The sequence below is a fragment of the Streptomyces sp. NRRL S-31 genome, assembly GCF_000718775.1.
Taxonomy (GTDB): Bacteria; Actinomycetota; Actinomycetes; order Streptomycetales; family Streptomycetaceae; genus Streptomyces.
The window spans coordinates 1-57,671 of the sequence record NZ_JOCB01000026.1 but is presented as its reverse complement, the minus strand read 5'-3'; the positions used below and the strand labels follow the sequence as shown (position 1 = coordinate 57,671).

Below are 57,671 nucleotides of genomic sequence, written 5' to 3'. Positions count from 1 at the left end.
CCGAACAGTACGTCGACCTGATGGCGCGCGCCGGTGTGCGCCGCATCTACGGCGTGGTCGGTGACAGCCTGAACCCCGTCGTCGACGCGGTCAGGCGGCGTGACGACATCGACTGGATCCAGGTCCGTCACGAGGAGGTCGCGGCGTTCGCCGCCGGTGCCGAGGCACAACTCACCGGCCGGCTGGCCGCGTGCGCGGGCTCCTGCGGCCCCGGCAACCTCCATCTCATCAACGGGCTGTACGACGCCCACCGCTCGATGGCGCCCGTGCTCGCCCTGGCCGCCCAGATACCCAGCGGTGAGATCGGCACCGGCTACTTCCAGGAGACCCACCCCGACCGGCTGTTCGAAGAGTGCAGCCACTACTCGGAGCTGATCTCCTCGCCGCGCCAGATGCCGCGCGTGGTGCAGACGGCGATCCAGCACGCGGTGGGCCGCCGCGGGGTCTCGGTCGTGGCCCTGTCGGGCGACACCGCCGGCGAGAACTCCCCGGACGCCGCCCCCGAACTCTCCCTGCCCGTCGACCTGCCCGCCATCCGGCCCGGCGAGCAGGAGGTCGCCCGGCTCACCGAGCTGGTGGACGCCGCGACACGCGTCATGGTGTTCTGCGGCCGGGGCGTCGCCGGCGCCCACGCCGAGGTGATGGAGTTCGCCGAGAAGGTCAAGGCCCCCGTGGGCCACGCCCTGCGCGGCAAGGAGCACATCCAGTACGACAACCCGTACGACGTCGGCATGTCCGGACTGCTCGGCTACGGCGCCGCGTACGAGGCCATGCACGAGTGCGACCTGCTGATCCTGCTCGGCACGGACTTCCCGTACACCGACTTCCTGCCCCGGAACGTGCGGACCGTCCAGGTCGACGTGCAGCCGGAGCGGCTGGGCCGGCGCACCCAGCTCGACCTCGCGGTCTGGGGAGACGTGCGCGAGACCCTGCGGTGCCTGACGCCCGCGGTGCGGGAGAAGACCTCGCGCCGCTTCCTCGACCGCATGCTGGAGCGGCACACGCACGCCCTGGAGGGCGCCGTCACCGCCTACACCCACGACGTCGAGCGGCAGACCCCGATCCACCCCGAGTACGTGGCCTCCGTGCTCGACGAGGAGGCCGCCGACGACGCCGTGTTCACCGTGGACACCGGCATGTGCTGTGTCTGGGCGGCGCGTTACCTCACGCCGAACGGCCGCCGCCGCATCCTGGGCTCGTTCGTGCACGGCTCCATGGCCAACGCGCTGCCCCAGGCCATCGGCGCCCAGTTCCTGGACCGCGGCCGGCAGGTCGTCTCGCTCTCCGGCGACGGCGGGTTCTCCATGCTCATGGGCGACTTCCTCACGCTCGTCCAGTACGGGCTGCCGGTGAAGGTGGTCGTCTTCAACAACTCCTCCCTCGGCATGGTCGACCTGGAGATGATGGTCGACGGCCTGCCCCCGCACGCCACGACCTACCCGCACACCGACTACGCGGCCATCGCCACGGCCGCCGGGGCTCGCGGCATCCGGGTGGAGAAGCCCGCCGACGTGCGCGGCGCCCTGCGCGAGGCGTTCGCGCACGACGGCCCCGTGCTGGTGGACGTCGTCACCGACCCCGCCGCGCTGGCCGTCCCGCCGAAGATCACCGCCGAGCAGCTCAGCGGCTTCGCCCTGTCCGCCAGCCGTACGGTCCTCAGCGGAGGCGTCGGCCGCATGCTCCACCTGGCCCGCGCCAACCTGCGCAACATCCCGCGTCCCTGACGGCTCGTCGACACCGCGGCCCCGCCGGTCCCGCCGGCGGGGCCGCGGCGCTGTCCGGGGCCGGACGGAGGAGCGGGGGTGGTGCCGGTGCGCAGACGCGGCGAGCCGCGCCCACGGGGGAGTGGGCGCGGCTCGCGCTGGTGTGTGAAGGACCCCTACGAAGGCCGGGTCCACGGGGCGTCGGTGGCGGACAGACGGTGCGTCACCACCGAGACGACGGCCAGCAGCAGCAGACACAGGACCAGGGTGAGGACCAGGTGGCCGTGGAGCACGAGCGCGGCGCCGGCCAGGGCGCCGAGCAGCATCGCCAGCACGGACAGGATCCGGCGGCCCGGGCGGGGCGCCGCCCCGCCCGCCGGGGTGGAGTCCGCAGCCAGACCGGTGAGGGTCAGCGTCAGGACGGTCGTGGTCAGGTCCGGGACGCCCAGGCGCCGGGCGACCGCGTTCTGCATGCCGTGGCCGAGCCCGAGGCACACGATCAGCGCGTACTGGACACCGGTGGTGACCCGGCCGTCGGCGACCGCCGCGATGACGACGGCGACGGCGGTCAGGACCGTCTGTACGGCGGTGGCCGCCGTCAGCAGGCGTCCGCGGTGCCCGGCGAACCGGGCTCCCAGCTTGCCGCCGGCCAGCGCGCCGAGGAGGAACACCGCCAGCGCGATGATCGAGGCGAGCGCGGACAGGGTGCTGGCACCCCCGAGCGCGAAGCCGAGGAACACCACGTTGCCGGTCATGTTGGCGACGAAGACGCGTCCCATTCCCAGGTAGCTCACCGCGTCGACCAGACCGGTGACCAGGGTCAGCACCAGCAGCAGGGGAGGCAGCGGGCCGTGGCGGTCCTCCTTGGGCGGGACCAGGGTGTGGGCCGCGTCAGTCAGCAGCCGGTTCATGGAACGTCCTTTCCGCTGCCGTGGGCGCACGGTGCAGCACCAATCGGGTGAGCAGCCCGCTGACGGGGCCGACCACGATCGCGGCGACGGCGACCCACAGGGGCCATGGGGTGATCCCCGCCGCGTGGTCGAGGGACCACCGGCCGGGCCCCGTGAGGGTCAGCACCGCCGAGACGACGACGAGGACCAGGGGGTACTCGTAGCCGTCGTTCTGCACCCAGAGGCCGTTGGGCCACTTGACGGTGCCGGCGACCGTCATCACGCCCATGGCGGCCATCGCCGCCAGGGGCGTGAGCAGTCCGGCCGCCAGGAACAGGCCGGCCCCGATCTGGCTGGCACCCGCGACGACCGCGGTCAGCCGGCCCCCGCGGAAGCCGTCGTGCCGGAACTCCTCGGTTCCGCCCGCCAAACCGTGACCTCCGAGCCGGAAGCTCACTTTCTGCACTCCGTGACCGGCGACGAGGAGTCCCGCCACCACACGGAGGATCAGCAGTCCCGCATCCATCTCTCTGCCTGTTCCTGACTCGGTCCTTGACCGGTTGCGCTGGTGAGGGGGTCAGCCGGCGGCGTGCTCGCCGATGAACGCCTGCGCGTAGACCAGGCCGAGGCCGTAGGCGCCGGCGTGCTCCTTCACCACCTCGGTGACCGGGACGTACGTCTCGCCACGGGCCCAGTCCCGCTGGAGCTCCAGGAGCACCTGGACCCAGGTGACCGGTACGACGCCGGCCTGGACCATGCGCTGGATGGCGTGCTCGTGCGCCTGCGGGCTGACACCGCCGGACGCGTCGGTGACCACGTAGACCTCGTAGCCCTGGGCGAGCGCGGAGAGCGCCGGCAGCACGACGCAGACCTCGGTCCACAGACCGGCGATGACGATCTTCTTGCGGCCGGTGGCCTTGACGGCCTCGACGAACGCGCCGTCCTCCCAGGCGTTCATCGTGGTCCGGTCGATGATCTCGTGGCCGGGGAAGACCTCGGGAAGCTGCGGCATGATCGGGCCGGAGAAGGACTCGGCGGCCACCGTGCTGAGCACGACCGGGACGTCGAAGACCTTGGCGGCCTTGGCCAGGCCCACCGTCGCGTTGATGATCGCGGTGCGGTCGCCGCTGCCGGTGCCGAAGAACATCTGCGGCTGGTGGTCGATGAACAGGACCGCACAGTTGTCGGGCGTCAGCAGGTCGGGGCTGGGGGACGCGGTGACCTGGGCGATGTCGACCATGATGGGATACCTCTCTACAGAAAACAGCGGGTTTCGATGACCCGGGAGGCACACCTCGGACGAGCTGTGCCTCCCGGGAGTCCAGGGGGCGGTGGATCAGAGGACGAAGCAGGGGTCGAACGGCACGTCGCCGGTGCCGTCGAGCTGTCCGCGCCGTGCGCGCCAGCTGCGGTGCAGCTCCGATTCGGCGACGGCCTCGCCGAGCGCCTCGGCCTGGCGCACACCCGCCGGACGGGACGCCTGGTAGCCGCCGAAGTGCTTCACCGGGCTCCATTCGGGGGTGACCGGCGGCAGCTCCTCGTCGATTCCCGCGTACTCGCCGGCCGCGTACACGATCCGGCCGCCGGTGACCGTCAGCAGCGACTCGATGTGCGCGATCTCCGGCTCCGGCACGTTGAAGTAGTCGTGCGACAGCACCGCGAGGTCCGCGTAACAACCGGGCCGCAGCACGCCCTTGACCTGCTCCTCGCCGGTCAGTTCGGCGCCGGCCACGGTGAACATGCGCAGCGCGGTCTGCCGGTCGACGCGGTTGCCGGGCGGGCGCAGCGTGAGGTCGCCGGCGGTACGTCCGCTGACCAGCCAGTGCAGGGCCACCCACGGGTTGTAGGTGGACACCCGGGTGGCGTCGGTACCGGCGGCCACGGTCAGCCCGCGGTCCAGCATCTCGCGGATCGGCGGGGCGTCGGCGGCGCGGCCCGGGCCGTAGCGGCGCAGGAAGGCCTCGCCCTGGAAGGACAGCCTGTTCTGCACGGACATGGCGCCGCCGAGCGCGGCGACCCGGTCCAGGCTCTCCGGGGACGCGGTCTCCGCGTGGTCGAACAGCCACCGGTTGCCGGCCGGGAAGAGCCCCTCGGCGGCCAGCTTCTCGAAGACCGCGAGGTCCCGGCGGATGGTCTCGTCGTAGGTGGCGTGCAGCCGGAAACCCCAGCCGTGCTCCATCAGGAGCCGGACCGCCTTCTCGAACTCGGGCTCGTAGTCGCCGAGATGGGGGCGCGGCTGGGCGAAGTTCTCGAAGTCCGCCGCCGCCCAGGTGAGGTTCTCGCCCGCGCCGTTGAGCCGCAGCCAGGCGTCGCCGTCCTCGGGGCTGGCCATCTCGATCCAGCGCGCGAGGTCCGCGAGCTCCTGGCCGGCGGTCTGCGGGAAGAGGTGGTAGGCGATGCGCAGCGACAGCTCGCCGGCCTGTGCCAGCTCGACGACGGTGCTGTAGTTCTCGGGGAAGTTCTGGAACCCGCCGGCGGCGTCGATCGCCGAGGTCAGGCCGAACCGGTTGAGTTCGCGCAGGAAGTGCCGGGTGGAGACCTTCTTGTCCTCGCCCTCGAGCACCGGCGCCGCGGCCAGGGTCGAGTAGAGGATGAGGGCGCTGGGCGCGGCCAGCAGCATGCCCGTCGGCTCCCCGTCCCGGCCGCGGACGATCTGTCCGCCCCTGGGGTCGGGCGTGTCCCGGGTGAACCCGGCCGCCTGCACGGCCGCCCGGTTGAGCACGGCCGACTGGTACAGGTGCAGGACGAACACCGGGGTGTCGGGGGCGGCGGCGTTGAGTTCGGCCACGGTCGGCAGCCGCCGCTCGGCGAACTGCTCGGCCGACCAGCCTCCCACCACGCGCACCCACTGGCCCTTCGGCGTCCGCGCGGCCTGTTCCCGCAGCATCGCCAGGCCCTGGCGGAGCGAGCGCACGCCGTCCCAGCGCAGCTCCAGCACGTAGTTGAGCCCGCCGCGGATCACGTGCAGATGGGCGTCGTTGAGGCCGGGGATCATCCGCCGGCCGAGCGCGTCCACCACCTTCGTGGCCGGTCCGACGTGCGGGGCCACGTCCTGGTCGTCGCCGACGACCGTGATCACACCGTCGCGGACGGCGAGCGCCTCGGCGTGCGGGCGGCGCGGGTCCCCGGTGTGGATGTTCGCGTTGCGGACGACGAGTTCGGCGGCGTCGTCGGTGGCCTGGGGCGTCAGGCCACCGACCGGCATGGGGGACACGTCTGTGGGACCTCCTCCGGGATGAGCGTCTTCGACGTCCGCCGCGTGCGGCTGACGTGGTGGACGGAGAGAGCGGTGGGTGAAGCGGGGGTTCGCCACTCGGTCGAGGGCGTACCGCGACCCGCTGCGCCGTCAAGCTAGGGCCATCGGTCGCGGTCGATTGTTCTGTCAGCGCACTGAAAGGCTCCTGACAGCGCACTGGTCGCGACGGGGCGGCGAGCCGTGCGTACCCCGGACGGCGGGCCTGTTTCCGTGCGCTGTGAGAACGCCGTACGTGCGCTGACGGGCAACGGCCGGCCCGACGGTGCTTCTACCCTGGGGCCTGCGGTGCCGGAGTGCCGAGCACGACGATCCGCGCGATGTGCCGGATCTGCCGGCGCTGTTGCAGCGATACAGGAGATACCCCCATGTCTGACGCCCACGCCCCGGTGCAGCCGGTGCTGGAGCCCGCCGCCGCCGAGTTCGTCGCGGCGACCGCCAACCCGCCGTACCTCTTCGACCTGGCTCCGGCCGATGGTCGCAAGGCCGTCGACGAGGTGCAGTCCGGCGAGATCGAGAAGCCGGCCGTGGACGAGGAGTGGATCACGGTCGAGGGCGGCCCCACGGGCAGCGTCCGGGCGCGGATCGTCAAGCCCGCCGGCGCCACCGGCACCCTCCCCGTCATCATCTACATCCACGGTGCCGGCTGGGTCTTCGGCAACGCCCACACCCACGACCGCCTGGTGCGCGAACTCGCCGTGGGCGCCGAGGCCGCGGTCGTCTTCCCCGAGTACGACCTCTCGCCCGAGGCCCGCTACCCGGTCGCCATCGAGCAGAACTTCACCGTCGCGAAGTGGATCGTGGAGCAGGGCGCCGAGAAGGGCCTGGACGCCTCGCGGCTGGCCGTGGCCGGTGACTCGGTCGGCGGCAACATGACGGCCGCCCTGACCCTGATGGCCAAGGAGCGCGGCGGCATCCCGCTGGTCCAGCAGGTGCTGTTCTACCCGGTCACGGACGCGAACTTCGACACGGCGTCCTACCACCAGTTCGCCACCGGCTACTTCCTGCGCCGCGACGGCATGCAGTGGTTCTGGGACCAGTACACCACCGACGAGGCCGAGCGCGCCCAGATCACCGCCTCGCCGCTGCGCGCCACCACCGAGCAGCTCCAGGGCCTGCCGCCGGCGCTGGTCATCACCGGTGAGGCGGACGTGCTGCGCGACGAGGGCGAGGCCTACGCCAACAAGCTCCGTGAGGCCGGCGTTCCGGTCACCGCGGTCCGCTTCCAGGGCATCATCCACGACTTCGTGATGCTCAACGCCCTGCGCGGCACCCACGCCGCCGAGGCCGCCATCACGATGGCCGTCCGCACCCTGCACGCGGCCCTGCACACCGCCTGATCGCACGAGAGAACGCAGACATGAGCACCTCCACGCCCACGGTCGTCCTGGTCCACGGCGCGTTCGCCGACGCCGCCAGCTGGTCCGGCGTCATCGCCGAGCTCCAGAGCGACGGCATCCCCGTGATCGCGCCGCCGAACCCGCTCCGCGGCCTGGCGTCCGACGCGGCGTACGTCGCCTCCGTCGCCGCCCAGATCGACGGCCCGGTGATCCTGGTCGGCCACTCCTACGGTGGTGCGCTCATCACCGTGGCCGGCACCACGGAGAACGTCGTGGGCCTGGTCTACGTCGCCGCGTACGCCCTCCAGGAGGGCGAGAGCCTCGGCGAGCTCCAGGGCCGCTACCCGCTCTCGCCGCTGGTGAGCAACCTCAAGGAGTGGACGTACCCGGTGGCCGACGGCGGCACCGCCGTCGAGGTCACCATCGCCGAGGACGCCTTCCCGTCGGTCTTCGCCGCCGACGTCCCCGCGGAGGTCACGAAGGTCCTCGCGGCCGCGCAGCGTCCGCTCGCCGCCGCCGCGTTCGAGGAGACGGCCGCCGCCGCCGCGTGGCAGACCAAGCCGTCGTGGGCTCTTGTCGCCGCCGCGGACAACGCCATCAACCCGGAGGTGGAGCGCTTCGGCGCGAAGCGGGCCGGCGCGACGATCGTCGAGGTCGAGGGCGCGTCGCACGCGGTCGCCGTCTCCCAGCCGAAGGCGGTCGCCGACCTGATCCGCGAGGCGGTTCGCGCGACGAGCTGACTTTCCGTCGGAGCCGGCCGTGCGGACGTCCCCCCTATGGCGTCCGCGCGGCCCCGCGTCCCCCTGGAGCACTCCAGGGGGACGCTCGTGTTCAGTGGCCGTGTCCGGAGTGCTTCCCGGGCTCCTCGGAGGGGTGCGGGGAGGGCGGAGAGGAGGCGTCCGGTCGCCGCGCGGGCCGCCCCGCCCGGACGGTGAACGCGGCGGTGTGCACCTCTCCCGCGTGTTTGAAGTCCAGGAACAGCCGGTAGGTGCCGGTGCTGGGCGCCGTGGTCGTGAAGGAGATGTCCGGCCCGGGCGAGGTCGCGCCGTCGCCCGGCTCGCCGTTCGGGTGCACGTGCAGGTAGCCGAGGTCCCCGGAGCGCAGTGCCACCAGATGGCCGTAGGCGCCGAGGTAGGGCTGGAGGTCACGCACCGGCTCGCCGTTCCTGGTCACGGTGAGCGTCAGCTCGCTGTCCCGGCCGGGAACGGGCCGGCCCCGGAGGCTCACCCGGTACCCGTCGACCTCGGCGGTGCCGGCGGGCGCCGGGAGGGGCGCGGGGGAGTAGCGGCCCGACGCGGTCAGGTCGGTGCCGAGGGTGAGCCCATCGCCGCCGCCGGGCGTGAAGTCGGCGAAGACCCGGTAGGCCCCGGCCCGGGGCAGGGTCACGGGCGCGGACCAGGTGCCGTCGGCGGCGCGCCTCGGGTGCAGATGACGGAAGACGGTCAGGTCCCGCGAGGCGACGATCAGGTGCAGTTCCTTGGTGTGCTCCTCCTGGTAGGAGGTGAGCGCGCGCCCGGTGGCGTCCCGCACGATCGCGAAGCGCAGCTCGGCGCTCCGTCCAGCGGTGACGGCCGGGGTCTTCAGATCGAGCGTGTAGCCCCGCTCCGACACCTGGAGTCCGCCGGGCGCCGCCGGTCCGCCGCCCGTGCCGCCGTCCCCGCCGGGCGGGGCGCTCGCGTGCCCGTCGTGTGCCGCGCTCCCGGTCTCCAGGGATATCTCGCCGACCCCTCCGCCGACGCCGTAGGCGAGGCCGAACGCCGCCGCGAGCGCGGCGGCGAAGGCGGTGATCCGCAGCCCGGTGTTCATGGTGACTCCTCGTCTGGTCGCCGCCCGCGGGCGGCCCGAAGGCTTCAACATACCCCAGGGGGGTACGGAGTCAAGCGGGTGCGGCCTTGTTCCGGATACCGGCCCGGGGTATGTGTGGAGCCGCTTCCCGTCGTCGCGCACCGAGAGGAACCGAAGATGAGCCCCTGGCTGAACCTTTCCGGACGGCGAGCCCCGGAGGGCGGGGCGCCGGTCGTGTGGGACGCCCTCCGCAGGGGAGCCGGGCATCCCGTGACCCGCAGGGCGGCCGTCGCGCTCCTTCAGGCGCTGGCCGCGCACCTCGGCGGCCCGGACGCCGGCCGGACCGGGGCGCGGACCTGTGGCTGCCGGCGGCCGGTGATCGCGCCACGCCGCCCGTGATATGACACGACGTCACTAGACGGCTACGCTGCGCATGTGATCGGCTCATGGGGCAGTGGCGGCGGGCGCGGGAGAGGTTCCCGTCGCGCCGCCCTGCTCGTCGGACTGGTCCTGGTGATCGCGGCCCATCTCACCGGCGCGGTGCACGCCTGCTCCTACGCCGGATTCGACCCCACCCCCGTGGTGGCGCAGGACCTCCCGCGCGCCGTGGACGGGGCCGACGGCGCGGGACCGGCCGCGCCGCCTCCCCACCACCGGCACGCGGCGGGCGGCCACTCGGACCACACGGCGGACCGGCCGCGCGCCGCCCTCGACGACGGCGGACCCGACGGCGAGGCGCACCAGCCGGTCCCGTCCGCCGCGGCCGGCGGGCGCCACGCGCGCACCGGGTGGCGCAGCCCGCCCGGCACGTCCCGCCCCCGCTCGAACGGCTCCGCACGCGCGCTCGTCGGAGTGCTGCGGCAGTAGGGCGGCGCCCGCGCGCCCCGCACCCAACCGCGGGCCGGGGCGCCCACGCGCCCACCCCCCACTCGCACGGCGCCCGCCGCACTGCCGCCGGGCGCGAAGGAGCCCTGCCCCCATGTCAGCTGCCCCGCTGCCCGCCCTGCGGACGCGCGCGTCCCGTCCGCCGACCGCCCGGCGCCCCGCCCACCTCGTCGGTGACACCCCCATCCTGTGGGTGGACGAACCCTTCGCCCCGCCCGGCCGCGGCTTCCACGCGAAGCTGGAGGGCGCCAACCCGGGGGGCCTGAAGGACCGGCCCGCCCTGCACATGGTCCGCGAGGCCCGTCGGCGCGGCGACCTCGCGCCGGGCGCGCCGCTCGTCGAGTCGTCCAGCGGCACCCTCGGTCTCGGCCTCGCGCTGGCCGGGCTGACCTACGGCCACCCGGTCACCGTCGTGACCGACCCCGGTATGGAGCCCCCCGTGGCACGGCTGCTCACCGCGCTGGGCGCACGGGTCGTCCAGGTCGCCACGCCGCACCCGGAGGGCGGCTGGCAGGAGGCGCGCCGCCGGCGCGTCGCGGAGCTGCTGGCCCGCACCCCCGGCACGTACTGCCCGGACCAGTACCGCAACCCCGACAACGCCGCCGCCTACCGGCCCCTCGCCGCCGAGCTGATCGCCCAGCTCGGCCGGGTCGACGTGCTGGTGGCGGCGGTCGGCACCGGCGGACACTCCGCCGGGGTCTCGGCCGCGCTGCGCGAGGTCTTCCCGCGGCTGACCCTCATCGGGGTGGACGCCGTCGGCTCGGCGATCTTCGGCCAGCCGGCGGGGCCGCGGCTGATGCGCGGCCTCGGCTCCAGCATCCATCCGGAGAACGTCGACTACGCGGCCTTCGCCGAGGTCCACTGGGTGAGCCCGGCCGAGGCCGTCTGGGCGTGCCGCCACCTGGCCCGCCGTCACTACGCCGTCGGCGGCTGGAGCGTCGGGGCGGTAGCGCTGGTGGCCGGATGGGCGGCACGGACCCACCCCGCCGGCACCAGGATCGCCGCGGTCTTCCCCGACGGACCGCACCGCTACCTCCAGACCGTGTACGACGACGCCTGGTGCCGCGAGCACGGGCTGCTCGGGCGGACACCGCGGCCGGAACCCGACGACATCGCCGAACCGGACGCGCGCGTGGTGACGCGGTGGACCCGGTGCGCCCGGGTCCGCGATCCGCTCGCGCGCGGCCTGGCGAAGGCGGGCGTCCGGTGACCCGGCTGTGGGCCCGGATGGCCTCCTTCGACCGGCCGGCCCGGCTGCTGATGGTGAACCAGTTCGCCATCAACCTGGGCTTCTACATGCTGATGCCGTACCTGGCCGACCACCTGGCGCACGGTCTCGGGCTCGCCGCCTGGGCGGTCGGCCTGGTGCTGGGCGTGCGCAACTTCTCCCAGCAGGGCATGTTCCTGGTCGGCGGCACCCTCGCCGACCGCTACGGCTGCAAGCCGATGATCCTCGCCGGCTGCGCCCTGCGGTCGGTCGCCTTCGGGCTGCTGGCGGTGGCGAGTTCACTGCCCGCGCTGGTGGCGGCCTCGGCGCTGACCGGCCTGGCCGGCGCGCTGTTCAACCCGGCCGTGCGCGCCTACCTCGCGGCGGACGCGGGCCAGGAGCGACGGGTCGCGGCGTTCGCCACCTTCAACGTCTTCTACCAGGCGGGCATCCTGGTCGGCCCGCTCGCCGGACTGGCCCTGCTGACATGGGACTTCGGCGTGGTGTGCGCGGTCGCGGCGCTGATCTTCGGCGCCCTGGCCGTGCTCCAGTCCCGCGCGCTGCCCGCCCGGCCCCCGGCCGGCCGCGGTGCCGAACCGGCCTGGCGGGCGGTCGCCGCCGACTGGCGCACGGTCGCCGCCAACCGTCCCTTCCTGCTCTTCGCCGCCGCCATGAGCGGCTCGTACGTGCTGGCCTTCCAGGTGTACCTCGCGCTGCCGCTGCACGCCCGCGCGCTCTTCGGCCGGCACACCGGCGCGGTCACCGGTGTGGTGTTCGCCGCCTCGGCGCTGGCCGCGCTGGCGGGGCAGCTGAAGCTGACCGCGTGGGCGCAGCGCACCCTGGCCGGACCCCGGGCCGTCGCCTGCGGCCTGGCGGTGATGGGCGCCGCCTTCCTGCCCCTGCTGTACCGGACCGGCGGCGCACCGGCCGGGGTGGCCGCCCTGACGGTGTGCGCGGTGCTGCTCGCCTGGGGCGGGGCCCTGCTCTACCCGTTCGAGATGGACACCGTGGTCCGGCTCTCCGGTGACCGGCTCGTCGCCACCTACTACGGCGCCTACAGCACCGCCTCCGGCATCGCCGTCTCGCTGGGCAACCTGGCCGTGGGGGCGCTGTTCGACACGGGGGTGCCGTGGCTGCCCTGGGCGGCGCTGGCCGCGACCGGGCTGGGGTGCGCCGCCCTGGTGGCCCGGCTGCACCGGACCGGACACCTGGCGGCGGGGGCCGTTCCGGCGGTCGGATGACTTGCCGCTGCATAGGGGTAGGGGGTATACCTATGCACACCAGCGCCTCAAATACCCCAACCCGCCAGGGGTATTGGCGCGTTCCGTCTCTTCACTACCCCAGGAGGAAGCCCATGTCGTCCTGCTGCACCCCTGACGGCAGCTGCCACTCCGGCTCGACCGGCGAGGCCGCGGCCGACGGCGCCAAGGCCGTCTACGCCGTGACGGGCATGACCTGTAGCCACTGCGAGTCCGCGGTCACGAAGGCCGTCAGCGGCGTCGAAGGCGTGCTCTCGGTCGACGTGGACGTGAAGACCGGCCGGGTCACCGTGGTCGCCGAGCAGGGCCCCGACGACGCGCTGATCGCCAAGGCCGTCGACGACGCCGGGTACGAGCTGACCGGCCGCGCCGCCTGACGCCGGTGCCACCAGACGCTCCCGGCCGTGGGCCGGGAGCGGTCCGGCCGGGCTCGCACACCCCCCGTCAGCGAGCCCGGCCCGGCCATCCTCCCCCCGGCCGGCCCCGGCTCAGGGAGACGTCACGCGCACGCGCGCGTGGGCGGCCAGCCGGGCCTGCGTACCGGAGTCGAGCGGCAGTTCGACACGGCGGTCGATGCGGTCCTCCTCCCAGTGGCGGGTGTCGATCAGCCACCAGCGCTCGACGTCGACCCGGTAGAGACGGTGCGGCGCGGACCCGCGCAGCCGCTCCGGCGGCAGCCGCCACTCGGCACGCTGCCGGGCGTCGGGGAACACCGTCTCGTAGAAGGGCGCGTAGTAGGCGTCCAGCAGTTCGGGGCCGATCTCCGCGCAGCGGCCGGTGAACTGCGCGCCGTCCACGGACGCGACGGCCACCCCGGCGGCGCCCGCGGTCACGAACAGCGAACCGCTCACCCGGGGCTCCGCGCGCAGGTCGCCGCTGTGCCGGGAACCGGTGGACGAGCCGAACACGAAGTGCAGCGGATCGGTGAACCACGCGTACTCCAGGGTGGCCACCCACGGGAGCCCGTCCCGGGCGGTGGCCAGGTTCAGATAGCGCGCCGTGTTCAGCAGGTGCGCCGTCCGCTCGGTCAGGCTCTCGTCGGCCGTCATGCGGGGCCTCCCGGTGTCGTGCCGCGGTGCCGCGGCGGGTACGGGTGCGCGGTGCGCCGGGTGTGCCGGCCGTGCCCGGCGGCGGTCACGTGTGCCGCAGGAGGACCGGCAGCGACGCGATGTCGTTGCCGATGAAGGTCTGCCCGGGCGGTACGTCCTGTGGATCCACGGCCAGGGCCAGGCGCGGGAACCGGTCGAACAGCGCGGGCAGCGCGACGCGGGCCTCCAGCCGGGCCAGGTGCGAGCCGGGGCAGAAGTGGGCGCCGAGGCCGAAGGCGAGGTGGTCCTTGTCCTCCCGGCCGATGTCGAACGTCTCGGGGTCGTCGTGCACCCCGGGGTCCCGGCCGTGGGCGCCGTAGCAGATCAGGATGGCGTCGCCGGCGCGGATGACCACGCCCTCACCGAGGTCGATGTCCTCGGCGGCCCAGCGCATGGGCAGGTGCATCACCGGGCAGTGCACGCGGAGGGACTCCTCGACCGCCTCCTCCCAGCGCGCCGGGTCCGCCCGCAACAGCTCCAACTGGTCCGGGCGGGTGAGCAGTTCGCGGATGGTGTGGTCCAGCAGGTTGATGGTCGTCTGGCTGCCGCCGCCGATCATCAGCAGCAGCGTGGAGACCAGCTCGTGCTCGTTCAGCGCCTCCTCGCCCTCCTCGCGCGCGGCGAGCAGGAAGCTGGTGAGGTCGTCCGCCGGCGAGGTCCGCCTGGTCGCGATCAGCCGGTGCATGGCGGCCACCAGGTCGTTGTACAGGGCGACCGACTCCTCCTCGGACAGGCCGGTCTTGGCCACGGCGCGGAACACGCGCAGCACCTCGGGCCGCTGGTCGTCCGGGATGCCGAAGAGGTCCAGGATCACCCGGGTCGGCACGGAGTAGGAGAACTCCTCGTGCAGGTCGACCGGTTCGTCACCCGGCCGGGTGGCCAGCCCGTCCAGGAGCATGGCGACGGACGCCTCGATGTGCGACCGCAGCCGCTCCACCCGCCGGGGGGTGAAGGCCGGGGTGATCAGCTTGCGCAGCCGTGTGTGTTCCCGCCCGTCCGCCGTGGCCATCGAGTCCAGGTCGACCCACGGGGACAGCCAGGGCACCGACCCGGGCCGGTAGGCCGGCACGGTCTTCTTCAGGTCCCGGGACACGCCGGGATGGGTGAGGAGCGTCCTGACGACGTCTCCGCGGGACACCGACCACGCCGCCACCCCTTCGGGCAGTTGCACGGGGACGGCGGGCCCCAGCGAGCGCAGGCGTTCGACCTGTGCGTACATGCACCGGCCGCCCTTGTTGTCGAGCGTCTCGGTGGGAGTTGCGCTGAAGGGAATCGTCACTGCGTGCCTCCTGATGAGGGCCGGACGCGGCGGCCGGGGCAGCTGTCGCCACTGCTCCGGCCGCCACGTCCGGCGGTTGTCGGCTGGTGCGGTGTGCTCCGGCCGGCCGCACCGTTCAGTCGGCCTCCGTGGCGGAGACCGGTGCGGCCGGGCCCGCGTCGGGGGTTCCGCCCCCGGGCACCGCCGAGCCGGTCGGCGGTACGTGGCGCAGGGAGACCGCCGCGGCGACGGCGCCCGCCGCCGCGATCACCGCCGCGGTGGCGGCGGCGACGTTGAGTCCGGACGTGAACGCGTCCCGGGCCGTGCCCAGTAGCTGGTCACCGAGCCGGCCGGGGAGTTCCCGGGCCGCGGCCACGGCGCCGTCGAGGTTCTCCCGGGCGGCGGAGGCCGCCGAGTCGGACAGGCCCCGCGGCAGCTTGTCGTCGACGCCGTCGCGGTAGACGGCGGTGCCGATGGTGCCGATGACGGCGACGCCCAGCGAGATGCCGAGGTCGTTGACGGTCGAGGCCAGGCCGCCGGCCGCGCCCGCCTTCTCCGGCGGCACCGAGCCGACCACGAGGTCGGTGGTCAGGGCCATGGAGGGGGAGACGGCCGGGTAGAGCACGATGAAGGCGACGATGACCCAGGGCAGGGCGGTGGTGCTGTCGATCTGGGTGAACCAGATGTAGCCGACGACCTGGACGGCCAGTCCGGCGGCGATGACGTACCCCGGCCGGACCCGCCGGGCGAGGACCGGCGACCGCATCGCGACCACGATCAGGACGAGGGCCGCGGGCAGGATCGCGAACCCGGTCCTGAGCGGCGACAGCGCCTTCACCAGCTGGAGGTACTGGGTGAACATCAGATACACGCCGCCCAGGCCCATCGCCGAGAGGATGAAGACCCCGAGGGCGCCGCTGACCGTGCGGTTCTTGAACAGCCGTACGTCCAGCAGCGGTTCGGCGGAGCGCAGCTGGCGCAGGACGAACACGACGCCGAAGAGCACGCCCAGCACGACGGCCAGCGCCGAGAGCAACGGCGAGTCGGCGGTGGCGAAGGACTTCACACCGTAGATCAGCGGAAGCAGCGTCAGCAGCATGAGCAGCGCGCTGAACAGGTCGAGCCGGCCCGTGCTGGGGCCCTGCCGGCCCGGCAGTAGCAGGGGCGCGCCGATCACCACGACCGCCATCACCGGTACGGCGACCAGGAACGTGGCCCGCCAGGAGAACGCCTCCAGCAGCAGGCCGCTGAGCAGCGGGCCGAGCGCGACGCCGGCCGAGATGGCCGCCGCCCAGGTGCCGATGGCGACGCCCCGCTGCCGGGGGTCCTGGAACATGGTGAAGATCAGGCCGAGGGTGGTCGGCATCTGCATGGCCGCCGCGACGCCGAGCAGCGCCCGCCAGACGATCATCAGCTCCGGCGAGTCCGTGAAGGCGGCCACCGCCGAGACCGCCCCGAAGAGCACCGCCCCGGTCACCAGGAGGTTCCGGTGGCCGAAGCGGTCGGCGACGGTGCCCATCAGGACCAGCAGGCTCGCCATCAGGAAGCCGTAGATGTCCAGGATCCACAGGGTCTGCGTGCTGCTGGGCCGCAGATCGGCCGCGAGATAGGGAATGGCCAGGAACAGGATGGTCAGCATCATGAACAGCAGCAGCGCGGGCAGGACCAGCAGGCCCAGTGCGGCCCACTGCTTGCCCCCCGCGCGTAACTGCGGACTTTCTGCCGAAGACATCAGCACTCCTCTCCTCGTCGAGACCTGCGCCAACACCGCGCCACGGCACGGCCACTTGACCCACAGGCATACCCCTACCGGGTATGGCGTGAAAAATACGGGTGGGGGGTATGGGTGTCAAGCCGGTGGGGGCCGGGACAGGCGGGGTCAGCCGGTGCCGAGGCCGTGCGCCAGGCAGTTCCAGAACACGGTCTCCAGCGCGTGCACCGTCCGCGCGCACCGCACCGCCGCGACCGGGTCGTCCCCGCCGGCCAGCCCGTCCGCCAAGGTCGCCGTCGCCCGGTCCAGCAGCTCCTGCGGGGTGTCGGCGAAGTAGCGGAAGTGCTCCAGCGCCCGCTCCTCGATGCCGTACCGCGCCACCAGGGCGTCGGCCACCCGGACATAGGTCTCGGTGGACTCCCCCACGTTCGCCAGCAGGGCGAGCGCCAGGTCGCTGGCGGTGCCGAACAGCGCCGAGCGCACCAGGTACGCCGGGTACGCCTGCGCGAGCGGGCGCGGCGCGTAGGCGCGCAGCTCCTCGTGCGCCATGCCGAGCGCCGTCGCGAAGTCCCCGAGCAGCGCCAGCGCCTGTCCCTCGCCCTCCGCCATGGCCAGGTACAGGTCGCCGGCCGGGGCGGCGGGGAAGCGTGAGGCGATCAGCGCGAAGCTGCGCCGGTCGCTGCTCACCAGGTGGTACAGCTCCCCGGCGAGCCACCGGAGCCGTTCCGCGGGCATGCGGCCCTGTTCCAGCACCTCCAGGAAGCGGTTCGGTTCGGCGTCCCGGGCGATCTCCCGCCGCGCCGCCGCCAGGACCTCCGTCACGCCGTTCACCGGGTCCTCCTCGTCACTCGGTCACCAGGGCGGACGGTGTCCGGCGGCCCGCCCGGCCGCACGGTCCGCCGCAGGTTCGGGCCGGTCGCCGGCCCCGGCCGCGGCTCGGCGATCCAGGGCCCGTCGACGGAGGCGTCCACCACGCCGTCCTCCAGCCACAGGTAGCGGCCGGCCAGGACCCGCCCCGTCACCTCCCGGTCCGCCGCGTCGGTGTTGTCACCGAGCCGGTCCAGCGACTCCGCCACGCGCAGCCGCGCGTGACGGCAGAAGGCGTCGGCGAGTTCGGCCGGGGCGCCCTCCGGGCCGTCGAGCGCCCGGGCGTAGACGCAGCTCGCGCTCATCGCGTACAGCTCGGCGCCGATGTCGACGATCCTGCCGAGGAACCGCTGGCGCTCCTCGATCCCGTCGGCCGGGGCCGCGGCGACCGCGGCCAGTTCACCGGCGATCCGGCGGCAGGTCCGGTCCACGAACTCCAGATGACCGTCCAGCACCCCGCCCCGGCCGTGCGGCACCGCCCGGTCCGCGGCGGAGGTGTCCCCGGCGTCCCCGGCGGTCCGGTGCGCCTCGACCAGGTCGTGGGCGAGGAAGGACCGCAGCGCCTCGCTTGAGCCGTCGAAGATGCGGCCCACCCGGACGTCCCGCAGCAACTGCTCGACCGGGACACCGCGCTCGCCGCGGGCGACCGCCGACTCCGCCGTCTCGTAGCCGCGCCCGCCCCGGATCTGCACCAGCTCGTCCGCGACGGCGCACGCCCGCTCCGACGCGAACAGCTTGGCCAGCTCCGCGTCCAGCCGGGTGTCGGTGTCACCGCGCTCCGCCCGCCGGCCGGTCACCTCGACCATCGCCTCCAGGGCGAACGCGGTGGCGGCGATGAAGGACACCTTCCCGGCCACCGCGTCGTGCCGGGCGATGGGCCGGCCGAACTGCACCCGGGCGGCGCTCCACTGCCGGGCGATGCTGAGGGCCCACTTGGCCGCGGCGGCGCTCGCCGCCGGCAGCGAGAGCCGTCCGGTGTCCTGGGCGGCGAGGGCGATCGCCAGTCCCTCGCCCTCCGCGCCGATCCGGTTGCGGGCCGGCACGACCACCCGGTGCAGCCGGACGCAGCCGTTCTCCAGACCGCGCAGCCCCAGGAAGGAGTTGCGGCGCTCCACCGTCACCCCGGGCGCCCCGGCCTCCACGACGAAGGCCGTCATCCTGCCCTCGCCGCCGTCCGCGGCGGGTACCAGCGCCATCACCACGAGCAGGTCGGCGACGGTGCCGTTGGTGGTCCAGGTCTTCACCCCGTCGAGCACATAGCTGTCCGAGTCCGGGTCGTGGACGGCCGTGGTGCGCATGCGGAACGGGTCGTTGCCGATGTCCGCCTCGGTCAGGGCGAAGGCGGCGATCTCCCGGACGCAGCGCGGCAGGAACTCCTCCTTCTGCTCGTCGGTCCCGAACAGCGACAGCGGCTGGGCCAGCCCGATCGCCTGGTGGGCCGCGAGCAGTTCGCTCAGCGCCGGGTGCGTCGTGCTGGTGATCATCAGGGCGCGGAGGTAGCACAGCGAGGACAGGCCCAGCCCGCCGTACCGGCGGGGAATCCTGATGCTCAGCGCACCGATGTCCTTCAGCCCCTCGATCACGGCGTCCGGCACGTGGTCCTCGCGCTCGATCGCGACGCTGTCGACCTCCTTCTCGCAGAAGTCGCGCAGCCGGGCGAGGAAGCGCTCCTCCTCCGGCGGGAGCCGTCGCGGATCGCCCTCCGGGAGGGCGAGCAGCTCCGTCCGCAGCCGGCCGAGGAACAGTTCGCCGGCGAACCCCGGCCGCCGGGCGGCGGCCGGGGCCGGCGGACCGGCCTGGGGCCCCGGCGCCTGGTCCGCCGTCATGCCGCGGACGCGGGGACGGCCTCGACGACCGACAGCGGTCCGGCCTGCCCCAGACCGACCGACCGCACGGTGAAGCCCGTCTCCTCCAGCAGCGCCCGGAACTCGCCCTCGGTGCGTTCCTGGCCGCCGGTCGTCACCATCATGTTGACGTCCGTGAAGTATGCGACGGGCGCCGAGGTGTCGGCGGTCTCCGGCAGTACCGTGCCGACGATCAGCAGGGTCGCGGACGCGGGCATGTGGGCCCGGACGGTGCGCAGGATCGCCCGTGCCTCGTCGTCGCCCCAGTCCTGGAAGACGCTCTTGATGATGTAGAGGTCGCCGCCGCCCGGGACGGACTGGAAGAAGTCGCCGGCCCGGACCTCGCAGCGGTCGGCGAGTCCCGCCTTGGCCAGGGTGTCGGGGGCCTCGGCCACCCCGCTCGGGCTGTCGAAGACGACGCCCCGCAGTCCGGGCCGGGCCAGCAGGATCGCGCTCAGCAGCGTGCCGTCACCGCCGCCGAGGTCCACCACGGTCCCGGTCGCCGGGAAGTCGTACCCCGCGGCCAGCTGCGCCGCCGAGAGCCGGGACTCCTCGCTCATCGCCACGTTGAACAGGGTGCTGGTCTCGCCGTGCTGGGCCAGCCAGTCGTAGACGCCCATCTCGTGGACGTGGTCGAAGGCGCGCTCGCCCGTCGTGACGGTGTGGCGCAGGTTCTGCCAGGACGTGAGGAAGATGGGGTGGCAGAACATCCGGGCGAACTTGTGCAGGGAGTCCGGGGAGTCGGAGCGCAGCTGCGAGCCGACGTCGGTCAGCGTGAAGCGGCCCGGCTCGGGCTCCTCGGCGATGCCGACGGAGACCAGCATCCGCAGCAGCCGCCGCAGCGAGGGCTCGTGCGTACCCGTGGCGTCGGCCAGTTCCCGGCTGGTGCGCGCACCCGTGCCGATGAGGTCCGCGAGTCCCAGCTCGGCGGCCACGCCGATGCCGTGCGCGGTCATGTAACCGCCGATCCGCTGGATCAGGGCGGCCCGCAGATCCAGCTTGTCGGTGGCGAGGACGTCCTGGGGAGTCGTGCTCATGGGAGGTCGTACTCCTTCTCGTCGGTGTCGCTCGGTCGAGGTCGGTCGGCTCGGGTGCCGGGTCGTCAGGGGCGCCGGCCGGTGAGCCGGTGCCGGACCCAGACGTTCGGCTCGACGTAGACCGCGTGGTCGTGCGCGGTGTTCACGGTGAGCGGGGTCAGGGCGCCGGGCAGCTCGACGGGGCCGTCGGTGTCCAGGGGCAGGCCGGTCCACGCGCGCCACTGGGCGAGGCTCCCCGCGATGGTCATGGACGCCGGGCACACCTTGAGCACCTCGCCGCCGGCTCGTACGTGCACGCGCAGCCACGGGTCCTCGGGCAGGCCGTCGGGCCGCCGCAGCGCCAGGTACTCGGCCAGCGGCTGCCGGGGATGCCGGTGCTTGCCGCTGGGCCGCACCGGACCCACGAGGTCGCGCAGCCCCTTGGCCGTCGCGTGCCCGATGAGGGCGCGCAGGGTGTACCCGGACAGGTTCTGCGCGAGGCGGCCCGGGGCGACAGCGATCTCCAGGGCGCACAGCGCGGTCGGTTCCCGGCCGGCGACGGTGTCGGTCAGGCACTGGCGCAGCGTCTCGTCCCAGCCGGTGTCGGGCAGCCCGTCGGGATCGCCGTCCCAGGTGAAGGGCACGCTCGCCGCCCGTGCCACGACCCGGTCCGTCTCGTCGAGCATGACGAGCTGGTACTCGGCGTGCCGGCGCAACGCCCAGTCCACGAGGAGCGGTTCGGGGCGGATGTAGGCGGGCCACGACGACTCCATCGTGATCAGCGCCTCTTCGAGATCGGGCCGCTCGGCGAGGCTGAGCACGCGCAGACCGGTGCCGGCGGTGCCGGCCGTGCTGGTGGTGCCGGGGGCAGTGGACATGGCGTCCCTTCCGTCGGTGAGCGCGGGCACGGGCGTGGTCGGGGTCCTCACGCCGCGAGGCGGCGGGCGGGCAGCCGCTCGGTGGCCAGCGGCCGGCCCTCGGGCCGGCGGGCCAGCAGGCCGAGGTAGCGGGACCGGGGGATCGGTCTCGCGCCCAGCAGCCGGACGTGGTCGCCGTCGCGCTGTACGTCGACGGCGCGCCCGCCGGCCTCGGCGAAGCGGCGGGTCAGGTCGGCGACCGCCGCCTTGCCCGCCCCGCTGCGCAGCGTGAACTGGGAGTCGGCGCTGAACACGGCTCCGACCCGGATGCCGAAGGTGCCGCCGATCAGTTCGTCGCCGTCCCACACCTCGACGCTGTGCGCATGGCCGAGTCCGTGCAGCACGCACAGGCCGCGCAGCAGGTCGTCGGTGAGCCAGTGCTCGGTGCGTCCCGCGCGGCACCGGCGGACCACCTCCTCGAAGCAGACGTCCGCCGTCGTCGTCCAGTCGGTGCTGTGGCGCAGCTGCCGGCGCAGGCTGCGCTGGAAGCGGGCCTCCTCCACCCGGATGACGGGCCGCGGGTCCGGTGAGCACCAGGCGATGGAGAAGGGCTCGTCGCAGCCGGGCAGCACCTTCACGACACCGGCGTCGACGTCGGCCTCGTGGATCAGCTCGTTGACGATGCGCTGCTCGGCGGTGCCGGCCGGGAAGGGGTACAGGCCGCGCCGGTAGGCGGCGAGCAGCGACTGCGGACCCAGGTCGCCGCCGAAGGCGACCGGCCCGTCCGCCGGGCCGCCGAGGACGTCCAGCGATTCCCACAGGCCGCCGGTACGGGCCAGCGTACGGATGTACACGTCCACCTCACAGGAAGTCGATGGAGGCCAGGTACCGGATGTAGCGGTCGAGCAAGGCCGCGTCCACGGGCGGGATCTCGATGCCGCTGCCGCGCAGCGCGTCGTCGACGTTGTCCCGGGAGAAGACGGGGAACGTCGTCTCCAGGTACATCTCGGCCACGCTCATCTCGCCGGTGGAGCAGCGGTCGATGAAGAGCGGGGCGAAGGGCGTCATCGGGTGGTCGGGCCGTTCGACCGCGGTCGTCACGATCCCGTCGACCCACTGCTCCCAGGGGATCTCGCGGATGGTGTGGCCGTGCGCCCGCAGCCGCTCGACCAGGAGGGAGACGTTCACCTTCCCGGGATTGGTCAGGTGGTAGACCTCGCCGGCCGGCAGCCTGCTCGACGCGATGTGCAGCAGCGCGGCGGAGTAGCAGTCGACCGGTGTGTAGTCGAGGGGGAGTTCGGCGACGGGCGCGGTCCCGGTGTCGACGATGAACTTCTTCATCGCGCACATCTCGGTGGCCGTGTTCCAGGCGCCGGTCGCGCGGTCGCCGGAGATGTCGGCGGCGCGGTAGACGGCGACCGGCAGACCCTGCGCGGCCGCGTTCAGCAGCAGCCCCTCGGCGACCCACTTGCTCTCGACGTAGCCGACGGAGAGCCGGTCCGGGTGGTCCAGCGGGGTCCGTTCCGTGACGTGCCGGACGCCGGCGGTGCCGAAACCCGAGATGACGGCCATCGTGGAGACGTAGTGGACGGGGATGTTGCGGTGGCGCCCGGCCATCCGGATGATCTCCCGGGTGCCCTCGACGTTCGCCGGGCGCATGTGGGAGTACGGGTAGATGAAGTTCACCAGCCCGCCGGGGTGGTGGATGACGTCGACCACCCGGGCGAAGCGGTCGAACTCCGCTTCCGGGAGCCCGAAGCGCGGCTTCGCCAGGTCGCCCGGCACGGGGCAGATCCGTCCGGACACCACGAAGGCGGCCAGGTCCTCGCCGAGGTAGCGGCGCGCGGTGTCCTGGAGGCGCTCCGTGGCGTGCCGGGCGTCCCGGGCCCGTATAAGGCAGTGCACGGTGGCGCCGGTGGTCCCGAGCAGGTCGCGCAGGAGGTGGATGCCCAGGAACCCGGTGGCTCCGGTGAGGAAGACGTGGGCGGGGTCCGCCCAGGCGGTCCCGCCCGCGGGCGCCGCGGCGATCGGTACCCCGACGGCCGTGTCGGCGCGCAGGTCGGCCTGGGCCGCGCCGTCCGCGCTGAGCGTGCCGGCCCGCGCCGATTCGACCGCGGCGGCGAACCCGCGCGGTGTCGCGTCGTCCAGCAGCAGCCGGATCAGGGGACGCACCTGGGTGATCAGCACCCCGAGCGAGGCCCGCACCTTCGCCATCAGCTCGGCCGCGAGGATCGAGTTGCCGCCGAGGGCGAAGAAGTTGTCGTCGGGCCGCACCTCGTCCACGCCGAGCACCTGGCACCACAGACCGGCGACCGCGCGCTCGACCAGGCTCGCGGGGGCGGCTCCGGCACCGGCCGCCGACGGCGCCGCCCGCACCCCGGCGGGATCGGGCAGGGCGGCCAGGTCGATCTTGCCGTGCGCCGTCGTCGGCATCGCGTCGAGCTGGACGAACCGGGCCGGGACCAGGTACGCGGGCAGGTGCCGGGCGGTGAAGGCGCGCAGTTCCGCGGGGTCGAGCCGGTGGGCGGCGCGCCGCGCGGTGAAGTAGGCGGCGAGCTGCTCCTCCCCCCGGTGGGTGAAGGACGTCACCGCCGCGTCGTCGACGAGGTCGTGCGCCGACAGTGTCGCCTCGATCTCGGCCGGCTCGACGCGGAAGCCACGGATCTTGATCTGCCGGTCGGCGCGCCCCACGATCTCCAGGTCGCCCCCGGCCGTCCAGCCGCCCAGGTCACCCGTGCGGTACACGGGCCCCGCGTCCGGCGCCGACCCCGGCAGGGTCAGGAAACGCCTCCTGGTCTCGGCCTCGTCGGCCGGATAGCCCTGGGCGACCCCGGGGCCGCCGAGGTAGATCTCGCCGTGCCGTCCGGGCGGGACCGGGTTCAGCTCCTCGTCCAGCACGTGGACGACCGTCTCCGGCAGGGGCCGGCCGACGGGCGCGGGACCCTGCGGCGGGAGCGCCTCCGCGGTGATCTCCATGGTGCAGGAGGTGATCGTCGTCTCGGTCAGGCCGTAGGCGTTGACCAGCCGTGAGTCCGGCATCAGGCGCAGGGCGGTCCGGCAGTCCTCGGCGTACACCGCGCTGCCGCCCACGATGGTGAGCCGCACCGGCAGGCCGAGGGGGTCGCGGGCGAGTTCGGCGAGGAAGGCGCGCCAGTAGGGCGGGGTGAGGTCCATGACCGTCACGCCCAGCGAGACGAGCCGGGCGGGCAGCTCGCTCGGCGCCCAGTTGTACTCGGGCAGCACGAGCGTCGCTCCGTTGAGCAGGGTGTTGAGGATCTGCTCCACGGAGGTGTCGAAGGAGAGCGCGGCGAACTGGAGCACCCGGTCGTCCGGCCCGACGCCGTACCGCTCGTTCACGGTCCGGCACAGATGGCCGAGGGAGGCGTGGGAGACCCGCACGGCCTTCGGGGAGCCGGTGGACCCCGAGGTGTAGATGACGTAGGCGGTGTCCGAGGGCTCGACGGCGACCGGGGGCGGTCCGGCGGGCGGTCCCGCGGCGGCCGGCCCCTCCGGGTCGAGGGCCGTCACCGGCAGCCCGGCGAACCGGTGCGCGTGGTCGGGGCGGGTGACGGCGACCGCGCAGCCCGTCTCCTTGACGTAGGCGGCGATCCGGTCGTCGGGGACGCCGGGCTCCACCGGGAGGTAGGCCGCGCCCGCCTTGAGCGTCGCGAGGAACGACACGACCAGGTCGATCGACCGCTCCAGGTGGACCATGACCACCGAACCGCGCCCCACCGAGCGACTCCGCAGGCGGTGGGCGAACCGGTCCGCCCGCGCGTCGAGTTCGGCGTAGCTGATCCGGCGGCCGTCGTGCTCCACCGCCGTCGCCTCGCCACGGGCCGCTGCCACGGCGGCGAACCGGTCCTGTGCGTACGGCTTCCCGATGATGTCCATGAGTCCTCTCGTCCAGTGCGGGTGTGAGAACGCTGACTGTCCGTCCACGCACGGCGGCGCGGGACGGAATCGATGCCTGGGATCGCGCCGACCCGGGGCGGAGCGGGCTGGAGGCCGAGGCGCCGGTGTGCTGGTGTCGTTGGCTGACGGGCGGGATTCGAAAGGCGGAAGCCGCCGCGCCCGGCACGCCGAGGGCATGCGGACACGGCTCGGCGGCCACAGCCGGAAAAGGGTCAGCCGGCGCTGGAAAAACGGATGGGTGAGTTCAGCGGCCGTGCGGTCGATAGCGCGGCTACGCCGTCACACGCGGCAATCTGTGGACGCGATCGGTATCTGCATCATCGATGTCTCCATCGTTGCCGTCCCCCATCTCCAACCGAACGTCAGTTGCTCTGCCCGGTACTCGACCCGGCGCCGACTGTGCTCTGTTGCGACCGTGCCGAGGAAACCCTACGGGGGTAGCCGTTGTCAACGGGGAAGATCGCTATTCCGTAGGGCGGAACAGTGCCGGGGGAGGGGGTCACTTGGGGAGAAAAGAGGCACCGAAGCCGCTCTCACCTGTGCCAGGGACACAACCGGGGATCAGGTAATCGAGCGGTAATCCGAGGGTTCACAACGGCACGGACAGCCTCCGTCTCCCTGGCCGAACACCTTGCTTCCCCTAGGGGGTATAGGTATAAGTGATGCGGCAGCCCGCGTATGTGCCACTGGCCGAGTCGGTCCGTAAGCGCACTCGCCCGGGACCGTCAATCCGCACGGGGGAGCGGCATTTGTGGAACCTTTCTGTTCGCTGTGCAGGCCAGGAGCGTCACGCCCCCCACAGCGAAATACCGGGACGATGTCGCCACCGGTGATCACCCGGACTTTCCCGCCCGGATAACCGGGATCAGCCGCGACATCCGGGTGTTCCGCCGCGATATCCGCGGTTCGGCTCCCGATGCCCGCACTTCGTGCGCCCGGCCGTTCCCGAAACCGCGAATCCCACGTCGACATCCGATCCGCCCGTTGTCCGGCCGCACCTGGAGAACGCCATGAGTCACCCTCCGTCCTGGGACGGATTGATCGAGGACCGTTTCCGCGCACAGGTCCGCGCCCGTCCCGTGTCCCCGGCGGTCGTCGCCGGGGACACGGTCCTGACCTACCGTCAGCTCCACCGGCGCGCGGCGACGGCCGCGGCCGGACTGCGCCGGCTGGGCGTGACCCGCGAGACCCCGGTCGGCCTGGCCTTCGACAGGTCCGCCGACTCCATCGTGGCGCTGCTCGCCGTCGTCCTCGCCGGCGGGGCCTACGTGCCCCTCGACCCGGCCCACCCCGCGGACCGCCTCGCCCGGATCACCGAAGCGGCGCGGCTGCGCCTGGTGGTCTGCCCCGACCGGGTCCGCGAGCGGTTCACGGCCCCCGGGCCGGCCACCACCCACGGCCTGGGGGAGCTGTCCCGCCTCGCCGCCGGCGACGGCGCCCCGGAGCCCGACGGCGCGTCGCCGCCCGCCCCCGCCGGGCGCTCACCGCTCGCCTACGTCATGTTCACCTCCGGCAGCACCGGACGGCCCAAGGGCGTGATGGTCGAACACCGCGGTGTGCTCCGGCTGGTCACGCACACCGACTACCTCGACTTCTCACCGCGGCAGCGCGTGCTCCAGGCCGCGTCGCTCGCCTTCGACGCGGCGACCTTCGAGATCTGGGGCGCCCTGCTGAACGGCGCCTCGCTACACGTCGTCGACCACGAGACGGCCGTCGTGCCCTGGCGCCTCGGACAGGCGCTGCGGGACGGCGGCATCACCCTGGCCTGGGTCACCGCCCCGCTCTTCCACCGTGTCGCGCGGGAGCACCCGGCCGCCTTCGGCTCCCTCACCACCCTGGTGACCGGCGGGGACGTCGTCTCCCCCGGACACGTGGCCCGCGTGCGCGCGGCCTGCCCGGACCTCACCGTCGTCAACGGCTACGGCCCCACCGAGAACACCACCTTCACCACCACCTTCCCGGTACCCGACGGCGTCCGGGGCCCGCTGCCGATCGGCCGGCCCCTGCCCGGCACCACCGTCCGGATCTGCGACGAGCGGGGCCGCCCGGTGCCCGCCGGCACCGTCGGCGAGCTGTACGTCGCCGGCGCCGGGCTCGCCCGCGGCTACCTGGCCGATCCCGCCCTGACCGAGCGCGCGTTCGTCACCCTGGACGGCGTGCGCCACTACCGCACCGGCGACCTGGTCCACGCCGACGGGGACGGGCTGCTGCACTTCCACGGCCGGCGGGACGACCAGGTCAAGATCCGCGGGCACCTGGTGGAACCGGCCGAGGTCAACGCCGCGCTGCTGGCCCTGCCCGGCGTGACCGACGCGTACACCCGCGTCATGGGGGAGCCCGGCGGGGAACGCTCCCTGACCGCGTACGTGGTCGCACCCGACGAGGAGGCCGCGGTGATCCGCCGCCGGCTGCGCGAGCGGCTGCCCGGCTACCTCTGCCCCGACCGGTTCGTCCGGCTGGACCGGCTGCCGCTGAGCGCGAACGGCAAGGTCGACCGGCACGCCCTGCCCGTACCGCCGGACGAACCCGCCCCACGGGCACGGCGGCGCGAACCGACCGACGGTGAACAGGAGCTGGCCCGGCTCTGGGCGGACGTCCTGGAACTGGACGCCGCGGACCTCGGACCCGACGCCGACTTCTTCCTGCTGGGCGGCGATTCGCTGCGGCTCGGCGTGCTCCTGGGCCGGCTCCAGCGCGACGCGTCCGTGCGGCTCGGCTACGCCGAGGCGTTCGCCGCGCCCACCCTCGACGCGATGGCACGCGCCGTGGCGACGGCCGCCCCCGCCCCCGCGGACGACCTCCCCGGCCCGGCCCCCGGCCCGGCCCCCCTCCACCCCGCCCAGCAGGGCCTGTTCGCCGTCTGGCAGGCGGAACCCGACTCCCTCGCCTACAACGTCCCCGTCGCGGTGGAACTCACCGGGCCGCTCGATGCCGGGCGGCTCAGGGACGCGCTCACCTCGGTCGTCGCCCACGAAGAGGCACTGCGGATGCGGTTCACCGTCGACGGCACCGGCGTACGGCAGGAACCGGCGGCACCCGGCGCACCGGAGTTCACCTTCCTGGACGCGCCCGACGAAGCCGCCGTCACCGGGTTCGTACGCCCCTTCGCGCCCGACCGGCCCGACGGCTCCCCGCTGCTGCGCGCCCTGCTCGTACGCACCGGAGCCGAGGACCGGCACGAGCTGTACCTCGACACCCACCACATCGTCTTCGACGGCGTCTCGCTGCGACTGCTCCTGACGCGGCTCCTGGCCGCGTACGGCGGCGAGGAGCCGCCCGAGCGGGCCGCCGGCTACCGCACGGCGGCCCGCTGGGCCCGCGAACGCGCGGACCGGGGCGCCGACGCCGACCACGAGGACTACTGGCTGCGCCAATTGTCGGACGTGCCGACCGAACCCGTGCTGCCCGTCGACCGCCCCCGCGGGGCCCACCGGGCCGCCCGGGGCGCCGTGACGAGCGCCGTGCTGGACGCCGGCCGCCACGCCGCGGTCCGGACGGCCGCCCGACGCCACCGCACCACACCGTTCGGCGTGCTGTTCGCCGCCTGGGCCGCCGCGCTGGCCCGGCTCTCCGGACGCACCGACTTCGTCGTGGGAACCCCCACCAGCGGCCGGACCCGCCCCGAATTCGCCGACGTCGTGGGCATGTTCGTCAACACGGCCTGTCTGCGGGTGCGGCTCACCGAGGACACCACGCTGGACGCGCTGGTGGCCCAGGCGGACCGGCTCGCCATCGGGGCCCTGTCTCACCAGGGACCGCCGTACCCGCGACTGGCACGACGGCTCGGAATGCCGCCCGACCCCGGCCGCAACCCGCTGTTCGACGTGCTGTTCGCCCTCCAGGACATCGACTTCCACGTCCTGCGCGGCGCCGGCCTGATCGCGCGCACCCGGCTGCTGAACCCGGGCACCACCCGGTTCGACCTCAACCTCCAGGCGTACCCGGGGCCCGACGGACTCCGGCTGGACCTGGAGTACGCCACCGACCTCTACGACCACGCGTCCGCCGCCCTGCTCCTCGGCGAGTACCGGACGGCCCTGGACGACCTGCTCACCGATCCCACGGCCCCGGTGCGCCGGGCGTACACCGCGACACCGGCCGCGCGACTGCCCGACTTCGACCTCTGACCGCCGTGCCCACGACGCAGACGAAGGACACCATGACCACCCCGTTCCAGCTCAGCCGGGCCTTGCAGACCCACCCGGAGCAGGCCGAGTACTGGCGGTCCCGCCTCGCCGCCTGGGAACAGCCGACGCTGCTGCCGCGCGACTTCCTCACCCACACCCCGGACCCGGCCCACAACCGGGTCGTCGTCCCACTGCCCGCCGACCGCGCGGCCCGCTGCCGGGAGCTGACCCGGGACCGGTCCGCCCTGGCCCACGTGCTGACCGGCGCCGTCCTCGCGCTGCTGGCGGCCCGGGCCACCGACACCACACGGGTCCAGGTCGTCACCGGCCACACGGACCCCGGCACCGGACGGGCGACCGCCTTCCCGCTGGGCCTGACCGTCACCCGCGACGGCACGCTGCGCACCCTGCTCGGCGCCGCGCGCGCGGCCTACCAGGAGGCGACCGGGCACCTCGACATCCCGGTGGGGCACCTGCTGCGGACCGAGGGCCGCTTCCCCACCGACCTCGCGGCCGGCGCCGACGGCGAACTGCCCGCCGCGGAGGCCGACCGCGCCGGGTGCGTCCTCCAGTGGGACGTACGGCTGCGCGCGGCACGGCCGCGGCTCGTCCTGCGCTACCGGACCGACCTGTTCACCCGGGCCACCGCCGTCCGGCTGGCCGGCGCCTACGTCCGGCTGCTGACCGCCACCACCCGGGAGCCGGACGCCCCCTTCGGCCCCCTCCTCGACGCCGACCCCGCCGAACGCGAGGCGATCGACCGCTTCAACGCCACCGCGGCGGACCTGCCCGCCGACGCGACCCTGCACGGCTTCCTCACCGGCCAGGCGGCCCGGACCCCCGAGCGGATCGCGATCCGCGACGACGGCACCACCTACGCCGAACTCGACCGGCGGACCGACCGGCTCGCCCACCGGCTGCGGGAGGCCGGGGTGCGGCCGGGCACGATCGTCGGCGTCTGCCTGCCCCGCGGCCCGCTCGCGCTCACCGCGGTCTACGCCGTGCTCAAGGCCGGCGGGGCCTACCTGCCCATCGACCCGACGCTCCCCGCCAACCGCGTGGCCCACCTAATGGAAGACAGCGCGGCACAGGTCGTGGTCGGCGACCCGGCGGCCCGCGCGGCACTGCCGTTCACCGGCACCTTCGTGGACGCCACCGCGCCCGGCGCCCTCGACGGCGACGCGCCGGCCCCCGCGGACGGCGCCGGCCCGGACGACCTCTGCTACGTCATCTACACCTCGGGCTCCACCGGACGCCCCAAGGGTGTGATGCTGGAGCACCGCGCCGTCGTCAACCGGCTGGTGTGGATGCAGCGCGCGTACCCGCTGACCGAGGACGACGTCGTCCTGCACAAGACGCCGTTCACCTTCGACGTCTCCGTGTGGGAGATCTTCTGGTGGGCACTGGCCGGGGCCTCCGTGTGCACCCTGCCGCCGGGCCGGGAGCGGGACCCGGCGGCCCTGGTCGCCCGTATCGCCGAACACCGGGTCACCACCACGCACTTCGTGCCGTCCATGCTCCAGGCGTTCCTCCACTACGTCGCGGAGGACAGCGCCGCACTGGCCACGCTGCGCCGGGTGTTCGCCAGCGGCGAGGCGCTGGGCACCCCGCACGCCCTGCGCTTCGCGGAACTGCTCACCGAGCCGTACGGCACCTCGCTCGTCAACCTCTACGGCCCCACGGAGGCCGCGGTCGACGTGACGCACTTCCCCTGCGCGGACACCGACCCGCGCCGGCCCGTCCCGCTGGGCCGCCCCATCGACAACCTGCTGCTGCGGGTGCGGACCCGCGCCGGCACCACCGCCCCCATCGGCACCCCGGGCGAGCTGTGCGTCGGCGGCGCCGGCCTGGCCCGCGGCTACCTCGGCTCGCCCGAACTGACCGCCGAGCGTTTCACCGAGGACCCGGAACTCCCCGGCGGCCGGATCTACCGGACCGGAGACCTGGCCCGCTGGCTGCCGGACGGCACGCTGGAGTACCTGGGCCGGCTCGACACCCAGATCAAGATCCGCGGCTACCGCGTCGAACCCGCCGAGATCGAGCACGTCGCCGAGGGCACACCCGGCGTCACCGCCTGCGCCGTCGTCGCGGTCGCCGACCCCGCGGGCCACCGCCGGCTGTGCGCCTACGTCGTCCCCGGCGACGGCTACGACGAGGAGGCGCTGCGCGACCGGCTGGCGACCGAACTGCCCCCGTACATGGTCCCGGGCACCGTCGTCACCGTGCCCGCGATCCCCACCACCCACAACGGCAAGCGGGACACGGCGGCCCTCCCGCCGCCCCGGCCCGCCGCCCCCCGCACACGGCGGCGCGCACCCGCCGGCGAGACGGCCGTCCGGCTCGCGGACATCTGGGCCCGGGTGCTGGGCGTCCGGGACATCGGACTCGACGACAACTTCTTCGCCCTCGGCGGCGACTCGATCATGATGGTGCGGGTGCTCGCCGAAGCCCGCCGCGCCGGGCTCGACTTCTCCTTCCAGGACCTGTTCGCCCATCCCACGCTCGCCGCGCTGGAACCCCGCGTCCGGCGGGAGGGTCAGGACCCCGGCGCCACCCGCCCGCTCGCCCTGCTCGCCCCCGCCGACGTACCGCGCCTGCCCCCCGACGCGCAGGACGCCTACCCCCTCTCCGCCCTCCAGACCGGTCTGCTGTACGAGGTCGAACTGACCGGGCACCGCCCGGGGCTCTACCACGACATCGTCAGCTTCCGCGTCCCCGAGCCGCCGGACCCGGAGGCGTTCCGCGCCGCCGCCGCCCTGGTGGCCGCCCGCCACCCCATGCTCCGCACCTCGCTCCACGTCTCCGGCTACAGCCAACCCGTGCAGATCGTGCACGGTGACACCCCCGACCCGGTCGAGGTCACCGACCTGTCCCACCTGGACGAGGCGGCACGGGAACGCGCCCTGGACGACCACTACGCCCGTGAACTCGCCCGCGGCTTCCGGCCGGAGACGGGCGGCCTGGTCCGCGTCGCCCTGCACCTGCTGGGCGAGCAGGGGTACCAGTACAGCCTCAGTTACCACGCGGCGGCGCTGGACGGCTGGAGCGTCAGCGTCGTGCACCACGACCTGTTCGCCGCCTACCTGGCGCTGCGCGCCGGCCGCGCCCCGAGCCTCACCCCGCTCGGCACCGGCTACCAGGACTTCGTACGGCTGGAGCGCGAAGCGGCCGCATCCGCGGCGAGCCGGGCCTTCTGGGACGACCTCCTCGACGGCCACGAGGGCGGCCGGCTGCCCCGCCTGCCCGGCGCGGCCGGCACCGACGGCGTCGCCCAGCACGACGTCCCGCTGCCGGACGGCGTCCCCGCCGGCGTGACCCGGGTGGCCGGGCAGCTGAACGTCCCCGTGAAATCCGTGCTGATGGCCGCCCACCTGGCCGTGCTGGCCCTGGTCACCGGCACGGACGACGTCCTCACCGGATACGAGCACAGCGGCCGGCCCGAGACCGCCGACGGGGACCGCGTCACCGGCCTGTTCCTCAACACCGTCCCGTTCCGCGTCCGCGTCGGCGACGGCAGCTGGGCGGACCTGGTGCGCGCCGCCTACCGAGCGGAGACCGCGCTGCTGCCGCACCGGCGGTACCCGATGAGCGAGATGAAACGGCACCGCTCCACCCGGGAACCGCTCTTCGAGGCCGTCTTCAACTTCACGCACTTCCACGTCCTGGACGAGCTGCGCCGCGAGCACGGACTGCGGCTGGAGCGCGGCCGGGTGGCCAGCGAGACCGAGTTCCCCTTCCGCGCGGAGTTCTGGCAGGACGCCTTCACGGGCACCGTGGCGCTGTCCCTGCACCACCACCCCGGCGAGTTCCCGCCCGAGCAGATCCAGCGGATCGCCGGCTACTACCGGCGCGCCCTGGAACTGCTGGTCACCGACCCCGACGCCGGGGTCCGGGACGTCAGCCTGCTCGGCGGCCCGGAACGCGCGCTGCTGGCGGACTTCGCCGGCCCGGCGCGCGAGCTGCCCCCGGGCGGTCTGCTCGGGCTGTTCGCGGCCCAGGTGGCCGCCCGGCCGCGGACGACCGCCGTCCAGCACGGCACCCACACCCTGGACTACCGGGAGCTGGACGACCGGTCCGCCCGGCTGGCGGCCCGGCTGGCGGCGGCCGGGGTACGACCGGGCGACGTGGTCGCCGTGCCGATGGACCGCGGCATCCCCTGGGCCGTCACCGTCCTCGCCGTGCTGCGGCTCGGCGCCGTGTACCTGCCGCAGGACCCCGGCGACCCCGCCGAGCGGCTGCGCGCCATGCTGACCCGGTCCGCGTGCCGGCACGTGCTGACCACCGCCGGGCACCGGGACACCCTGGAGCGCGCCCTCGCCGCGGCGGACGGGACCGGACCGGCGGTGCTGGACTACGCGGAGCCGGCGGACGGGGACGATGACCCGGCTCCCGCCCGCCCGGCTGTCCCCGGGCCCGCCCCGGCTCCCGCCGACCCCGCCTACCTGATCTTCACCTCCGGCTCCACCGGCGAGCCCAAGGGGGCGCTCGTCCACCACCGGGGCATGCTCAACCACCTCCTCGCCAAGACCGACGCGCTGCGCCTGACCGGGGACGACGTGGTCGCGCAGGTGGCCACCCAGTGCTTCGACATCTCCGTCTGGCAACTGCTCGCGGCGTGGCTGGTGGGCGGGCGCACCGTGATCTACGGCGCCGACGTGGTCACCGACCTGCCCGCCTTCGCGCAGGCGCTCCAGGACGACGCGGTCAGCGTGCTGGAGGTGGTGCCATCGTTCCTGGACGCCCTGCTCGGCGAGTTGGACCTGCGGCCCCGCGAACTGACCGCGCTGCGCTGGAACCTGGTCACCGGCGAGGCCTTCCCGCCCGCGCTGAGCCGCCGCTGGTTCGACCGGTACGACGTGCCGATGGTCAACGCCTACGGGCCGACCGAGACCTCCGATGACGTCACCCACCACATCCTCACGGCACCGGCCACCGGGAAACGGGTGCCCGTCGGCCGGCCGATCGCCAACACCGGCATCCACGTCGTCGGCCCCGACGGACGGCACGTGCCCGTCGGCACCTACGGCGAGATCCTGGTCACCGGCACCGCCGTGGGCCTCGGCTATCTGAACGACCCCGAACGCACCGCCCGGGCGTTCGTGCCGAACACCCTCGACGACACCTCGGCGGTGCTCTACCGCACCGGCGACATCGGCCGCTGGCTGCCCGGCGGGGTGCTGGACTGCGCGGGGCGCCGCGACCACCAGACCAAGGTGCGCGGGCACCGCGTCGAACCGGGCGAGGTGGAGGGCGCGCTGGCCCGGGTGCCGGGCGTGGACCACGCCGTGGTCCTGCCGCGCCGCGACGGCGGCCGGGACCTGCTCGCGGCCTGGTACACCGGCACCGCCGACCCCCGGCCGGAGGCGCTCCGCGCCGCGCTGGCCCGGTTCCTGCCCCGGTACCTGCTGCCGGACGTGTTCGAGCGGCTGGACGCCTTCCCGGTCACCCGCAACGGCAAGGTGGACCGCGCCGCCCTCGGCCGCCGGCCGCTCGACACGGCCGTACGCCCGGCCGCGCCGCCACCGGAGAACGAGGCCGAGGCCGGCATGACGGCGGCCTTCGCGGACGTCCTCGGCCTGCCCGTGGACCGCGTGGGCGTCACCGACAGCTTCTTCGACCTGGGCGGGCACTCGCTGGCCGCGATGCGCCTGGCGGCCCGGCTGCCCGGCGGACTCACCCTGCGCGACGTCGTCGCCCACCCGACCGCCCGCGCCCTGGCCCGCCGCGCCCCCCACCCGACGGCCCCGGACCGCGCCGGGGAGCCCCTGACCGACCTGACCGGCCTGACCGGCCTGACGGTGAACGCCGGACCGGGGCCCGACGGCCCGCCCGCCACCGTCGTGTGCTTCCCCTTCGCGGGCGGCACCCCGGCCAGTTACCTCGAACTCACCCGGGCCCTGCACCGGACCGGCGCCCCGGTCCGTGTCCTCGCCGCCGACTACGCCGGCACCGGGCCCGCCGGGCTGGCGGCCCTGCTCGCCGGACGCGCCGAGGGACCCCTGGTCCTGCTCGGCCACTCGGCCGGCGCGGCACCGGCCCTGGACACGGCCTTCGCGCTGCGCGCGGCCGGCCGCGCACCCGACCACGTCTTCCTGGTGGCGTCCGTGCCGCGCGCCGACGCCCCGGGCGACCCGCGCGAGCACCTGGGCCGCACCGACGAGGAGGTGCTGGACTGGCTGGCGCGGAACGCCGGTCCGGACGCGGTGACCGCGCTCCCGGCGGACCGGCGGCACCGGCTCGCCGAGGACTTCCGGCAGGACACGGCGGCCGCCGCGCGGTCCTGGGCCCGGCTGTCCGCGCTGCCACCTCAGGCCGTGCTGGACGGTCCGGTCACCCTGCTGCTCGCGGACGACGACCCGCTGACCCGCGACCACGCGCAGCACGCCCACCGCTGGGCTCGCTTCACCGGTGCCTTCACGCTGAGCCCCGTCGCGCACGGCGGCCACCACCTCAACGCGACCCGGCCCGACCTGCTGGCGGAGCAGGTGCGGAAGGCGGTGGGGCCGTGAGGGCCCGGTGGGCCCACGAGCTGGGCTGGGGCCACGCCTTCCTCGAACTCCCCGGCTTCGCACCGGACTTCTCCACCTACCTGAAGCTCGAGGGACTCAACCCGGCGGGCTCCGTCAAGCTCAAGACGGCCCGCGCGATGGTCGAGCACGCCGAGACGGACGGCGTGCTCAAACCCGGCTCCCGGCTGATCGAGTCGACCTCCGGCAACCTCGGCATCGCCCTGGCCTCGGTCTGCGCCGCCAAGGGCCACCGGCTCACCCTCGTCACCGACCCGAACGCCACCGAGCACAGCGTGCGCTGCATGCGGGCGCTGGGCGCCGAGGTGGTCGTGGTCACCGCCCGGGACCCGGGCGGGGGCTTCTTGCAGAGCCGGATCGAGCTGATCCACCGGGTGCTGGCGCGGGACCCCTCGGTCGTGTGGCTGAACCAGTACACCAACCCGGCCAACCCCGGGGCACACCTGGACAGCACCGCCGTGGAGATCTTCGAGGGGTTCGGCGAGCCCGACTGGCTGTTCATCGGCACCGGCACCGGCGGCACCCTGATGGGGGTGGTCGAGTACGCGCGCCGGACGCGGGCGGCGACCCGGATCGTGGCCGTCGACACCCTCGGCTCGGTCACCTTCGGCGGGGCGCCCGGCCGACGCTGGATCCCGGGTCTCGGGGCCAGCAGACGGCCGGAGATCTTCGAGGACGACGGCTCCTTCGCCAAGGTGCTGGTCGAGGAGCGGGAGACGGTGCTGATGTGCCGTCGGCTGGCCCGCTCCCACGGTGTGCTGCTGGGCGGCTCCTCGGGCACCGTGCTGGCCGCGGTCCGGGCCGTGCGCGACTCGATCCGCCCCGGCAGCACCGTCCTCGCCATCGCCCCCGACCTGGGCGACCGGTACCTGGACTCCGTGTACGACGACGACTGGGTCACCGCGCGCTTCGGCGCGGCCACCGCCGCCGCCACGCCCGCGCGGCACGACACCGGCATGACGAAAGGACATCGATGACGGTTTTCTCCGTCCTCACCGGCAAGGACGTCGACGCGTTGCTGGCCGGGCGGGAACAGGACGTGATCACCCGGGTGCGCGCCGCCTACCTGGCACACGACGAGGGCGACAGCGTCAACCCGGACAGCTGCTTCCTGCGCTTCCCCGAGAAGCCGGACTCCCGCATCATCGCGTTGCCCGCCTACCTCGGCGGCGAGGTGAACACGGCCGGCGTCAAGTGGATCAGCAGCTTCCCCGCCAACGTGGCCCGGGGCGAGCCGCGCGCCTCGGCGGTGCTGGTCCTCAACGACTACGACACCGGACGCCCGCTCGCCCTGCTGGAGGCCGCCGGCATCAGCGCCGTGCGCACCGCCGCCTCGGCCGCCCTCGCCGCCACCACCCTCGCCGCGGCCCCGCCCGGCACGCTCGGCGTGGTGGGCGGCGGTGTGATCGCCCGCACGGTCTGCCAGTACCTGTACGCGGCCGGCGTCCAGCCCGCCGAGGTCCGCTGCCACGACCTCGACCCCGCGTCCGCCGCCGCCCTGACGGGCCACCTCCGCGACCGGTACGCGACCACCGCCCGGGAGACGGACCTGGCCGCCGCCCTCGACTGCGACCTCGTGCTGTTCGCCACCACCGCGCTGGCCCCTTACGTGCCGCCCGCCCACCGCTTCCGCCCCGGCCAGCTGGTGCTGAACATCTCGCTGCGCGACCTGGCGCCGCGGACCCTGCTCGCCGCCGACAACGTCCTCGACGACGTCGAGCACTGCCTGAAGGCCGACACCTCACCGCACCTGGCCGAACAGCTCACCGGCACACGCGACTTCGTGACCGGGACCCTGGCCGGGGTGCTGCGCGGCCGGGTGGCCCCCGACGCCGGCCGGCCCACCGTGTTCTCGCCCTTCGGGCTCGGCGTCCTCGACCTGGCCGTCGGCCACTGGCTGTACGAGAGGGCGCTCAAGGAGGACCGGCTGGTGCGGCTGCCCGACTTCTTCTCGCAGACGCGCCGGTGGTGAGCGAGGAGAAGGCCGCGCCGCGCGAGGACGCGGACCCCGGGGCGGACCCGGAGGCCGGCCCGGCACTGACCCGCCGTCAGCTCACCGCGCTGGTCGTGGCCCGCGCGGCGAGCAGCGCGGGCTTCTTCGCGGTCCTGCCCTACCTCGGGCTGTGGCTGACGGACGACCGGGGGCTGTCCGGCGCCGCCGCCGGTCTCGTGGTGGGCGGCTCGATCCTGGCCAACCGCGCGGGCGGGGCGCTGCTGGTGCCGCTCATCCACCGGCTGGGGCTCAAGACCTCGGTCGGCGCCGGCTACCTGGGCGCGGTCGCGGTGTTCGCCGTGCTCGGGCTGGGCCTCACCCTGTCCACATACGGCTGGCTGGTGCTCGCCGCGCTGGTCGGCCTGTGCCTGGCGATGGCGACCACGGCGATGAAGGCGCAGGTCGCCGCCTTCCCGGCGGACCAGCGGCTGCGCGGCTTCGGCTACCTCAACATGGCGGTCAACGCCGGCTCGGCCGTGGGACCGGTGATCGGCGGGCAGCTGCTGGAGTGGCACGCCGACCGGCTGCCCCTGTCCGCCGCGCTGCTGGACCTGGTGGCGCTGGCCGTCGTACCCGCGCTGCCCGGGGCGTGGGGCGCCTCCGGCCGCACCGGCGCGGCGGCGCCGGCCAGTGCCACCCGGGGGCGCCGGGTGCCCGGCCGGCGGTTCGTCGCCTTCACCGTCCTGGTCTGCGGCACCTGGGTGGCGTACGCGCAGGTCTTCGACGTGCTGCCCGCCTACCTGGGGGACGCGGTCGGCGCCCGGGACCTCGGCCTGGTGTTCACCCTGAACGCCGTGCTCGTGGTGGCCCTCCAGGTCCCGGTGTCCGCCCTGTCGCGCCGGCTGCTGGACGGGCCGCGGGCCGGCTTCGGCCCGCTCTGCCTGGCGGCCAACGCCGTCCTCGGGCTCGCGGTCGTGCTGTTCGCCCTCGGCCGCTCGGCCGGACTCGGCCTGATCGTCGCGGCGATGGTCCTGTTCACCCTGTCCGAGCTGGTGTGGAGCCCGCTGTACGACACCCGGGTCGGCGAACACCGCGGGGAGCTGTCCACCACGGCCGCGTACGCCCTGGCGGGTGTGGCCTGGGGGACGGCCGAGTCGGCCGGCGCCTGGCTGGGAACGCTCCTGGTCGTCCACCGCTCCGGACAGGACGCGCCGACCGGCACGGCGGCCCTGCCGTACTGGGGCGGCGCCGCGCTGGCCCTGCTCACCGGCCTGGCCCTGTCCCGGGGCGGCCGGGTCTCGTCGGAGAGACCGCGCGGCGGTCAGGAAGGGAATGTCCATGACGTGGATGTGTCTGCTCGGACCTAGCCCCGGGGGAGCCAGGGCGATCGCCCTGCACGGCCACCGGCCGGTGGTGCTGGTCCCACCCGGCACGGGTGTGCCCCCCGAGGTCGCGGCGCACGCCGAACGCGTCGTCTTCTGCCCGATCACCGAGCACGACGCGGTACGGGCCGCCGTGGACCGGTTGGCGACCGAGCTGGGCCCGCCGCGCCTGGTGCTCTCCTTCACCGAGTTCGCCCAGGAGGTCTGCGCCCGGGTCGCCACGGACCTCGGCCTGCCCTCGGTGACACCCGAGGCGGCGGCGCGGGCGCGTGACAAGGCCGCCATGCGGAGCCTGCTCGCCGCCACCCCGTACGCCTGGCCGTACGCCGCCGGCACCCCGGACGAGATCGCCGCCGCCGTACGCGCCGAACCCGACGGCGTCCGCTGGATCGTCAAGCCGAACGACGGCGCGGGCAGCGCCGGGGTCACCGCCCTGGAGTCGTACGCCGACCTCGACCGCTGGCGGGCCGGCGCCACCGCCCCGGGCGGCGCCGGGATCCCCCGCTACATCGCCGAACACGCGGCCCGAGGACCGGAGTTCAGTGTGGAGGCGGTGAGCGCGGACGGGGTGCACGGCATCCTGGCGATCACGGCGAAGCAGACGACGGGCAGCCCCGGGTTCGTGGAGACCGGGCACGTCGTGCCGGCCCCGCTGGCCGGTACCGACGCCACCCGGCTGGAGGACGCCACGCGGTGCGTCCTGGACCGGCTGGGCATCCGGTACGGGGCCAGCCACACCGAGCTGCGGCTGGACCCGGTGCACGGCCCGGTCGTGATCGAGACGCACACCCGGGTCGGCGGCGACTGCATCCCGGAACTGGTCGAACTCGTCACGGGCCGGGACCAGTACGAGCGCGCGACCGCCGCCCTGCTGGGCACCGCGCCCGCGCTCACGGCGGCCCCGGCCGCCGCGGCGGCGGCGATCGGGTTCCTGGTCCCCCCGGCACCCGGTACGCTCACCACGCTCTCCGTCACCCCCGTGCCGGGCATCCTGCGCTGGTTCTTCGACCGCGTGCCCGGCCAGGACCTCGCCCGGCTCCGCTCCTCCGGGGACCGCGTCGGTTACGCCATAGCCCTCGGCGCGACACCCGCGGAGGCGGCGGAGCGGGTCGCCAAGGCGACCGCCGGAGTCCACCTCCGGACCGAGCCGACCGCCCACCCGGAATGACGCACGGCAGCAGAAAGGCACTACATGTTCGACGACCTGGACGACCTCGATGTCCGCGCGCTGCACCGCCGCCCGGGGGCCAAGTGGAGCCGGGCGGAGCCGGACGTGCTCCCGGCCTGGATCGCGGAGATGGACTTCCCGCCGGCCCCCGCGGTGCGTGAGGCCCTGCTGCGGTGCGTGGAGAACGACCTCGGGTATCCGTCCTGGGACGGGCGGCCCGAGGAGATCCCGCTGCGGGCCGCGTTCGCCGAGCGCATGCGCGAGCGTCACGGCTGGGCGCCCGACCCCGCCTGGGTACGGGAGTTCACCGACGTCAACCAGGGCCTCCAGGCCGTGCTGAACGTCGCCACGCGGCCGGGGGACGGGGTCGTGGTGCACACCCCGACCTACCCGCCGTTCCTGGAGACGATCGCGAGCATGGGGCGGCGCCTGCACGCGGTGCCCTACACGGCGGACGGCGACGGCTGGACCTTCGACACGGACCGGCTCGACCGGGAGCTGGGGGAGGGCTCCTCCCGGGTGCTGCTGCTGGTCAACCCGCACAATCCGACGGGGCGGGTGCTCTGCCGCGAGGAGCTGGAGGCGCTGGCCGGGCTCGCGCTGCGCCACGATCTGCTGGTCGTCGCGGACGAGATCCACGCCGATCTGGTCCACGAACCCCACCGGCATATCCCGTTCGCCTCCCTGTCGGCCGAGGTGGCCGCGCGCACGGTGACCCTGACCTCGGCCACCAAGGCGTTCAACGTGCCGGGGGCGCGCTGCGCGGTCGCCCATGTCGGCCCGGCCGAGGTGCGCGAGGCGCTGGCCCACCCCACCCACCTGTACGGCGAACCGAACACCTTCGGCGTCGCCGCCACACTCGCCGCCTGGCGGGAGGGGGACGGCTGGCTGGCGCGGCTGAAGCCGGTGCTGGCGCGCAACGCCGCCCTGGTCCGCGACCGGCTCCCGGCCGGCGTCGGCTACCGGGTCCCGCAGGCCACGTTCCTCGCCTGGCTGGACTGCCGCGGCCTGGACCTGGACCCCGACCCGCACACGTTCTTCCTGGACAAGGCACGGGTCCTGCTCAACGACGGCCGCACCTTCGGACCGGGCGGCGAGGGATTCGTACGCCTGAACTTCGCGACGTCCGAGGCGATCCTGGAGGACATCCTGCGCCGCGTCCGCCGGTCCCTGGACTGACACCGGCCCGGGGCGGGCGGCCGGACGAGGCCGGGACGCACCACGACGGCGGGGCGGACCACGTGGTCCGCCCCGCCGTCGGCCGTGGTTCAGGCGGCGGCCCGGAACCGGCGCAGCCGGAGGCTGTTGCTGACGACGAACACCGACGAGAACGCCATCGCGCCACCGGCGATCATGGGGTTGAGCAGCCCGCTCGCGGCGAGCGGCAGGGCGGCGACGTTGTAGGCGAACGCCCAGAAGAGGTTGCCCTTGATGGTGCCGAGGGTGCGCCGGGCGAGCCGGATGGCGTCGGCGGCGACGCGCAGGTCGCCCCGGACCAGGGTGAGGTCGCCCGCCTCCATGGCCGCGTCCGTGCCGGTGCCCATGGCCAGGCCCAGGTCGGCCCGGGCCAGCGCGGCGGCGTCGTTGACGCCGTCCCCGACCATGGCGACCGCGTGTCCCTCGGCCTGGAGACGCTTGACCACGGCCACCTTGTCCTCGGGCATGACCTCCGCGATCACCTGGTCGATGCCCGCCTCGGCGGCCACGGCCCGGGCGACGGTCTCGTTGTCCCCGGTGAGCAGGACGGGGGTCAGACCGAGCGCGCGCAGCCGGGTCACGGCCTCGGCGCTGGTCTCCTTGATGGCGTCGGCGACCTCCAGCACCGCGCGCGGCCTGCCGTCCCAGGCCACCGTGATGACCGTGCGGCCCGCGGCCTCGGCCTCGGCGCCGGCCCGCGCCAGCCCGGCGGGCAGCTCCATGGACCGCTCGGCGAGCAGCTTGCGCCGGCCCACGACGACGCGGTGCCCGTCCACGACGCCCTCGACGCCGAGCCCCGGCAGGTTCCGGAAGTCCTCCGGGACCGGCAGCGTGCCGACGCGGTCGGCGGCCCCGGTGGCGACGGCCTGCGCGATGGGGTGTTCGGAGGCGTGTTCCAGGGCGCCCGCCAGACGCAGCACCTCGCGCTCGTCCTCGCCCTCGGCCGGGCGCACGGCCAGCAGGCTCATCCGGCCGGTGGTGACGGTGCCGGTCTTGTCCAGGACGATGGTGTCGACCTTCCGGGTGCTCTCCAGCACCTCCGGCCCCTTGATGAGGATGCCGAGCTGGGCGCCGCGGCCGGTGCCGACCAGCAGGGCGGTCGGGGTGGCCAGGCCCAGGGCGCACGGGCAGGCGATGATGAGCACCGCCACGGCGGCGGTGAACGCGGCGGTGGCGCCGGCGCCGTTGCCGAGCCAGAAGCCCAGGGTGGCCACCGCCAGGGCGATGACGACGGGGACGAAGACGGCGGAGATCCGGTCGGCGAGCCGCTGCGCGGCGGCCTTGCCGTTCTGCGCGTCCTCCACCATCCGCGCCATCCGGGCCAGTTGGGTGTCGGAGCCGACCCGGGTCGCCCGTACGACGAGCCGGCCGCCCGCGTTGAGGGTGGCGCCGGTGACGGCGTCGCCCTCGCCGACCTCGACGGGCACGGACTCGCCGGTCAGCATGGAGGCGTCGACCGCCGAACCACCCTCGACGACGGTGCCGTCCGTGGCGATCTTCTCCCCGGGCCGGACGACGAACCGGTCGCCCACGGCCAGGTCCTCGATCCGGATCCGCTCCTCGCCGCCCGCGCGCAGTACGGTGACGTCCTTGGCGCCCAGTTCCATCAGGGCCCGCAGCGCGGCGCCGGCCATGCGCTTGGAGCGCGCCTCGAAGTACCGTCCCGCGAGGATGTAGGCCGTGACGCCGGCCGCGGTCTCCAGGTAGAGGTTCCCGCCGCCGTCCGAGCGGGAGATGGTCAGCTCGAAGCCGTGGGTCATGCCGGGGGTTCCGGCCGAGCCGAAGAACAGCGCCCACAGGGACCACAGGAACGCGGCGGCGGTGCCGACCGAGATCAGGGTGTCCATGGTGACGGCGCCGTGCCGCAGGTTGGTGTAGGCCGCGCGGTGGAACGGCCAGGCGGCGTACGTGACCACGGGTGCCGTCAGGGTCAGGGAGAGCCACTGCCAGTAGTCGAACTGCCAGGCCGGGACCATGGCCAGGACGATGACCGGGACGGCCAGCGCCACGGCGGTGGTCAGGCGCTCGCGCAGTGTGCGCAGTTCGTCGTCCGCCCGGCCGCCGGCGTCGTCCGCTCCCGCCTCGGCCGGTACGGCGGGCGCGGGCGGGGCGGCGGTGTAGCCGACGGCTTCGACGGTGGCGATCAGGTCCGCCACCCGGAGCGCGCCGGAGTAGGTGATCCTCGCCTTCTCGGTGGCGTAGTTGACGGTGGCCTCGACCCCCTCCATGCGGTTGAGCTTCTTCTCGATACGGGCGGCGCAGGAGGCACAGGTCATCCCGCCGATGTTCAGTTCGACTCGGGCGAGGTCCGGGGTGGTTGTTGCCATCATGCTCCTCGGCGGGGGAGTGCGGGCCGGCGAACCAGGAGGCGACCGCGGGCTGTCTGTATACCCCTACGGGGTATCGGTGTACCCATGTATACCGTCGTCGCCGGAGGGAGGCAAGGCCGGGGAGGGCGTGGGCCGTATGCAGCCGGGGGGTATGCGCCCGGGAGGCGCCACCGCGCCCCGGAGCCGGACCGAGCCGCCCCGCCGGGCCCGCATATGCGCATGTCGCGCGGGGCGTTGCCGGTCGGCGGCGGGTGGTTTATACCGGCCGAGGGTATCTTTTCCGGAGGGAGCCCGCCGTGCCGTGGGGCGCCTTCGGGAGCGGGAAGGGATGCGGAGTCATGTCGGGGCAGAAGAAGCACAAGGATGACGTGATGATGCGACTCCGTCGCATCGAGGGTCAGGTGCGGGGATTGCAGCGCCTGGTGGCGGAGGACACGTACTGCATCGACGTCCTCACCCAGGTGTCGGCGGTGACCCGCGCCTTGCAGTCGTTCGCCCTCCAGATGCTCGACGAGCACATGGCCACCTGTGTGAGCAACGCGGTGGCGGAGGGCGGCGAGGAGCGGGAGCAGAAGCTGAAGGAGGCGTCCGACGCGATCGCGCGCCTGGTGCGCTCCTGATCACCGGCACCCCCGCCCGGGCGGGGGTGCCCATGCAGGCCCCTCCGCGCCGGGTGCCGGAGCGGACGGGACCGTCAGGGCAGCGCGCGGCACAGCAGAGCCGCGGGGCCGGGGCGGCTGCCCACCCGGGTCGTGAACGCGATGCCCGCGGCGTACTCGTCCGTGGCGCACTGCCCCTTGACGGCGCCGTACGCGAAGTCACCGCCGGGCGCCCCGGCGGGGCGGTCGTCGGACCGGTCGAACCACACCGTGCGCCCGGAGCCCGGCAGCGCGGTCCGGGCCGGGACGCACAGTGCCGACGAGACCCGTGCGCCGCGCAGCCCGTAGCCGATGAGGAACTCGTCTGCCGGGCACTGGTACTTGGTGTAGCCGGACGCCCAGTCGCCGCCCGCCGGGACGCCGCGCTCGTCGCCGACCACCGTCTGGCGGGTCCCGGCGGCGCGCAGGTCGCCCGCTCCGGCGTCGGTGCACAGGCCGCGCCCGCCGGTGTGGCTCAGCCCGGCCAGCCGCGTCCCGTCGGGGCAGGCCGCCTTGTACGCTCCCGGGTCCCAGTCCCCGGTGGCGCGTACCCGCCGTGATGCCACGGCGTCGCCGTGGTCGGGCTTGAGCATCCGCCAGAGCGGCACCGGCGCCACGGGGCCGGTTCTGCCCGGCGCGGTCGTCAGGTGCTGCCAGGCGGTGGCACGCCAGTCGCCGGGGTCCAGGATGCCGGAGCGGTGCCCCGCCTCGTCGTAGGCGAGCAGCGCCCAGTCGTCGTGGCCCGCGAAGCCGACCAACGGCCAGAACGCGAAGTCGGCGTCCCGGTCCGCGAGGTGATCGGTGACGTTGCCGAACCAGGCGCGGGCCGCCGTACCGGTCTCCCGCGCGCCGATGCCGAACTCGCTCACCCAGACGGGCGCGGTGTAGTGCCGGCCGTCCTCCTCCACGAAGAACGCCTCGTCGTCGAGGGCGGCGGCCAGCTCCGCACGGGACAGGTCCTGGTAGCGGGGGTCGTGGGTCTCGCCGATGCCCGTGGCGCCGCTGTGGTGCGGGCCGGTGTAGCCGTAGAAGTGGGCGGAGTAGACCAGCTTGCGGGAGTCCACGAGGGTGTGCGAGAGGGTGCGGACGGGGCCGAGGACCGGCCGGCCGTGCGGCAGCCCGTCCACCGGTACGCCCGTCCAGTTGATCCCCTCGACCACGATGAGCAGGCGCGGATCGGCCTCGGTGAGGATGCGGTCGGCGGCCAGCAGGGCGGCGCCGTACCAGTCATGACCGTCGCCCAGGCCCCAGTTGGGGTCGTCCAGCACGTCGCGCCGGACCTCGTTGTACAGGTCGGCGCCGACCACGCCCGGCACCGAGGCGTAGCGGCGGGCCATGAACACCCAGTCCTCCGCCCACCGTTCGGTGGACTGCCCGCTGTTCCACCGCTCGTTGCCGTCGATGCCGCAGCACCACCGGGAGGTGTTGGTGTGGTTGTTGAGGACGACGGCGAAGCCGCTGTCGCTGAGCGCGTCCACCACGGCGTCGTACACCTCCAGCGGGGTCCGGCCGCGCAGGTGCGGGTTGGCCGTGACGGCGCTGTCGGGCACGGGTGCCGTGCTGTGGACCATCTCGTTGGAGAACGGCAGCCGGACGGTGTTGACGCCCGCCGCGTGGAAGTCGGCGAGCAGCCGGGGCAGCGGTACGCGGTCCAGGCCGAGCGGAATGCCGTGGGAGTCCTGCCCGGCATGGTGGGCGGCGGGATCGTCGGCGCTGCCGCTGCCGGTCCAGGAGCCCTGCGCGCCGTCCCAGTTGGCGCCCTTCAGCCGGAACCGGTCGCCGTGCGCGTCCACGATGTAGCGGCCCCGGGTGGACAGCGGCCCGTACCAGGCGGCCGGGGCCGGCGCGTCCGCCGCGGTCCGGGCCGGGCCGGGCCGCGGCGGCGCGGTGGCGGGGGCGGCGCCGCTCGGGACGGCCGCGGCGACCGTGAGCAGCAGACCCGCGACGGCGGCGGCGAGCCGCGGCACGGCTGGTGACATCGGCATGGGGACAACCCTCGGGGTCGGGTGCGGGGGAGCGGGCGACCGGTCGGGGCGTCGCCCCGCTGGGCGGAGTGTCCACCACCGCGCACCGCGCCGGGAAGGGCCGCGACGACCGCTTGTGGGCGGACGTCCGGCGGTGCTGCCGCGGCACTTGACGGGCCCTTGGTCCGTACCTATGGTCTCGTCAACTCGACCGTTCAGGAAGCCGTACGGCATTCACATATGAGGACGGATCAGATGCAGGACAAGGACACCCCCGCCCGGCGCCGCCGCACGTCCCCGCGTTCCGCACTGGCCCTCACGGCGGCGGCCGCCATGCTCACCACCGGGCTGCTCTCCTGGCCGGGCACCCAGCGGGCCCAGGCCGCACCCGCCGCGTTCACGCACCCCGGCGTCACCGTCTCCCGCGCCCAGCTCGACTTCGCCCGCGACAAGGTCCTGGCCGGCGCCCAGCCCTGGAAGGGCGCGTACGACCAGATGGCGGCGAGCAAGTACGCCAGCCTCAGCCGCACCCCCACGCCCCGCGCCGTCGTCGAGTGCGGTTCGTACTCCAACCCCAACTACGGCTGCACCGACGAGCGCGAGGACGCGATCGCGGCGTACACGGACGCCCTCGCCTGGTACATCACCCGGGACGAGCGCTACGCGAGGAAGGCGATCGAGCTGATGGACGCCTGGTCCGCGGTGCTCCAGGACCACACCAACAGCAACGCGCCGCTCCAGACCGGCTGGGCCGGCTCCTCCTGGCCCAAGGCCGCCGAGATCATCAAGTACACGTACACCGGCGGCTGGGCCGGCGCCGGCCGGTTCGCGACCATGCTCCGCGACGTCTACCTGCCCGAGATCATCAACGGCTCCAACTCCAACGGCAACTGGGAGCTGTCGATGATGGAGGCGGCCGTCGGCATCTCCGTCTTCCTGGAGGACAAGGCGTCGTACGACAAGGCCATGGCGAAGTTCCGCACCCGGACCGCCGCCTATGTGTACCTCGCCTCCGACGGCGACCTGCCGAAGACGGTCCCCAGCCAGAACCTGAACACCCGCGACAAGATCGTCTCCTACTGGCAGGGCCAGTCCACCTTCGTCACCGGCCTCACCCAGGAGACCTGCCGGGACTTCACCCACACCGGCTACGGCATCTCCGCCGTCTCGCACGTCGCCGAGACCAGCCGCATCCAGGGACAGGACCTGTACGGCACCGACGTCGGCGAGCGGCTGCGGCAGGCGCTCGGCTTCCAGGCCAAGTACGAGCTGGGCACCGCCGTCCCGAGCTGGCTGTGCGGCGGCAGCGTCAACCGGGGGCTCGGCCCGGTCACCGAGGTGGGCTACAACGCCCTGCACAACCGCCTGGGCATCGCCATGGCCAACACCCAGGCACTGACCGAGCAGAACCGTCCGGCGGGCAGCAACAACCTCTTCGTCGCCTGGGAGACCCTGACCCACGGGGACAACCCGAACTGAGCCGCGCCGGCCGCCGGTCCGGTCAGCCGTCCTGCTCGTGCACGGGCTTGGTCCACTCCGGGTCGGCCCAGTGGCCCCACTCCGCCGGGTCGGGCAGGTCGGGGCGGTAGCCCGGGTCGCGTTCCCTGCGCAGCCGGACGCTCGCGTGCAGCGCCGCGTCCGGGGGCACGCGGCGCGAGCGCCGGCCGGCCAGGAACCACAGCGGGCCGTTGGGATGGACGGCGGCGTCGGCGAAGTCCTCGGTCACCGCGCAGGACTCCGGGTAGGCGCCCGGCCTGAGGACCAGGTCCCGGACGGCGCCGTCCACGATCCACTTGAGGGTGACCGTGGAGAGCAGCGGAGCGCCCCGGGCGTGCGGGAAGGTGCCTCCGACGTCGGAGTGCACACCGGCGAACCACACCTCCTGCGCCGTCTCGCCCAGCGGCCCCGGCCGACGGGTCACCGGGAACTCGCGGAACGGGCGCCGCTTCTCGTCGAGTGAGACGGCGTGCCGGATGCGGGCCGCGTTGGGGAGCTGGTGCGTGTACGGCCAGTGCAGCGTGCCCAGCCGCAGGATGCCCGCCGCCTTCACCGTGTCCCAGAGGCCGAGGTAGGCGACGGGCAGCGCGTACCGGGACACCTGGCGCGGGGCGTTCTGCTTGACCTGGGCCCACAGCGGCTCCCGCTCGGTGCGCCGGCAGAAGGCGTGCGAGAAGCGCGCCACCTCCTGTTCGCTCCGCTCGATGTCCTGGTTGAAGGCGTACTTGGCCACCGCGTAGGGGACGAGGTTCTCCGAGCCGGGCCGCATGAGACCGGGCTTGTTGAGCATCCCGACCAGCGCGCGGCCGGTGTACGCGCCCCGGCTGAAACCGAAGACGTACACCTGGTCGCCGGGCTCCCAGTGCCGCATCAGATAGGTGTACGCCTCGGCGAGGTTGGTCCGCAGCCCGGTGCCGAGGACCAGCCCGGAGAGCCGGGACAGCGCACGGCCGGCCGGACCGCGCGCCCCGGCCGACGCCAGGGTGCCGACACCGGGGTCGTAGTACAGCAACTGGCGTGCGGGGTCCCCCGCCTCCAGCATCTCGAACAGCCGGACGACGTTGGTCGGGTCCCGCGCGCCCACCTGGTTGCTCGTTCCGTCGAGACAGACGACGATCCTGCGTGGCATGGGGGCCGTCCTCAACGCGCCGGGGCGCCGTCGCCGTCGGCCGCGCCCATGGCCGTCGGCGCCGACGCGGTGCGCTGCCCCGGCCCGATCTGCCCGGCGAACGCCTGGAGCGCGGCCGAGCTGTTCGGCGGCAGCACGGCCATCAGCCCGCGCTCCTGTGCCGTGGCCAGCGTGTCCGATGCCTGGCTGCCCTCGGGGGCGAGCACCAGGCGCACATGCCCGTCACCCGACCCCCGCCGGTCCACGGGGGTCACGGCCCCGTGCGTTCCGTCGGGCAGGGTCACCCACAACTGGAAGTCGTCGTACCGGACGAAGTCCGCGCCCTTCACCGGCCACGGGTAGTGGTGCTCACCGGGCACCTTCGGCAGGATGCCCTGGTGGTTGCCGCGGCTCATCGGCACGCACGCGTTGAACAGGCCGTCGGTCCACGCCTCGACGCCGTCGGCGTCCTTGACCGGCTCGCGCAGCAGTTCCGCGGCCTCGTCGTAGCCCAGCGCGGCCAGAGCGTCCAGGGTCTTGGGGAAGGCCGCCACGAGTTCGGCCGCGTCCTGGCGCAGCCGGTCGACCTTCGCCGGGTCGGCGCAGAACTGCATGCTCCACTCGATGCCCACGCGGGCCCGGTACATCCGCCAGCCGCGCCTCGTCATCACCCACAGGCTGCCCCCGTGGTGCATCTCCCAGTGCTCGGAGCCGGTGGGCCGGGGCCCGTAGGGCAGATCCGCGTCGTCCAGCTGGTCGAGGATCTTGTGCGCCGTCTGTTTCGCGGCCTTGAAGAACGGTGACTCGAAGCGCGCGGGATGCTCGACCAGCCGGATCCTCCAGGGATGGTTCTCCGACTCCAGGCCGCCCGGTTTGACGGTGTCGGGCATGCGGGCCGTGGCTACGGTTCCGGCGCGGGTCATGATGCCCTCCTCGTGCCGCCCGCGGCCCGGGGCGCGGTCCGCGGTGCCGGGTTCCCCCTGGGTCCATCGTGCGCCCCGGGGCGGGAGTTCTCGAGCGGAGGGCGTCAACACACGGTTACTTGTTGATCGTTGAACATGGCCGGGGCGGGCATCCGCGCGGCACCGACGGCCGGCGGGTTCCGCCGCCCTCCGCGCCGCCCCGCCCGTCGACCCGCTCATCCGGACGCGCGCCGGCCCCCGCGGCGGCTACACCGCGGGGGCCGGCGCGGCCGTCCGGCGGGTGCGGGACGGCCGCGTGCGGGACGGTGACGAGGGCGCCGACAGCCCCTCGGGAGACCGCCGGCCCGGTCATGGCCGACACCGGTCCGGCCGGTCCCCGCGCGCCGGTGGTCCCGTGATCACCGGCCCGGGCCCGCGCCGCCGGGCTCGATCCGGCCGCGCCACGCGCCGGACTCGGCGCCCCGCTCCTCGATGTACTCCTTGAACCGCCGCATGTCGCCCTTGACGCGCCGGTCGATCGTGCCGATCAGGTCGGCGGCCTTCTCCACGGCACCGCTGGGCTCGACGTCCATGACCAGCTCCACCTTGGTGTGGCTGTCGTCCAGGCGCTCGAAGTGGACGGTGCCCTTCTGGCGGGTGTCACCGCTGATGGTACGCCAGGTGATCCGCTCGTCGGCCAGCTGGTCGACGATCTCGGTGTCGAACTCCCGCCGGACCCCGCCGACCTTCATGGTCCAGTGGTTGTGCCGGTCGTCCAGCTGTGTCACCCGCTCGACGCCTTCCATGAACTTCGGGAAGCTCTCGAACTGCGTCCACTGGTTGTACGCGGTGTGCACGGGGACGTCGACCTCCACCGCTTCCTTCACCGTGCTCATCTCCGTGTCTCCCTTCTCGCGGTCTTCTCGCGGTCCGACTCCGCGCGGCCCGGCCGCCGTCGTGGCGAACCGGCCGGACCAGCCGGGTACCCGGACGGCCGCCGGTCATGACCGCGGAAGCCGATCACCGCCGAGCCGTGCCGCACGGTATGGTTCCAGCCACCGACCGCCCTCTCCGGTCACCTGCCTGACGTGGTGTTTTACAGTGTCTGCACCCAGTTCAGGCAACGGGACCTGTGAGGTATCGCGAACATGCCGACCGAGACGTTTGAGTTCCAGGTAGAGGCCCGTCAGCTGCTCCAGCTGATGATCCACTCGGTCTACTCGAACAAGGATGTTTTCCTGCGGGAGCTCGTGTCCAACGCCTCCGACGCGCTGGACAAGCTGCGCCTGGAGAAGCTGTGGGACGACGGGCTCGACGCCGACGTGTCCGACCTGCACATCGACATCGACATCGACCGGGAAGCCCGTACGCTCACCGTGCGGGACAACGGCATCGGGATGTCGTACGAGGAGGTGGGGCGGCTCATCGGCACGATCGCCAACTCGGGCACCGCCCAGTTCCTCCAGGAGCTGCGGGAAGCGAGGGACGCGGCCGGTGAGGAGGGGCTGATCGGCCAGTTCGGCGTCGGGTTCTACTCCGGCTTCATGGTGGCCGACGAGGTCACCCTGCTGACCCGGCGGGCCGGGGAGGACCGGGGCACCCGGTGGACGTCGCGGGGCGAGGGCACCTACACGCTGGAGACGGTCGACAACGCTCCGCAGGGCACCTCGGTCACGCTCCACCTCAAGCCGGCCGACCCGGAGAACCAGCTCCACGACTACACCTCCCCGTGGAAGATCAGGGAGATCATCAAGCGGTACTCGGACTTCATCACCTGGCCCGTCCGGATGGTGCCCGAGAAGACCGGCGAGGGCGAGGAGACGCCCGAGCCCGAGACGCTCAACTCCATGAAAGCGCTGTGGGCGCGGCCCCGCGACGAGGTCTCCGACGACGAGTACCACGAGCTGTACAAGCACATCGGCCATGACCGGCGCGACCCGCTGGAGACGATCCGGCTCCAGGCGGAGGGCACCTTCGAGTACCAGGCCCTGCTGTTCCTGCCCGAGCACGCCCCGTACGACCTGTTCACGCGGGACTTCAAGCGCGGCCTCCAGCTGTACGTCAAGCGCGTGCTCATCATGGAGGAGTGCGAGGCGCTGCTCCCGCCGTACCTGCGCTTCGTCAAGGGCGTCGTGGACGCGGCGGACCTGTCGCTGAACGTGTCCCGCGAGATCCTCCAGCAGGACCGCCACATCGAGATGATGCGGCGGCGGCTGACGAAGAAGGTGCTGTCCACGGTCAAGGACCTGATGGCCAAGGACCAGGACCGGTACGCCACCTTCTGGCGGGAGTTCGGCACCGTCCTGAAGGAGGGGCTGGTCACCGACACGGAGAACCGCGACGCCATCCTCGCCGTCGCCTCGTTCGCCAGCACGCACCACGACACCGAGCCGACCACGCTCAAGCAGTACGTGGAGCGGATGGAGGAGGGCCAGGAGGACATCTACTACCTGACCGGCGAATCCCGGCAGAGCATCGAGAGCTCCCCGCACATGGAGGCGTTCCGGGACCGGGGCATCGAGGTGCTGCTGCTCACCGACCCCGTCGACGAGGTGTGGGCCGACGCCGTCGGCGAGTACGAGGGCAAGAAGCTGCGGTCCGTCGCCAAGGGCCGGATCGACCTCGGCACCGAGGGCGAGGAGGAGGCCGACGACGAGCGGGAGAAGCGGTCCGAGGAGTACGCCGGGCTGCTGGGCTGGATGAAGGAGCAGCTGGACGAGGAGATCAAGGAGGTCCGCCTGTCCTCCCGGCTCACCGTCTCCCCGGCCTGCGTCGTCTCCGACGCGAACGACCTCACCCCGGCGCTGGAGAACATGTACCGCTCGATGGGCCAGGAGGTGCCCCGGGCCAAGCGGATCCTGGAGCTCAACCCGGACCACCAGCTGGTGAAGGGCCTCAACCAGGCGTACAAGGAGCGCGAGGACCGCACGGAGCTGGCCGGGACCGTCGAGCTGCTGCACGGCCTGGCGGTGCTCGCCGAGGGCGGCCAGCCCAAGGAGCCGGCCCGCTTCGTCAAGCTGATGGCGGACCGCATGGAACGCGCGCTGTAACGCGCCGCCGGGCGTGCGTACGCCGGGTGCCGCCGGGGATCACCTCGGCGGCACCCGGTGCCGGTGGACGGTGCCGGGAGGCGCCGGGGCCGGCGGCGGCCCCGCGCTCGGACCGCACGGGTACCAGGCGCTCGGACCGCACGGGTACCAGGCGCTCGGGCCGCACGGGGCCAGGCGCGCGGTGTCAGCCGGTGCCGCGCTCCAGGACGCGGCGGGCCGCCTCGGCCTCCGCCGCCGCCGGGGACAGCTCGTCCAGGGTGTCCAGCTCGTCGTCCGCCTCCAGCTCCCGCTCCCAGGCCGCCGCGAGCCGTTCCTGCTCCTCGCGCGGCCGTGCGCCGACGCTCTCCCGGTGGCCGGGGGTCAGCGCCGCCAGGAATCGTTCGACCGGGTCCGTCGGCATGCCGTGCTCCTTGTCGCCGTCGCCGCGAAGGGTGCCGCTCCCGGCCCAGCATGACCAACCACGCGTGCGCCGGCCTCCCGACACGGGCCGGGTCCACCCTGATGGCCCCCGATGGCCCCGCCGCCCGGCGGGGCCATCGGGGGCCCGGCCGCGTCCGGAGGTACGTCAGGTGCGCCGGGCGTGCACGGAGTCGTCGGCCACCTCGTCCGGGCACTTGCGGCGCGGCCCGGTCGTCCGCCGGTCGCGCCGCCAGTCGAACGTCGCCAGGGCCAGCGACGCGGCCATCCCGGCGAGCGCGGCGCCCAGCGCGGTGACGAGGGCGCCGCGGTAGTCGCCGCTCCGGCCGAGCACCAGGTAGAAGAGGCCGGGCAGGGCGGCGGTCCCCAGCGCGGCGCCCAGCCGCTGCCCGGTCTGGAGCGCGCCGCCGGCCGCCCCCGCCATGCGCACGGGCACGTCCCGCAGGGTCATCGTGATGTTCGGTGAGACCACGAAGCCGCTGCCGACACCGCCGAGGAAGAGGACCGGGGCGGCGACCCACCAGGCGAGGTGCGGCGGCACGAAGCGGAGCAGCAGCGCCGTACCGCCCAGCCCCGTGACGACGCCCGCGAGGCCGCAGACGGTGAGCAGCCGGCCGTACCGGTCCACCAGCCGGCCGGAGACCACGGCCGCGCTCGCCGAGCCGAGGGCGAACGGGGTGACGGCGAGGCCGGAGCGGAGCGGGGAGAAGTCGAGCCCGCGCTGGTAGAACAGGGCGAAGACCAGCCAGACACCGCTGAAGCCGACGAAGTACAGCGTGCCGATGCCGGCCCCGACGGCGTAGCCGCGCACGGTGGTGAACAGGCGTGGGTCGAGCAGCGGCTGGGCGCCCCGGGCGACGAGACGGCGCTGCCACCAGGTGAAGACGGCGAGGACCGCGGCACCGGCGGGGAACAGCCACCACAGCCGGCCGATGCCGCCGGAGTCCGCCAGGACCAGCGGGTACATGAGCGCGAGGACACCGAGACCGAGCAGCAGCACGCCGGGCAGGTCCACGCGGCCCCGCCCGGAGCGCCGGGTGCGCGGCAGCAGCCGGCGGCCGAGCAGTACGGCGAGGATGCCGATGGGCACGTTGACGTAGAAGATCCACCGCCAGCCCTGGGCGCCGGAGGCGAGGGCGAGGATGGCGCCGCCGGTGATCGGACCGGCGGCGGAGGAGATGCCGACGGTGGCGCCGAAGAAGCCGAAGGCGCGGCCGCGCTCGGCGCCGCGGAACATCTGCTGGATCAGCGCCGAGTTCTGGGGCGCCATGAAGCCGGCCGCCAGGCCCTGGGCGAGGCGGGCCGCCACCAGCAGCGTGATGTCGGGGGCCGCGCCGCAGGCCGCGCTGAAGACCACGAAGCCGCTGAGGGCCAGCAGGAAGATGCGGCGCCGGTCCAGGGCGTCGCCGAGACGGCCCGCGGTGACGAGGGCGAGGGCGAAGCTCAGGGCGTAGCCGGAGACCACCCACTGCACCTGCGCGGGCGTGGCGTGCAGCTCGCGCTGGACGGTGGGCAGGGCGACCGCGACGATCGTGACGTCTAGGAGGCTCATGAAGCCGGCCACCAGCGTGACCCACAGGGCGCGCCACCGCTGCGGATCGGGCTCGTACCCGTCCTGCGGGGCCTCCGGTCCCGGACCGCCCGCCGCCGACGTCGACGCTGTCACGTGGACTCCTCTCCCCGGGAAGCCGGGCGAACCAGGTTCCCCGGCCCGTGCCGGGCACACATGACCAGGGTCGCGCAGCAGCGGCCGGGCGAGCCGCACGGCTGACCGAGTCGATCCGGACGGTGCGGGCGGTGCCGTCGGCCGTCGCCACCCGGGCCTTCCACCGGGCCGGCCGGGCGCACCCTTGAGTTCGACGGCGACCGGCTTCGCCCCCGGCACCGTCGCCACCGCGGCGCGGAGCGCCTCCTCGTAGCCGGTTCCCGCCTCGGGCAGGAGCGCCTTCCGCTCCGTCCGGTCCTCCGTGAGACCGCTCGCGCCGGCCGAGGGCGAGGCCGGCGCGGCGACCGGACGAGGACGACCCCGGGGAACCCCGGGCGGCCGGGCGGCCCCGCCGCCCCTCGTTGTCAGTGCCTGTTGGTAGAACTGCCGACATCAGACCGCGTTCGATCCGGCTCGGGGAGCAGCAGCATGGCCCGGGCGAGAACGCCGACGTCGACCGGCTGCTGCGCGGCCCCGGTGACCCCACCCGGGTGGAGGGCTCGGCCCGCTGGTACGCCTCGCTGACGTCCGCGGTACACGGTCTGCGCGGCGGCGTCCGCCTGGACGACCCGGACGAACTCGCCGTCCTGTTCGACAAACGCCGCTGCCACGCCGTACTGGCGGGCGCGGGCGTCCCCGTCCCGTACTCGCCCACCTCCGGCGCCGACGCGCCACCCGTCCGCGGCTGGGACGACGTGCGCGCCCTGATGCGGGAGCACCGGATGCCCCGGCTGTTCGTGAAACTCGCGCACGGCTCGTCCGCGTCCGGTGTGCTCGCGGTCGAGTCGGCGGGCGGCGGCCGGATCCGCGCCACCACCTCCGCCGAACTCGCCCCGGACGGGCGGCTGTACAACTCCCTGCGGGTCCGCCGCTACCACGAGGAGCGGCAGATCGCGGCCGTCGTCGACGCGCTGGCCCCCGACGGGCTGCACCTGGAGCGCTGGCTGCCCAAGGCCGCCCAGCGGGGCCGCTCCGCCGACCTGCGGGTCGTCGTGGTCGCCGGGCGGGCCACGCACGCCGTCGTGCGCACCAGCACCTCGCCGCTGACCAACCTCCACCTCGGCGGCCTCCGCGGCGACCTGGACGACGCCCGGGCCGCCGTGGAGCGGGCCGGCGCCCGCTGGACGGACGTCCTCGGAGTCTGCGAACAGGCCGCGGCGTGCTTCCCGCGCACCCTGTGCGTCGGCGTCGACCTGCTGCCGGCGACCGGCTGGCACCGGGTGGCCGTCGGCGAGGTCAACGCCTTCGGCGATCTGCTGCCCCGGCTCACCGGCCTGCCCGGCAGCGGCGCCGAGGGCCGGGACACCTACGCGGCCCAGGCCGCCGCGGCCCTCGCCCGGCACCCCCGCGCACCGCACCCGCACCGACACGAAACGGGAACCGTCCATGCCATCGCCTGACCCGACACCCGCGCACGGGCCGCGATGGCCGCGTACGAGCGCAAGTAGGCGGCCCGCGTGGACCTGACGATCCTCTACCGCGGCCCGCTCGCCTCCTGCGACTACGACTGCCCCTACTGCCCGTTCGCCAAGCGGCGCGACAGCACGGCCCGACTGCGCGCCGACCGCGCGGCCCTGGAGCGTTTCACCGCGTGGGCCGCCGCCCGGACCGGCGACCGCCTGTCGGTGCTGTTCACGCCGTGGGGCGAGGGACTGGTCCGCTCCTGGTACCGGCGGGCCCTGGTGGACCTGTCCCGCCTGCCGCACGTACGGCGCGTCGCCATCCAGACCAACCTCAGCTGCCGCACGGCCTGGCTGGACGACGCCGACCCCGGCACCGTGGCCCTGTGGTGCACGTACCACCCCGGACAGACCCCGTACGACCGTTTCCTGGCCAAGTGCCGCGACCTCGCCGCGCGGGGCGTCCGGTACAGCGTCGGCATCGTGGGACTGCCCGGCCACCTGGACCACGCCCGCCGGCTCCGCGCCGACCTGCCCGACCACGTCTACCTGTGGGTGAACGCCGCCGAGGGGCACACCTACGACGACGCGGCCGCCGCCGCGTGGACGGACCTGGACCCGCTGTTCCCCTACAGCCGCCATCCGCACGCCAGCGCCGGACTGCCCTGCCGCACCGGCGAGTCGGTCGTCTCGGTCGACGGCGACGGCACCGTCCGCCGCTGCCACTTCGTCCGTACCGAACTGGGCAACCTCTACGACGGCTCCTACCGGTCGGCGCTCCGCCCGCGTCCCTGCCCGCTCGCCGTGTGCGACTGCCACATCGGCTACGTCCACCTCGAAACCCTCCCGCTCTACGACGAGTTCGCGGGCGGCGTCCTGGAGCGCGTCCCGGCGGGGTACGGGGGACCGGCACGTTTGTCCGCGCGGCCACGGGCAACGCGGAGCCCATGACGGAAACGAACGACACGACGAACCGGAAGGCCGCGACGGTGGCGAGGACCGCCTCCGAGGCCCGGGGGACGACGGACCGGGTGACGGCGTCGGCCGGACGCGCGGCGAAGAAGGCGGCGCAGAGCACCGACGACGCGGTGTCCGCCGTGAAGAAGGGCACCGAACGGGCGGCCGAGGCGACCGGCACCGTCGCCCACACGGCGGCCCGTGGCCTGGAGTCGGGGCGCAAGGCACTGGTCGCGGCGTCGGCTCAGGTCACGACCACGGCGAAGGCCGCCTGGACGGTGGTCGCGCACCGCAAGCTGCTCGCGGCCGGCGTGGGCGCGGGCCTCACGGCGCTGAGCGCGGTGTCGTACGCGCTGGGCCGCCGGGCCGAGCGCCACCCGCACGGTCCGCTCACCCGCTTGACCAAGGGCCGTATCTGACGGCGGGCCGGGCCCTGCCCGGCCCGCCGTACGGCTCCCCCCCCCCCCCCCCCCCCCCCCCCCCCCCCCCCC

Annotated in this window: 41 protein-coding genes (1 of these 41 running past the window's edge); 20 read left to right on the top strand and 21 right to left on the bottom strand. The window is 74.1% G+C overall.

Annotation, left to right across the window (positions count from 1 at the left end; translation table 11 throughout):
• Positions 1-1,724 carry the 3' portion of a pyruvate dehydrogenase gene (locus tag IF37_RS0113015; RefSeq protein WP_030740986.1) on the top strand. Its footprint begins 19 nt before the window's first position, so only the last 1,724 of its 1,743 coding nucleotides appear in the window; its start codon lies beyond the left edge, outside the window; its stop codon occupies positions 1,722-1,724.
• Positions 1,725-1,879: 155 nt separating this feature from the next.
• Here the strand turns inward: IF37_RS0113015 and IF37_RS0113010 are convergent, their stop codons facing one another.
• From IF37_RS0113010 to IF37_RS0112995, 4 genes are all read right to left on the bottom strand, one after another.
• Positions 1,880-2,614: a YoaK family protein gene (locus IF37_RS0113010; protein ID WP_030740983.1), complete on the bottom strand. Its 735-nt coding sequence runs from the start codon at positions 2,612-2,614 to the stop codon at positions 1,880-1,882.
• The gene (locus IF37_RS0113005) at positions 2,595-3,119 is read right to left on the bottom strand and encodes a DoxX family protein (protein ID WP_030740980.1); all 525 of its coding nucleotides are present in this window, start codon (positions 3,117-3,119) and stop codon (positions 2,595-2,597) included. The genes IF37_RS0113010 and IF37_RS0113005 overlap by 20 nt, the downstream gene beginning before the upstream one ends.
• Before the next feature lie 51 nt (positions 3,120-3,170).
• On the bottom strand, positions 3,171-3,833 hold the full coding sequence (locus tag IF37_RS0113000; RefSeq protein WP_030740978.1) for a hydrolase: 663 nt from the start codon (positions 3,831-3,833) through the stop codon (positions 3,171-3,173).
• 96 nt (positions 3,834-3,929) lie between these two features.
• Positions 3,930-5,798 (bottom strand): amidohydrolase, encoded by a 1,869-nt coding sequence (locus tag IF37_RS0112995; RefSeq protein WP_253915749.1) that lies wholly within the window; start codon positions 5,796-5,798, stop codon positions 3,930-3,932.
• A 416-nt stretch (positions 5,799-6,214) separates the two neighbouring features.
• Here IF37_RS0112995 and IF37_RS0112990 point away from each other — a divergent pair, with 416 nt between their 5' ends.
• Positions 6,215-7,186: an alpha/beta hydrolase gene (locus tag IF37_RS0112990; protein ID WP_030740971.1), complete on the top strand. Its 972-nt coding sequence runs from the start codon at positions 6,215-6,217 to the stop codon at positions 7,184-7,186.
• 20 nt (positions 7,187-7,206) lie between these two features.
• Positions 7,207-7,926 (top strand): alpha/beta fold hydrolase, encoded by a 720-nt coding sequence (locus IF37_RS0112985; RefSeq protein WP_030740968.1) that lies wholly within the window; start codon positions 7,207-7,209, stop codon positions 7,924-7,926.
• Positions 7,927-8,017: 91 nt separating this feature from the next.
• On the opposite strand, the gene IF37_RS0112980 is transcribed toward IF37_RS0112985, so the two are convergent.
• Complete coding sequence (locus IF37_RS0112980) at positions 8,018-8,992, bottom strand: hypothetical protein (protein ID WP_030740959.1); 975 nt, start codon at positions 8,990-8,992, stop codon at positions 8,018-8,020.
• A 414-nt stretch (positions 8,993-9,406) separates the two neighbouring features.
• On the opposite strand from IF37_RS0112980, the gene IF37_RS0112975 reads away from it, so the two are divergent.
• The 4 genes from IF37_RS0112975 (at position 9,407) to IF37_RS0112960 (ending at position 12,699) form a co-directional block, all read left to right on the top strand.
• Entirely contained in the window at positions 9,407-9,838 is a 432-nt protein-coding gene (locus IF37_RS0112975; RefSeq protein WP_030740956.1) for a hypothetical protein, read from the top strand.
• Positions 9,839-9,950: 112 nt separating this feature from the next.
• Positions 9,951-11,066: a PLP-dependent cysteine synthase family protein gene (locus tag IF37_RS0112970; protein WP_030740954.1), complete on the top strand. Its 1,116-nt coding sequence runs from the start codon at positions 9,951-9,953 to the stop codon at positions 11,064-11,066.
• A complete protein-coding gene (locus tag IF37_RS0112965; RefSeq protein ID WP_030740952.1) occupies positions 11,063-12,304 on the top strand; it encodes an MFS transporter in 1,242 nt (413 codons plus the stop codon). The genes IF37_RS0112970 and IF37_RS0112965 overlap by 4 nt, the downstream gene beginning before the upstream one ends.
• Positions 12,305-12,417: 113 nt before the next feature.
• A complete protein-coding gene (locus IF37_RS0112960; RefSeq protein WP_030740949.1) occupies positions 12,418-12,699 on the top strand; it encodes a heavy-metal-associated domain-containing protein in 282 nt (93 codons plus the stop codon).
• A gap of 111 nt (positions 12,700-12,810) precedes the next feature.
• On the opposite strand, the gene IF37_RS0112955 is transcribed toward IF37_RS0112960, so the two are convergent.
• From IF37_RS0112955 to IF37_RS0112915, 9 genes are all read right to left on the bottom strand, one after another.
• On the bottom strand, positions 12,811-13,371 hold the full coding sequence (locus IF37_RS0112955; protein WP_052845159.1) for a pyridoxamine 5'-phosphate oxidase family protein: 561 nt from the start codon (positions 13,369-13,371) through the stop codon (positions 12,811-12,813).
• A gap of 85 nt (positions 13,372-13,456) precedes the next feature.
• The gene (locus IF37_RS0112950; protein ID WP_052845157.1) at positions 13,457-14,689 is read right to left on the bottom strand and encodes a cytochrome P450; all 1,233 of its coding nucleotides are present in this window, start codon (positions 14,687-14,689) and stop codon (positions 13,457-13,459) included.
• A gap of 115 nt (positions 14,690-14,804) precedes the next feature.
• On the bottom strand, positions 14,805-16,400 hold the full coding sequence (locus tag IF37_RS0112945) for an MFS transporter (protein WP_030740942.1): 1,596 nt from the start codon (positions 16,398-16,400) through the stop codon (positions 14,805-14,807).
• Between the two features lie 147 nt (positions 16,401-16,547).
• The gene (locus IF37_RS40820) at positions 16,548-17,210 is read right to left on the bottom strand and encodes a hypothetical protein (protein WP_052845155.1); all 663 of its coding nucleotides are present in this window, start codon (positions 17,208-17,210) and stop codon (positions 16,548-16,550) included.
• Complete coding sequence (locus tag IF37_RS0112935) at positions 17,207-19,072, bottom strand: acyl-CoA dehydrogenase family protein (protein WP_079165712.1); 1,866 nt, start codon at positions 19,070-19,072, stop codon at positions 17,207-17,209. Before IF37_RS0112935 ends, IF37_RS40820 begins: the two co-directional genes overlap by 4 nt.
• Positions 19,069-20,127 (bottom strand): methyltransferase, encoded by a 1,059-nt coding sequence (locus IF37_RS0112930; protein ID WP_052845153.1) that lies wholly within the window; start codon positions 20,125-20,127, stop codon positions 19,069-19,071. The genes IF37_RS0112935 and IF37_RS0112930 overlap by 4 nt, the downstream gene beginning before the upstream one ends.
• 65 nt (positions 20,128-20,192) lie before the next feature.
• Positions 20,193-20,984, bottom strand: a complete 792-nt coding sequence (locus tag IF37_RS0112925; protein ID WP_052845171.1) for a hypothetical protein — start codon at positions 20,982-20,984, stop codon at positions 20,193-20,195.
• A gap of 47 nt (positions 20,985-21,031) precedes the next feature.
• On the bottom strand, positions 21,032-21,817 hold the full coding sequence (locus IF37_RS0112920) for a leucyl/phenylalanyl-tRNA--protein transferase (protein ID WP_253915747.1): 786 nt from the start codon (positions 21,815-21,817) through the stop codon (positions 21,032-21,034).
• A 7-nt stretch (positions 21,818-21,824) separates the two neighbouring features.
• On the bottom strand, positions 21,825-24,857 hold the full coding sequence (locus IF37_RS0112915) for an amino acid adenylation domain-containing protein (RefSeq protein ID WP_079165711.1): 3,033 nt from the start codon (positions 24,855-24,857) through the stop codon (positions 21,825-21,827).
• 1,031 nt (positions 24,858-25,888) lie between these two features.
• On the opposite strand from IF37_RS0112915, the gene IF37_RS0112910 reads away from it, so the two are divergent.
• From IF37_RS0112910 to IF37_RS0112880, 7 genes are read left to right on the top strand one after another with little or no spacing between them, the layout of a single operon-like run.
• Positions 25,889-29,005, top strand: coding sequence for a non-ribosomal peptide synthetase (locus IF37_RS0112910; protein ID WP_079165710.1), 3,117 nt, complete (start codon positions 25,889-25,891; stop codon positions 29,003-29,005).
• A gap of 32 nt (positions 29,006-29,037) precedes the next feature.
• A complete protein-coding gene (locus tag IF37_RS0112905) occupies positions 29,038-35,514 on the top strand; it encodes a non-ribosomal peptide synthetase (protein ID WP_052845151.1) in 6,477 nt (2,158 codons plus the stop codon).
• Entirely contained in the window at positions 35,511-36,509 is a 999-nt protein-coding gene (gene sbnA / locus IF37_RS0112900) for a 2,3-diaminopropionate biosynthesis protein SbnA (protein ID WP_030740916.1), read from the top strand. Before IF37_RS0112905 ends, sbnA begins: the two co-directional genes overlap by 4 nt.
• Complete coding sequence (gene sbnB / locus IF37_RS0112895) at positions 36,506-37,504, top strand: 2,3-diaminopropionate biosynthesis protein SbnB (protein ID WP_030740913.1); 999 nt, start codon at positions 36,506-36,508, stop codon at positions 37,502-37,504. The genes sbnA and sbnB overlap by 4 nt, the downstream gene beginning before the upstream one ends.
• Positions 37,501-38,832, top strand: coding sequence for an MFS transporter (locus IF37_RS0112890; protein WP_158727335.1), 1,332 nt, complete (start codon positions 37,501-37,503; stop codon positions 38,830-38,832). The genes sbnB and IF37_RS0112890 overlap by 4 nt, the downstream gene beginning before the upstream one ends.
• Positions 38,804-40,015, top strand: a complete 1,212-nt coding sequence (locus IF37_RS0112885) for an ATP-grasp domain-containing protein (protein WP_158727334.1) — start codon at positions 38,804-38,806, stop codon at positions 40,013-40,015. Before IF37_RS0112890 ends, IF37_RS0112885 begins: the two co-directional genes overlap by 29 nt.
• A gap of 24 nt (positions 40,016-40,039) precedes the next feature.
• Positions 40,040-41,194 (top strand): MalY/PatB family protein, encoded by a 1,155-nt coding sequence (locus IF37_RS0112880; RefSeq protein WP_030740904.1) that lies wholly within the window; start codon positions 40,040-40,042, stop codon positions 41,192-41,194.
• A gap of 89 nt (positions 41,195-41,283) precedes the next feature.
• Here IF37_RS0112880 and IF37_RS0112875 read toward each other — a convergent pair whose 3' ends face one another.
• On the bottom strand, positions 41,284-43,539 hold the full coding sequence (locus tag IF37_RS0112875; RefSeq protein WP_037856413.1) for a cation-translocating P-type ATPase: 2,256 nt from the start codon (positions 43,537-43,539) through the stop codon (positions 41,284-41,286).
• 341 nt (positions 43,540-43,880) lie between these two features.
• Here IF37_RS0112875 and IF37_RS0112870 point away from each other — a divergent pair, with 341 nt between their 5' ends.
• Positions 43,881-44,162: a metal-sensitive transcriptional regulator gene (locus IF37_RS0112870; RefSeq protein WP_030740898.1), complete on the top strand. Its 282-nt coding sequence runs from the start codon at positions 43,881-43,883 to the stop codon at positions 44,160-44,162.
• A 74-nt stretch (positions 44,163-44,236) separates the two neighbouring features.
• Here the strand turns inward: IF37_RS0112870 and IF37_RS0112865 are convergent, their stop codons facing one another.
• A complete protein-coding gene (locus IF37_RS0112865; protein WP_030740895.1) occupies positions 44,237-46,165 on the bottom strand; it encodes a glycoside hydrolase family 5 protein in 1,929 nt (642 codons plus the stop codon).
• 234 nt (positions 46,166-46,399) lie between these two features.
• Between IF37_RS0112865 and IF37_RS0112860 the strand changes: the two genes are divergently transcribed.
• Complete coding sequence (locus tag IF37_RS0112860; protein WP_030740892.1) at positions 46,400-47,623, top strand: alginate lyase family protein; 1,224 nt, start codon at positions 46,400-46,402, stop codon at positions 47,621-47,623.
• Positions 47,624-47,645: 22 nt separating this feature from the next.
• Here IF37_RS0112860 and IF37_RS0112855 read toward each other — a convergent pair whose 3' ends face one another.
• From IF37_RS0112855 to IF37_RS0112845, 3 genes are all read right to left on the bottom strand, one after another.
• Positions 47,646-48,770: a DUF2235 domain-containing protein gene (locus tag IF37_RS0112855; protein ID WP_030740889.1), complete on the bottom strand. Its 1,125-nt coding sequence runs from the start codon at positions 48,768-48,770 to the stop codon at positions 47,646-47,648.
• Positions 48,771-48,781: 11 nt separating this feature from the next.
• The gene (locus IF37_RS0112850; protein ID WP_030740887.1) at positions 48,782-49,672 is read right to left on the bottom strand and encodes a DUF6424 family protein; all 891 of its coding nucleotides are present in this window, start codon (positions 49,670-49,672) and stop codon (positions 48,782-48,784) included.
• Between the two features lie 398 nt (positions 49,673-50,070).
• Positions 50,071-50,547, bottom strand: coding sequence for an SRPBCC family protein (locus tag IF37_RS0112845; RefSeq protein ID WP_030740884.1), 477 nt, complete (start codon positions 50,545-50,547; stop codon positions 50,071-50,073).
• Positions 50,548-50,799: 252 nt separating this feature from the next.
• Here IF37_RS0112845 and htpG point away from each other — a divergent pair, with 252 nt between their 5' ends.
• A complete protein-coding gene (htpG, locus tag IF37_RS0112840) occupies positions 50,800-52,701 on the top strand; it encodes a molecular chaperone HtpG (protein WP_030740882.1) in 1,902 nt (633 codons plus the stop codon).
• Between the two features lie 184 nt (positions 52,702-52,885).
• On the opposite strand, the gene IF37_RS0112835 is transcribed toward htpG, so the two are convergent.
• Positions 52,886-53,101, bottom strand: coding sequence for a hypothetical protein (locus IF37_RS0112835; protein ID WP_030740879.1), 216 nt, complete (start codon positions 53,099-53,101; stop codon positions 52,886-52,888).
• A gap of 165 nt (positions 53,102-53,266) precedes the next feature.
• A complete protein-coding gene (locus tag IF37_RS0112830; protein WP_030740876.1) occupies positions 53,267-54,784 on the bottom strand; it encodes an MFS transporter in 1,518 nt (505 codons plus the stop codon).
• 431 nt (positions 54,785-55,215) lie between these two features.
• Between IF37_RS0112830 and IF37_RS0112825 the strand changes: the two genes are divergently transcribed.
• From IF37_RS0112825 to IF37_RS0112815, 3 genes are read left to right on the top strand one after another with little or no spacing between them, the layout of a single operon-like run.
• Positions 55,216-56,223 carry an STM4014 family protein gene (locus IF37_RS0112825; RefSeq protein WP_253915748.1) on the top strand — a complete coding sequence of 336 codons (1,008 nt, stop codon included), beginning with the start codon at positions 55,216-55,218 and terminating at the stop codon, positions 56,221-56,223.
• Positions 56,224-56,280: 57 nt separating this feature from the next.
• Complete coding sequence (locus IF37_RS0112820; RefSeq protein WP_052845147.1) at positions 56,281-57,174, top strand: STM4011 family radical SAM protein; 894 nt, start codon at positions 56,281-56,283, stop codon at positions 57,172-57,174.
• Positions 57,171-57,599: a hypothetical protein gene (locus tag IF37_RS0112815; protein ID WP_030740868.1), complete on the top strand. Its 429-nt coding sequence runs from the start codon at positions 57,171-57,173 to the stop codon at positions 57,597-57,599. Before IF37_RS0112820 ends, IF37_RS0112815 begins: the two co-directional genes overlap by 4 nt.
• The last annotated feature ends 72 nt before the right edge of the window (positions 57,600-57,671 follow it).

Coding starts and splice junctions, on each gene's coding strand:
- IF37_RS0113010 (WP_030740983.1), bottom strand. CDS start 2,614: ATGAACCGGCTGCTGACTGACGCGGCCCACACCCTGGTCCCGCCCAAG.
- IF37_RS0113005 (WP_030740980.1), bottom strand. CDS start 3,119: ATGGATGCGGGACTGCTGATCCTCCGTGTGGTGGCGGGACTCCTCGTC.
- IF37_RS0113000 (WP_030740978.1), bottom strand. CDS start 3,833: ATGGTCGACATCGCCCAGGTCACCGCGTCCCCCAGCCCCGACCTGCTG.
- IF37_RS0112995 (WP_253915749.1), bottom strand. CDS start 5,798: ATGCCGGTCGGTGGCCTGACGCCCCAGGCCACCGACGACGCCGCCGAA.
- IF37_RS0112990 (WP_030740971.1), top strand. CDS start 6,215: ATGTCTGACGCCCACGCCCCGGTGCAGCCGGTGCTGGAGCCCGCCGCC.
- IF37_RS0112985 (WP_030740968.1), top strand. CDS start 7,207: ATGAGCACCTCCACGCCCACGGTCGTCCTGGTCCACGGCGCGTTCGCC.
- IF37_RS0112980 (WP_030740959.1), bottom strand. CDS start 8,992: ATGAACACCGGGCTGCGGATCACCGCCTTCGCCGCCGCGCTCGCGGCG.
- IF37_RS0112970 (WP_030740954.1), top strand. CDS start 9,951: ATGTCAGCTGCCCCGCTGCCCGCCCTGCGGACGCGCGCGTCCCGTCCG.
- IF37_RS0112960 (WP_030740949.1), top strand. CDS start 12,418: ATGTCGTCCTGCTGCACCCCTGACGGCAGCTGCCACTCCGGCTCGACC.
- IF37_RS0112955 (WP_052845159.1), bottom strand. CDS start 13,371: ATGACGGCCGACGAGAGCCTGACCGAGCGGACGGCGCACCTGCTGAAC.
- IF37_RS0112945 (WP_030740942.1), bottom strand. CDS start 16,400: ATGTCTTCGGCAGAAAGTCCGCAGTTACGCGCGGGGGGCAAGCAGTGG.
- IF37_RS0112935 (WP_079165712.1), bottom strand. CDS start 19,072: ATGACGGCGGACCAGGCGCCGGGGCCCCAGGCCGGTCCGCCGGCCCCG.
- IF37_RS0112930 (WP_052845153.1), bottom strand. CDS start 20,127: ATGAGCACGACTCCCCAGGACGTCCTCGCCACCGACAAGCTGGATCTG.
- IF37_RS0112925 (WP_052845171.1), bottom strand. CDS start 20,984: ATGTCCACTGCCCCCGGCACCACCAGCACGGCCGGCACCGCCGGCACC.
- IF37_RS0112915 (WP_079165711.1), bottom strand. CDS start 24,857: ATGGACATCATCGGGAAGCCGTACGCACAGGACCGGTTCGCCGCCGTG.
- IF37_RS0112910 (WP_079165710.1), top strand. CDS start 25,889: ATGAGTCACCCTCCGTCCTGGGACGGATTGATCGAGGACCGTTTCCGC.
- IF37_RS0112905 (WP_052845151.1), top strand. CDS start 29,038: ATGACCACCCCGTTCCAGCTCAGCCGGGCCTTGCAGACCCACCCGGAG.
- sbnB (WP_030740913.1), top strand. CDS start 36,506: ATGACGGTTTTCTCCGTCCTCACCGGCAAGGACGTCGACGCGTTGCTG.
- IF37_RS0112885 (WP_158727334.1), top strand. CDS start 38,804: ATGACGTGGATGTGTCTGCTCGGACCTAGCCCCGGGGGAGCCAGGGCG.
- IF37_RS0112880 (WP_030740904.1), top strand. CDS start 40,040: ATGTTCGACGACCTGGACGACCTCGATGTCCGCGCGCTGCACCGCCGC.
- IF37_RS0112875 (WP_037856413.1), bottom strand. CDS start 43,539: ATGGCAACAACCACCCCGGACCTCGCCCGAGTCGAACTGAACATCGGC.
- IF37_RS0112870 (WP_030740898.1), top strand. CDS start 43,881: ATGTCGGGGCAGAAGAAGCACAAGGATGACGTGATGATGCGACTCCGT.
- IF37_RS0112865 (WP_030740895.1), bottom strand. CDS start 46,165: ATGCCGATGTCACCAGCCGTGCCGCGGCTCGCCGCCGCCGTCGCGGGT.
- IF37_RS0112860 (WP_030740892.1), top strand. CDS start 46,400: ATGCAGGACAAGGACACCCCCGCCCGGCGCCGCCGCACGTCCCCGCGT.
- IF37_RS0112855 (WP_030740889.1), bottom strand. CDS start 48,770: ATGCCACGCAGGATCGTCGTCTGTCTCGACGGAACGAGCAACCAGGTG.
- IF37_RS0112850 (WP_030740887.1), bottom strand. CDS start 49,672: ATGACCCGCGCCGGAACCGTAGCCACGGCCCGCATGCCCGACACCGTC.
- IF37_RS0112845 (WP_030740884.1), bottom strand. CDS start 50,547: ATGAGCACGGTGAAGGAAGCGGTGGAGGTCGACGTCCCCGTGCACACC.
- htpG (WP_030740882.1), top strand. CDS start 50,800: ATGCCGACCGAGACGTTTGAGTTCCAGGTAGAGGCCCGTCAGCTGCTC.
- IF37_RS0112835 (WP_030740879.1), bottom strand. CDS start 53,101: ATGCCGACGGACCCGGTCGAACGATTCCTGGCGGCGCTGACCCCCGGC.
- IF37_RS0112815 (WP_030740868.1), top strand. CDS start 57,171: ATGACGGAAACGAACGACACGACGAACCGGAAGGCCGCGACGGTGGCG.